41 protein-coding genes, 4 tRNA genes and 2 pseudogenes are annotated in these 44,685 nt (G+C 63.3%); 17 read left to right on the top strand and 30 right to left on the bottom strand.

Annotation, left to right across the window (positions count from 1 at the left end):
* From VJV41_RS24130 to VJV41_RS24085, 10 genes and pseudogenes are all read right to left on the bottom strand, one after another.
* Window positions 1-451, bottom strand: a 451-nt coding sequence (locus VJV41_RS24130) for a hypothetical protein (RefSeq protein ID WP_325337973.1), incomplete at its 3' end; no start/stop codon positions are given.
* Between the two features lie 130 nt (window positions 452-581).
* A pseudogene (locus VJV41_RS24125) lies at window positions 582-1,177 on the bottom strand (recombinase family protein).
* 641 nt (window positions 1,178-1,818) lie between these two features.
* A complete protein-coding gene (locus tag VJV41_RS24120; RefSeq protein WP_325337970.1) occupies window positions 1,819-3,717 on the bottom strand; it encodes a Z1 domain-containing protein in 1,899 nt (632 codons plus the stop codon).
* 28 nt (window positions 3,718-3,745) lie between these two features.
* Complete coding sequence (locus VJV41_RS24115) at window positions 3,746-4,885, bottom strand: hypothetical protein (RefSeq protein ID WP_325337968.1); 1,140 nt, start codon at window positions 4,883-4,885, stop codon at window positions 3,746-3,748.
* 353 nt (window positions 4,886-5,238) lie between these two features.
* Entirely contained in the window at window positions 5,239-5,595 is a 357-nt protein-coding gene (locus VJV41_RS24110) for a protein NO VEIN domain-containing protein (protein ID WP_325337985.1), read from the bottom strand.
* Window positions 5,596-5,805: 210 nt separating this feature from the next.
* Window positions 5,806-6,238 (bottom strand): annotated as a pseudogene (locus VJV41_RS24105) (MrcB family domain-containing protein); the annotation flags it as partial.
* Between the two features lie 326 nt (window positions 6,239-6,564).
* Window positions 6,565-6,639, bottom strand: a tRNA-Val gene (locus VJV41_RS24100).
* 11 nt (window positions 6,640-6,650) lie between these two features.
* A tRNA-Cys gene (locus VJV41_RS24095) sits at window positions 6,651-6,724 on the bottom strand.
* Between the two features lie 27 nt (window positions 6,725-6,751).
* Window positions 6,752-6,824, bottom strand: a tRNA-Gly gene (locus VJV41_RS24090).
* Window positions 6,825-7,026: 202 nt separating this feature from the next.
* The gene (locus VJV41_RS24085) at window positions 7,027-7,440 is read right to left on the bottom strand and encodes a hypothetical protein (protein WP_325337967.1); all 414 of its coding nucleotides are present in this window, start codon (window positions 7,438-7,440) and stop codon (window positions 7,027-7,029) included.
* Window positions 7,441-7,592: 152 nt separating this feature from the next.
* Here VJV41_RS24085 and VJV41_RS24080 point away from each other — a divergent pair.
* Window positions 7,593-7,664, top strand: a tRNA-Val gene (locus VJV41_RS24080).
* 87 nt (window positions 7,665-7,751) lie between these two features.
* Here VJV41_RS24080 and VJV41_RS24075 read toward each other — a convergent pair.
* A complete protein-coding gene (locus tag VJV41_RS24075) occupies window positions 7,752-7,901 on the bottom strand; it encodes a hypothetical protein (RefSeq protein ID WP_325337965.1) in 150 nt (49 codons plus the stop codon).
* Window positions 7,902-7,940: 39 nt separating this feature from the next.
* The gene (locus VJV41_RS24070) at window positions 7,941-8,831 is read right to left on the bottom strand and encodes a L,D-transpeptidase (protein WP_325337963.1); all 891 of its coding nucleotides are present in this window, start codon (window positions 8,829-8,831) and stop codon (window positions 7,941-7,943) included.
* A 117-nt stretch (window positions 8,832-8,948) separates the two neighbouring features.
* On the opposite strand from VJV41_RS24070, the gene VJV41_RS24065 reads away from it, so the two are divergent.
* The 3 genes from VJV41_RS24065 (at window position 8,949) to VJV41_RS24055 (ending at window position 11,005) form a co-directional block, all read left to right on the top strand.
* Window positions 8,949-9,524 (top strand): GrpB family protein, encoded by a 576-nt coding sequence (locus tag VJV41_RS24065; protein WP_325337961.1) that lies wholly within the window; start codon window positions 8,949-8,951, stop codon window positions 9,522-9,524.
* A gap of 81 nt (window positions 9,525-9,605) precedes the next feature.
* The gene (locus VJV41_RS24060) at window positions 9,606-9,914 is read left to right on the top strand and encodes a hypothetical protein (RefSeq protein WP_325337959.1); all 309 of its coding nucleotides are present in this window, start codon (window positions 9,606-9,608) and stop codon (window positions 9,912-9,914) included.
* Window positions 9,915-10,012: 98 nt separating this feature from the next.
* Window positions 10,013-11,005, top strand: coding sequence for an Acg family FMN-binding oxidoreductase (locus tag VJV41_RS24055; RefSeq protein ID WP_325337957.1), 993 nt, complete (start codon window positions 10,013-10,015; stop codon window positions 11,003-11,005).
* Here the strand turns inward: VJV41_RS24055 and VJV41_RS24050 are convergent.
* Window positions 10,998-11,519 (bottom strand): GNAT family N-acetyltransferase, encoded by a 522-nt coding sequence (locus VJV41_RS24050; RefSeq protein ID WP_325337955.1) that lies wholly within the window; start codon window positions 11,517-11,519, stop codon window positions 10,998-11,000. The genes VJV41_RS24055 and VJV41_RS24050 overlap by 8 nt on opposite strands.
* Before the next feature lie 141 nt (window positions 11,520-11,660).
* Here VJV41_RS24050 and VJV41_RS24045 point away from each other — a divergent pair, with 141 nt between their 5' ends.
* Both VJV41_RS24045 and VJV41_RS24040 read left to right on the top strand, forming a co-directional pair.
* Window positions 11,661-12,251, top strand: a complete 591-nt coding sequence (locus VJV41_RS24045) for a hypothetical protein (protein WP_325337953.1) — start codon at window positions 11,661-11,663, stop codon at window positions 12,249-12,251.
* A gap of 17 nt (window positions 12,252-12,268) precedes the next feature.
* A complete protein-coding gene (locus VJV41_RS24040) occupies window positions 12,269-13,153 on the top strand; it encodes a universal stress protein (protein WP_325337952.1) in 885 nt (294 codons plus the stop codon).
* Window positions 13,154-13,157: 4 nt separating this feature from the next.
* Here the strand turns inward: VJV41_RS24040 and dosR are convergent, their stop codons facing one another.
* Genes dosR through VJV41_RS24025 form a run of 3 tightly spaced genes read right to left on the bottom strand, consistent with a single transcriptional unit; the run spans window position 13,158 to window position 15,793 of the window.
* Window positions 13,158-13,808 carry a hypoxia response regulator transcription factor DosR/DevR gene (dosR, locus tag VJV41_RS24035; protein WP_325337983.1) on the bottom strand — a complete coding sequence of 217 codons (651 nt, stop codon included), beginning with the start codon at window positions 13,806-13,808 and terminating at the stop codon, window positions 13,158-13,160.
* 44 nt (window positions 13,809-13,852) lie between these two features.
* Window positions 13,853-14,719, bottom strand: a complete 867-nt coding sequence (locus tag VJV41_RS24030; RefSeq protein ID WP_325337950.1) for a universal stress protein — start codon at window positions 14,717-14,719, stop codon at window positions 13,853-13,855.
* A 48-nt stretch (window positions 14,720-14,767) separates the two neighbouring features.
* The gene (locus tag VJV41_RS24025; protein ID WP_325337948.1) at window positions 14,768-15,793 is read right to left on the bottom strand and encodes an Acg family FMN-binding oxidoreductase; all 1,026 of its coding nucleotides are present in this window, start codon (window positions 15,791-15,793) and stop codon (window positions 14,768-14,770) included.
* A 158-nt stretch (window positions 15,794-15,951) separates the two neighbouring features.
* Here VJV41_RS24025 and VJV41_RS24020 point away from each other — a divergent pair, with 158 nt between their 5' ends.
* Window positions 15,952-17,394, top strand: a complete 1,443-nt coding sequence (locus VJV41_RS24020; RefSeq protein ID WP_325337981.1) for an AAA family ATPase — start codon at window positions 15,952-15,954, stop codon at window positions 17,392-17,394.
* Here the strand turns inward: VJV41_RS24020 and VJV41_RS24015 are convergent.
* A complete protein-coding gene (locus tag VJV41_RS24015) occupies window positions 17,391-17,519 on the bottom strand; it encodes a hypothetical protein (protein ID WP_325337946.1) in 129 nt (42 codons plus the stop codon). The genes VJV41_RS24020 and VJV41_RS24015 overlap by 4 nt on opposite strands.
* 108 nt (window positions 17,520-17,627) lie before the next feature.
* On the opposite strand from VJV41_RS24015, the gene VJV41_RS24010 reads away from it, so the two are divergent.
* Together VJV41_RS24010 and VJV41_RS24005 are read left to right on the top strand one after the other, a co-directional pair.
* Entirely contained in the window at window positions 17,628-18,995 is a 1,368-nt protein-coding gene (locus tag VJV41_RS24010) for a wax ester/triacylglycerol synthase family O-acyltransferase (RefSeq protein WP_325337944.1), read from the top strand.
* A 3-nt stretch (window positions 18,996-18,998) separates the two neighbouring features.
* On the top strand, window positions 18,999-19,268 hold the full coding sequence (locus VJV41_RS24005; RefSeq protein ID WP_325337942.1) for a DUF1918 domain-containing protein: 270 nt from the start codon (window positions 18,999-19,001) through the stop codon (window positions 19,266-19,268).
* Between the two features lie 11 nt (window positions 19,269-19,279).
* Here the strand turns inward: VJV41_RS24005 and VJV41_RS24000 are convergent, their stop codons facing one another.
* Entirely contained in the window at window positions 19,280-20,140 is an 861-nt protein-coding gene (locus VJV41_RS24000) for a universal stress protein (protein WP_325337940.1), read from the bottom strand.
* 354 nt (window positions 20,141-20,494) lie between these two features.
* Between VJV41_RS24000 and VJV41_RS23995 the strand changes: the two genes are divergently transcribed.
* Complete coding sequence (locus VJV41_RS23995) at window positions 20,495-20,764, top strand: SHOCT domain-containing protein (protein ID WP_325337979.1); 270 nt, start codon at window positions 20,495-20,497, stop codon at window positions 20,762-20,764.
* Here VJV41_RS23995 and VJV41_RS23990 read toward each other — a convergent pair.
* Complete coding sequence (locus VJV41_RS23990) at window positions 20,709-20,888, bottom strand: hypothetical protein (RefSeq protein WP_325337938.1); 180 nt, start codon at window positions 20,886-20,888, stop codon at window positions 20,709-20,711. The genes VJV41_RS23995 and VJV41_RS23990 overlap by 56 nt on opposite strands.
* Window positions 20,873-22,252, bottom strand: coding sequence for an MBL fold metallo-hydrolase (locus VJV41_RS23985; RefSeq protein WP_325337937.1), 1,380 nt, complete (start codon window positions 22,250-22,252; stop codon window positions 20,873-20,875). The genes VJV41_RS23990 and VJV41_RS23985 overlap by 16 nt, the downstream gene beginning before the upstream one ends.
* 181 nt (window positions 22,253-22,433) lie before the next feature.
* Between VJV41_RS23985 and VJV41_RS23980 the strand changes: the two genes are divergently transcribed.
* From VJV41_RS23980 to VJV41_RS23965, 4 genes are read left to right on the top strand one after another with little or no spacing between them, the layout of a single operon-like run.
* Complete coding sequence (locus VJV41_RS23980) at window positions 22,434-23,042, top strand: rhodanese-like domain-containing protein (protein WP_414685046.1); 609 nt, start codon at window positions 22,434-22,436, stop codon at window positions 23,040-23,042.
* Window positions 23,039-23,914 (top strand): sulfite exporter TauE/SafE family protein, encoded by an 876-nt coding sequence (locus tag VJV41_RS23975; protein WP_325337933.1) that lies wholly within the window; start codon window positions 23,039-23,041, stop codon window positions 23,912-23,914. Before VJV41_RS23980 ends, VJV41_RS23975 begins: the two co-directional genes overlap by 4 nt.
* Before the next feature lie 59 nt (window positions 23,915-23,973).
* Window positions 23,974-24,243 (top strand): metal-sensitive transcriptional regulator, encoded by a 270-nt coding sequence (locus VJV41_RS23970; RefSeq protein WP_325337931.1) that lies wholly within the window; start codon window positions 23,974-23,976, stop codon window positions 24,241-24,243.
* Between the two features lie 23 nt (window positions 24,244-24,266).
* A complete protein-coding gene (locus tag VJV41_RS23965; RefSeq protein ID WP_325337929.1) occupies window positions 24,267-24,668 on the top strand; it encodes a DUF302 domain-containing protein in 402 nt (133 codons plus the stop codon).
* On the opposite strand, the gene VJV41_RS23960 is transcribed toward VJV41_RS23965, so the two are convergent.
* Window positions 24,665-24,919, bottom strand: a complete 255-nt coding sequence (locus tag VJV41_RS23960) for a hypothetical protein (protein ID WP_325337927.1) — start codon at window positions 24,917-24,919, stop codon at window positions 24,665-24,667. The two genes, VJV41_RS23965 and VJV41_RS23960, sit on opposite strands and share 4 nt — an antisense overlap.
* A 268-nt stretch (window positions 24,920-25,187) precedes the next feature.
* On the opposite strand from VJV41_RS23960, the gene VJV41_RS23955 reads away from it, so the two are divergent.
* Entirely contained in the window at window positions 25,188-25,520 is a 333-nt protein-coding gene (locus tag VJV41_RS23955; protein WP_325337977.1) for a nitroreductase/quinone reductase family protein, read from the top strand.
* 61 nt (window positions 25,521-25,581) lie between these two features.
* On the opposite strand, the gene VJV41_RS23950 is transcribed toward VJV41_RS23955, so the two are convergent.
* The 3 genes from VJV41_RS23950 to ppsA are packed head-to-tail and all read right to left on the bottom strand — an operon-like array spanning window position 25,582 to window position 32,838.
* Window positions 25,582-27,918, bottom strand: coding sequence for a heavy metal translocating P-type ATPase (locus VJV41_RS23950; protein WP_414685044.1), 2,337 nt, complete (start codon window positions 27,916-27,918; stop codon window positions 25,582-25,584).
* Window positions 27,919-27,920: 2 nt separating this feature from the next.
* On the bottom strand, window positions 27,921-30,554 hold the full coding sequence (mgtA, locus tag VJV41_RS23945) for a magnesium-translocating P-type ATPase (RefSeq protein WP_414685043.1): 2,634 nt from the start codon (window positions 30,552-30,554) through the stop codon (window positions 27,921-27,923).
* A 7-nt stretch (window positions 30,555-30,561) separates the two neighbouring features.
* On the bottom strand, window positions 30,562-32,838 hold the full coding sequence (gene ppsA / locus VJV41_RS23940; RefSeq protein WP_325337923.1) for a phosphoenolpyruvate synthase: 2,277 nt from the start codon (window positions 32,836-32,838) through the stop codon (window positions 30,562-30,564).
* A gap of 157 nt (window positions 32,839-32,995) precedes the next feature.
* Here ppsA and VJV41_RS23935 point away from each other — a divergent pair, with 157 nt between their 5' ends.
* Window positions 32,996-33,964: a 1-phosphofructokinase family hexose kinase gene (locus tag VJV41_RS23935; RefSeq protein WP_325337921.1), complete on the top strand. Its 969-nt coding sequence runs from the start codon at window positions 32,996-32,998 to the stop codon at window positions 33,962-33,964.
* A gap of 28 nt (window positions 33,965-33,992) precedes the next feature.
* Window positions 33,993-37,955 (top strand): trehalose-phosphatase, encoded by a 3,963-nt coding sequence (otsB, locus tag VJV41_RS23930; RefSeq protein WP_325337919.1) that lies wholly within the window; start codon window positions 33,993-33,995, stop codon window positions 37,953-37,955.
* Here otsB and VJV41_RS23925 read toward each other — a convergent pair.
* The 6 genes from VJV41_RS23925 to VJV41_RS23900 form a co-directional block, all read right to left on the bottom strand.
* Window positions 37,952-38,836: a universal stress protein gene (locus VJV41_RS23925; protein WP_325337917.1), complete on the bottom strand. Its 885-nt coding sequence runs from the start codon at window positions 38,834-38,836 to the stop codon at window positions 37,952-37,954. The genes otsB and VJV41_RS23925 overlap by 4 nt on opposite strands.
* Before the next feature lie 400 nt (window positions 38,837-39,236).
* Window positions 39,237-40,169, bottom strand: a complete 933-nt coding sequence (gene arcC / locus VJV41_RS23920) for a carbamate kinase (RefSeq protein WP_325337915.1) — start codon at window positions 40,167-40,169, stop codon at window positions 39,237-39,239.
* A 5-nt stretch (window positions 40,170-40,174) separates the two neighbouring features.
* A complete protein-coding gene (locus VJV41_RS23915) occupies window positions 40,175-41,179 on the bottom strand; it encodes an ornithine carbamoyltransferase (protein WP_325337913.1) in 1,005 nt (334 codons plus the stop codon).
* Window positions 41,180-41,192: 13 nt separating this feature from the next.
* A complete protein-coding gene (locus VJV41_RS23910) occupies window positions 41,193-42,452 on the bottom strand; it encodes an arginine deiminase (protein ID WP_325337912.1) in 1,260 nt (419 codons plus the stop codon).
* 20 nt (window positions 42,453-42,472) lie between these two features.
* On the bottom strand, window positions 42,473-43,951 hold the full coding sequence (arcD, locus tag VJV41_RS23905; protein ID WP_325337910.1) for an arginine-ornithine antiporter: 1,479 nt from the start codon (window positions 43,949-43,951) through the stop codon (window positions 42,473-42,475).
* Window positions 43,952-44,176: 225 nt separating this feature from the next.
* Window positions 44,177-44,685 (bottom strand): nitroreductase/quinone reductase family protein (locus tag VJV41_RS23900; protein WP_325337908.1); only part of this gene is annotated, 509 nt, incomplete at its 5' end.

The following is a 44,685-nucleotide window of genomic DNA, read 5'->3' as shown; positions in this document are numbered from 1 at the left end:
GCCGGGTCTCTACCGTCGTCCCGACAACCCACAGCCATTTCGTGAGAAACGGCGGGCCGACGCAATCCATGCGCTGCGCACACTCATACGCTTCTGCAATCTTGCCTTTTCGGAGCAGATCTCGCGCATCACGAAGTGCCGGGAGCGCCGGCTTTTGCTGGCTGCTGAGTGCCGCTTCGGTGTATCGCGGACCACGACCGTTTGTCGTTCCCGATCCCCACGCCATCGTCATCACGAATAGCTTCTGGACCTGCTGGTCGCTATCCCAATCTGTCTCTGCCGCGAGATCGGCGAGGTCTGATCGCAGGATTGATTTGGGAAGGGAAACATCAGCCATTGCTGGATAGCTTGACCACACGTCTGGGTTGACAGTCACCGCCGTTTGCGCCTGGGCAGATCGCAGCTTCTCCGCAGGAAACGCGATCCCGAGTGTCTGGTCGCTCGTGCTCACGCGGAAATCCAACCATATCGGTGGTCACCTCTGGCCTAAGATTTGATACTGGGCAAACATCCATTGGTCCGGGAAGAGCGTCGCGGCCGTACGACGGCGCCCTTCACGCCGTCTGCGCGTCGAGCGACGATTAGTCAGCTTGGTCGGCAAGGACCCGGTAGACGGTCGCCCTGCTCACTTTTAGAGCCTGTGCAATTGTGCTTGCCGGTTCTCCGTTCGCGTGCGCCCGTTGTGCGAGTGCAATGTTCGTAGCATCAAGGGCTTTGGGGCGACCGATCGATTGGCCCCGCGCCCGTCGTGCCTCACGCGCCGCCGAACGACGCTCACGGCCCAATTCCAACTTAAGCTCTGCCAGGTTCGCCAGTACGCCAGCCACCATCCTGCCGGTCGCGTTCGAGGTGTCGATGCCCTCTCGAATGGAACGCAGCACGATTCCACGCTCCCCGAGGTCTCGAATGGTGGCCATGACTTCTGCGGCAGTGCGGCCCAGACGGTCGATACCAACGACGACGATGCTTCACCCGCCCTTGCGTAGTCCAGAAGGGCTGCTAGGCCGGGACGCTGCTCCCGCGTCGAAGTTCCCGATAACTTGTCGCGGTAGACGCGAGAAACGTCGACATCAGCGGCGGTAAGCGCATCGACCTGCTGGTCGAGTGACTGATGGCCGCTGCTGACTCGGGCGTATCCAAGCTGGACACCTTTGGGAGCGAGTGCTGCTGCGGTCATGCCTCAAGCATGTCTCATACTCTCAGCAGCGCTAGTATTGAGGCGCTAGTTTTGAGGGCAACTTTTGAGAAGTTATGAACTGGCCGTTTCTGCCTCCCTATCCATCTCGATGGGCACACCGCAATTCTATGGGCACACCGCAATTCTTTAGTTCTGAGACGCCGGCCGACGGTGCTGCTTTTGCGCTACTGCACCCAGATCGCTTCAAATGAAGCGTCCGGAGCCACAATCTCTGTCGGCCACAGCCCGGAAATGCGGTACTGCTCTCTCCGACGCCGCTTCACTTGCAACGAAAATGAAGGGTGCCCGTCTGTGTGCGGCGGGAGCGCATCTTTTAACATGCGCCAGTCAAGAGCTACGACACCATCGGGTCCGCAAACGAGAGCGAGCAATGCGACCTCGTATTTCGTACTCAGGTAATGCAGTTCAGCGCTCTGGTCCGACGTGACCACAAACTGCCAAGGTGTAAGGCGATTCGTTGAGTACTTGATCATTACCGCGTTGCAAGTGCCGACGACATAACAGGAACGGGATGCCTCGCGCAACGGCCTTATATGAATACCCGCGTCTGACGCTGCGACTATTCGTGATAGGACAACGCCGTGGAAGCGCTCCTTTTCTCCAATCAATAGATCACTCTTCTAGACGCGGCCTACGAAAGTCAGGTTCTTGCTCCTAACGCGCGCATCGCCCGGATCGGGCGAGTACTTGTAGTACACGCGAGCCTCGCCGCTCGGGTTAGATATGACGTAGATATGATGAAGTGCTCGCTGATACCGAGTTCGGTTTAGCTGGTTCCGTCCGATAAAGCCCTTTTCGCGGACGATCAAGTCAATATCGGCGCTGACGTATCGACTTGTGAGATCCATGACGCCGTGAACAACTACAGATTTGTCGCCGTACGGAAGAAAGTTCTCGATAAAATCGACCAAGTAGTCGGGGAGCAGACCGGTGCCGAGTTCAGCGCGAAGTCTGCGAACTCGAGCCATGCCCTCGCCCGGATCGTTCAACAACCAGTCGCGAGTACCAGCCGCCAGATCGAATTTGTCCCAGAACATCTCGCCGGATTTCCACTGAACCGATGCGGTCTTTATGCTGCTGGTTGCTACGGCTGTAATTCGACTATCCTGCAACCACAGAGGGACACCTTCCCCGCTCCTTATAGCTGCGATCGAGAGCTTGTGGAATACGAAGCAACGTTGCCACTCCCAGTACAGCGATGTGGGAATGTGCAGCTGGAACCATTCCAAGTAGGAACCACGACTGCCAAACATGCGGGCCCGTTGGATATAGGTGTCTTGCTGCATTCGATGCGCTTCCCGCGTGAAAAACATCGTCAGCAAGTTGTCGAACGTTATCCCGCGTGAGACTAGATTGCCGCCGATCGCGACAGTAAAAAGTGTGCTCGGATTTGTCGCGTTAATGTAGCTGGCCTGCTGTTTTGAGGAGTTACTGTTCATCACTACGACGTTATTTCGATCTATATTCGTCAAAACGTACTTGACCACTGCATCGGCAAAATCAGGGAAGTGTTTGTGTGCGACGTCAAAAAGCTCTTTGACATATTTCGCGAAGTTCTTGTTCCCAATGTCAGCCAAGGTCACAAAGACGTCGGTTATTGTTCGCGCGTCGCCCGTATGGTCGCTTTTATTTCCACTTGTGTGAACAAGCATGCAGTAATTGCCCATGTTGCTACCTGTGTGATTCAGGTAGGCAACGCGAGCCAAAAAGCTAAGCAGTGCTAGGCGTAAATACTTTTTGTCATCCCGGTTATCGGGCATGAGCTCTAAAAGGTATTTCAAGCCGTGAAGCCGAGCCTCGCTGCTAGGGAAGAATACGTCTTGGCCGGTGTAAAAGTCGTGGGGTGGGAAATCGATCCATCGCCCACTGTCATTGTCGAATGTTTCGTTTAAATCGAGCCTAGCGGGTGTAGCGGTTACTCCAATGTACGCTCCACTGTCACCAATGAGTGTCTCTACCAGCTCGTTGATTCGAGTTTTTTCGGCACGATTGACTTTTGCATTAGGACTTGCGAAGTCGGCCTCATCATCAATAATGACAAGATCGTCTTTGTGCTTATCGAGCTTCTGGATCAATTTATCAAGATCGCGCGCGTTCTTTTTGCAGAATATGACCCAGTTACTCTCACCGAGCTTGATCGAATCATCAAGGATCTCCGAGAAGTTCTTCGGAGCAGGTGCCAGGTCTGAACGTCGAAAGCGGTTGAGGTTCTGATCAAGTACTTGAACGGCATCGTTCACAAGTACGATTATGATTTTGAAACCTTCGTCGAGCAGTGCTGCCGTCAGGCAGATCATCATTTCGGTCTTGCCGCTTTGCGGTTCGCCATAAATAATAAAAGATGTAACATTATTCTGCGTGAGATTTCTTATGGCACCTTCGACAGCTTTTTCAATCTGCGCCACCGACTTCCCGGCACCGCGAATACGATCATACTGTGCTGCCAGTCTCTCGACGCCCTTGGCTGATAAACCAACATAATTGTTGATGTCGAATCCAGTAGGGTCTGTATCCTGCATAAGTATGCTCCCGCGTGGTGTCAGCGTTCTACTGTGCCTTACTCAAGGTGAGTATTACTTCTGTCCTCATGCGCTTCGACAGGGGTGATTTGCCCTTGGCGGCGATTGGCAGATATCGCTTATTCTCGGGAAGTTCGCGTTCTTGCCTACCGACGCATTCGAGTCCGGAGGACTCGAATGCGTGTTGCACCATAAGATCGTTTCGAATGTATTTTCCTTTGAGTGTTGAATTACCGATTACCAGCACTGCCTTTCCGCCGATCTTCAACTTCTTCGAGACTTCAGAAGAGAACGCGGTCAGGTCGTGGCAATATCGTGCAATGACGCCCATAGGTAAATCGGAGCGGTCCAGGCCTGCGTCCGTTGATAACTCCAGGAGGTGCCCCACCTCGCCGGCCAGATCCTTTGACAGTCCGCGTTCGCTACCGATGGATTCAGACCGAATCTTCCGGAGTTCGGCAACTGTATAGCCCAGCCAGATAAGGGATAGCCTGTGCCCACGCATGTAGTCGATCGCGTTCAGATAGGGCGGGGATGTGATGACTAAATCAATCTCTGAGTTCGGAATGCCCGTGAGCTTGCGCGCGTCGCCCTGTCGAACGACAGCCTCGCTCGGGATCGACCTGTTCCCGAGGAGCTTCGCGACATCAACTACAGACTTTACAAAGCCTTCATAGACATTGTAATCGTTCCGTTCGATGACGCGGTGGGGCCGACTATGGGAGGTGTCCGCAGCGAGGGATGCGCGAGGCGACTTAGTTATGATCGTTCGACTTAATGCGACTTGTAGTGCCTGGCGAACGCGAGTATCGGAAACCACTGCGATTTGTGCGCCAATTCTCAGTAGTTGGAGCTGCTGAGGTTCATCGAACCAGTAATCGGCGAAGTCAATGGTTTCCTGGTCCGTCCACGGCAGTCGTTTCGCGGTAGATCGAGATGCGCGGTGAGCTAGCGCTTCGCCCAGGCTTGCTAGGTCATTAACCTTGACGTTGGCGGTCGCTACCGTCGCCATGAGGACGGCGAGTGGATCAAGGTCTCGGCCGTAGGCCTTGTGGCCTCGCTCAGCAGCGATGGCTAGGACGGTGCCGCTACCGCACATCGGGTCGAGCACCCTCAGCCGCCGCTTTGAGTCGGCGGGAATCGAATCCGTCGCAATCTCCGGAGCCATACGGGCTGGAAATGGATGCAGGCTGCGGGCGGACAGGACTACCCCCTATAGATTGCTCGGGGTTTCTTCCCCGTACTGCGCGCAGCGTACAGCCGCGCTCCGACAATTAAGGGAGTGACACGAAACTTCGACGGCGCTGTGCCCACCGCTAGCTGGCAAACGGCTGATCCCCGCTAGTTGGCGACGACAGTGTGAGGCAAGCGCGGCTTCACAGATGTGTGCGCTTCCAACCCAGCAAGGCCGGGGGCCTCGACTTCCGGAGGATCACTCAGCGGAGTGTGCGAGCAATTCACATGTGCGGGAAAGCGTTCCACGATGAGGATCCGCGCGAGCCGTCGAAGCTAGTATCCCGTCTAGTAGCGATAGGCGATGGCGGCCAGGCGTTTATCGTCCACTGTCCAGGGCATCTCAAGAATCAGTTCACCACCGCCGGCTGTGGGCGGGGCATCCGCGTGCCGGTGCAGTTTGATGTTGCGAACGATTGCTAGCGCATTGGCCGGGTGATCGTTCCTGTGGAGTTCGATTTCATTCCGCGTGAGGACGATTTCCGAACCGTTCGATGTCGTGCCCTTGACCTCGACTTTCACGATAGAGCCGGCCTTGGTGGCGTGGAGGTCGTATGACTCGCGGAGACCAACGTCTTCGACCTTGTAGCCCAGGGGTTCGGACACAAAATGTGTAGTTGCGACCTGCACCGCGTGCTCTTCCATGACCCGTCGTTCCGTGGCATTGAGCCGAGGGCTGCTCCGCTTAGCCGGCGTGCGCGGGTGCGCGATGTTTTCGAGTGTGCGCTCCACATCTGCGATCTCTGGGGAATCGCCGGGTATGTACAGACCCTCGTCGGCGGCCTTGTAGACCTCGCCGAGCCAGACCAGTACCTGGTGCAGATCTTGCGTGATTTTGTCGTCTGGCGGAATCGTGTCGAGGGGATACTCCGCAGCGACTACGTTGCCTAACTCGTAACCGCTGCCAAGCTTGCTGATCCGATTGTCGAGCTGCATCGTGGTCGTCCAACCGTCTGGGAACGGTTGATTAGTAGTTAGTAGCGCTTGCGCCCAGTCTGTGCGCGCCGTGAGTTCTGGTGCGGGTTGTGCCCGGAACTCGGCACCGTCCCAGCGGGTGGTTCCCTGATTCAGGCTTAGGTACACGCGGTCTCCGGCGGCGCTGAACAGGAAAACGGCATACCCGCCGCTAGTCGGTCTGGGAGCGCGATTCGGAGTAGATCCGGGTCCACGGAATCTCGGTCTTGAGGCCCGTTCCGTCCTTGCCCTGTACTCGGAGGTCGTGAAGTCCGGATACGACCGACAGTGCTGGGACCATTTCTTCGAGTTCGTCGCGTAGTTCGGTGCGCACGATTTGGCCGCACCGTCTCACCGACTCCGTGTTCTCCGCTGCATATTCGGTCTGCAGCAGCAGGACCTCTTCGAGCGCGTCATGCACGCTGCAACGCTAGCTGCGCTACGGGTCCGTCGAACGAATACGCGTCTGGCAGGTCGACAAAAAATGCCTCGCCTGGGGATGCGGCGTCGCGCAACTTGGCGGGCCTGAGGAAGGCGGTCGGCACAGCGGGGCGAGCCAAACACTCGCGTAGGGATCGACTTAGACTTGCCCTAGTTGCGCGTTTATTGCGCACCGCTTGTCTAGTTGCACTAAGCAGATACTCTGAACTGCGGTAATGCTGGTGCGCGATACTGGGATTGAACCAGTGACCTCTTCCGTGTCAGGGAAGCGCTCTCCCGCTGAGCTAATCGCGCCGGGGTCCAACTGGAGGTGGAGACGGGAATCGAACCCGTGTGCACGGCTTTGCAGGCCGTTGCCTCACCACTCGGCCACTCCACCACTTGGGTTGATGCCACTGCACCTTCGAGCGGATGACGGGATTCGAACCCGCGACCCTCACCTTGGCAAGGTGATGCGCTACCAACTGCGCTACATCCGCGCGCCACGAACGAGTTCGTCGCCCGTCGCGAAGGACGACGATAGTCCACCAAAGTGCAGCCGCACAAATCCCAACGACAGCCGCTCCCTGCGAGGTCAGAACAGCCGATACGCCCCTCGTGATATCTCGAACCCGTGGCCGGTCTTCGTATCCCGGCATGTGATGCCCGACTCGGCGCTTTCACAGCGCAGAGCCCCGGCAGTTATCGATTCGCCGTCGGCAACACCTCGTCTGCACCGAACGCCGTGTCGCCGGCGCACACAAATCGTGCCTGCTCGCCCGGGGCCAGCGAGATCCCTTGCCCGTAGTCGAACTCGCAATCCGCCGGCCTAGGCGGTGGCGACCAGTCGCGATCGATGATGTCGCAGCGCGCCCAGTCCGCGTCGATCATGCAGCTGACATTGCCTGACGGCGCGACGAAACCGGTTAGCTCTTGCACCACACGGTCCGTCGCCGGCGTTGCGGTCACCTTGTCCGGTTGCGCCTTGCCTGTCCTCGTCTGGCTGCTTACCGATGCGGGGCTCGACGACTGCGCGACCGTCGCACCATTCCCACAACCCGCAGCCAGGGCCATCACGGCAACTGCGGCAAGTACACGTCCGAAATGGTGAGCCACCGCGCGACCTTAGCCGTGCAACGCCTCGCCGGCCCAGCGATCACGCAAAGTTCCGACTGGTCACGGGCCCTCATTCAGCACAGCGAATTCGGGTCCAGAGGCTCGTGCGTGCTAGCCTTCTACGTCGTTCGACCTGTTCGGTCGGGCTCCCCGGTCTCGTAGCTCAGGGGGAGAGCGTCCGCCTCACACGCGGAAGGTCACTGGTTCGATCCCAGTCGGGACCACAACACAAAGTCGCAGTTAAGCGCCTATTTCTAGACTTTGAGCTGATTCTCTGGAGCCCTCCGAGCGGGCCTATACGGCCAAACCTCTCAGCGCTCGTCGACCTGCAGGTGGTCCAGCGCGTCCAAAGCCGAAGCCGCATCGTCGAGTTCGTCGCCGTAGAGATCTGCATAGATGTGCGCGGTCACGGTGGTCGACGCGTGGCCCATCGTCTTTTGCAGCAGCCGCAGATCGTGCACACCCAGCGTCGGGGCGCTGTCTTCTCGAAGGGCCGGGAGCTAGATTTGCCAGTCGTTGGAGCCGTCGTGCCTGGAGTAGGTGCCGCCGCTGGAGTTCTTCACGACGATGGGATCACCGGCGCCGAAGTTGTCGAAGAACCACCTTGCGTTGGTGGGGCTGATGTTGATACAGCCATGGCTGACGTCGCGCTTGCCCTGGTCATCCACTGACCATGGAGCGCTGTGTACGAAGTCGCCGCTGTCGTCGAACCGGACGGCTAGTTCGACCGTCGTCTTGTATCCATACGTAGAGTTGACCGGGACGCCGTAGGTCGAGGAATCCATCACTACCGAGGGCATCTTCTCTTGGACGTAGTAGGTGCCGTTTGGGGTTTGGTGGCCGCCGGCTGCCATCCCCATCGACATCGGAATGGTCTTCTCCACGGCCCCGTTGCGAGTGACGGTCAGTTGGTGCGTGGCGTCGTCGGCCGTGGCCACCAGGCTGTCTCCCGTCTGGAAGCTGGACACTGTGCCACCCGCATCGACGGTCACCGCGGTGTGCGCGGGCCAGAAGGTCAGCGGGCGCCAGCGCAGCTGCGTGGGCGTCATCCAGTAGAACTTGCCCGGAACCGGCGGGACCGAGGAGACGTGGACGGCGCTTTCGGCTGCAGCGGAGTCATCGACGAGCCCCGGGAAGTTGATGATGATCGGCTGGGCCACACCCACCGTCGAGCCGTTGGCAGGGACGAACCTCGGCGGCCCGAACGGCGCCGTGCCAGTGAACGGTGTCGGGTCCTGCCCCGCAGCGGGGCCCGCGACAACCCCTGGATCGCCGGGAGCCGGATCCGCCAGCGCGGGACCCGTACCCAGCACCAGCACCCAGCCCGATATCGAAGCCACTCCGGCTGCTTTCAGAGCGGTGAACAGGCTTCCCCTGGTCCAGCCCGACATATACAACCCTCCAGTCACTTTCGTGAAAACAGTCTCACATAGCGCCTAGGTCAGCTATCTCTTCCGTTCATTTATCCAGGTCACACCCTTTGATTCCAAAATAGCTAGTTTGGGGTTATGGCCGACATGGCGGTTCAGATCGTCGACCACGATGCCCAGTGGCGGGAGAAGTTCGCGCAGCAGCGTGATCTGTTGTCCCTGACGTTGGGGAGCTGGCTGGCTGCTCCGATAGAGCACGTGGGATCGACCGCAGTACCCGGACTGGCATCCAAACCAATCGTCGACATCCTCGCCCCCGTCTCGTCTCTGGCGAAGGCACATCTTGCGGTGCCGATTCTGCAAGCTGCGGGTTGGCTCTTCTGGCCGTCCGATCCGAATCGCTCCTGGCGCCTATGGTTTCTGCGTCCACGACCGGAAGCGCGAACACACCACCTCTATCTCATTGAGCAAGACGACCTTCACATACGAGAGTTGCGCGTGTTCCGTGACCTGCTGCGATCCCAACCCGAGCTGAGTCAGCGCTACGGACTACTCAAACACCGTCTCGCGCAGACGCACCGAGATGATCGTGAGGCGTACACCGTGGCGAAGCGGCAATTCGTGGAGTCAGCGCTGCGTGGGGCCGGGGTTGAGCCACAGCCAAGACCTCAGACCGACAATGCCGAAGATCGCTGCCAAAGCGGAGGTCTGTAATGCTCCCAGCCGCACTTCACACGTCAGTTCAGTACGCGGGCCAACAAATTCGGCCCGTTCCTGACACGAAGGAAGCTGAACATGACCGCTGAATCGCGGAACGCCGTCCTCTGGTTGTCCATTGCCGGTGCCGCCACATCCATAGCCGTCGCACCCATCGCCGCTGCCTCAACGGATCTGCCGACGCCCGGACCCGGGCCTGCCAGCGAGGCCATCGACCAGCTGCAAGCCCAAGGCTTCAACGTCTCGATCAACTGGCTCGAAGGCCACTCCAATGTGCCGCTGCGGGAATGCCGCGTCACCTCAGTCAACGATCCCAACAGCTCGCCCGCGAGCACCCCAGCGCAAACAACCGTCTACGTCGACGTGGCCTGCCCAAACGCGAAGTAACCAAGTCACCAACACGAGGGTCTTTGTGCCCTGCTCCGGGATAGGGCGTTGCCCTCACTGTAGAGAGGACCGCAAGTCTTTCATTAGAGGTGACACCGATGAGCGCACATTTTCCCGACGTCGAGACCGTTCGGTCAGCCCTGGCGCTGGCCGCACGAGCTCCGTCAGTGCACAACTCTCAGCCATGGCAGTGGAGGGTGGGGGAGCACAGCCTGCATTTGTACTCCGATCCCGACCTGCACCTGACCCACATCGACCCCGACGGTCGCGACCTGATGCTCAGCTGCGGTGCCGCGCTGCATCACTGCGTGGTGGCGTTCGCGGCATTGGGCTGGCAGTCCAAGGTCCACCGGTTCCCCAATCCCGCTGAGCCCGACCACATTGCCTCCATCGAGCTCTATCGGTACCCGGCAACCGACGTCGACGTCACCTTGGCCGCCGCGATCCCGCGACGCCGCACCGACCGGCGGCACTACAGCGCATGGCCGGTGCCTCAAGGCGATATCGCGTTGATGGGTGCCCGGGCCGCGCGCGCCGGCGTCATGCTGCGCCGTGTCGATGCGTTGGACAATCTCAAGGAGCTTGTCACCCAGGCCGCTTACCGGCACGCCGAGGACTACGACTACCTGGCCGAATTGGCCACGTGGAGTGGACGGTACGCGTCGACGGCCGGTGTTCCGGCGCGCAACACCCCGGCAAGCGAAGCCGACGCGCCGATACCTGCGCGGGCATTCGCGGGCCCGGTGCTCACTCAACCGGTGAATACCGGCCCCGCAGAGGACAACGCCGCAGTGGTGGCCCTGGGCACCGCCGACGACGATCTGATGGCGCAGCTGCGCGCCGGTGAGGCCACAAGCCTTGTCCTGCTTACGGCCACCGCGCTGGGCTTGGCCAGTTGCCCCATCACCGAGCCGTTGGAGATTCCTGAAACCCGCGCCGCGGTACAGGCCGACGTCTTCGGCGCTGACGCCTACCCGCAGATGCTGCTACGGATTGGCTGGGCACCGGTGAACGCTGATCCGCTGCCCTCAACACCACGTCGCGAACTGGCAGAAGTTGTTGCGCGCCTGGATGGTTCACCACTCAGCTAGCGCCGTCCAGGTTGATCTCGACATGCAGGATCGCACCGTCGAGATGCCGCTTGCAGGGCCAGCCGGAGTCGACAAGCACCTGAAGCATGAGGTGATTCTCCGCCAGAACCTCGGCAACAAATTGGTGCAGTCCGCGGTCCCTGGCGATCACTCCGAGTCGATGCAGCAACGCAGTGCCTACTCCGCGAAGATGTTCTGCGTGTGCGACCACCACCGCCACCTCGGCACATTCAGATTCCGGGCACACAACGTAATTGGCGATGCCCAGCAGCTTGCCCGAACCGAACGCGCCCAGCGAATACTGGCCGGTTCCCCCAGAGGTGATTGATCGCGCCCACTCCTGAAAGTGGGCCGGACGCATCGTGAAGAATCGAAAATAGCGTTCCTCGTCTGTGAGCGATGCGTAGAGCTGCAAGACCTTGTGCGCGTCGCGCGGTGTTAGCTGCCGAAGCGAAATCACCGACCCGTCAACGAGTTCAGTGGTAGAAGCTTGCACCGTACGTCGTCCACTCATGTTCACCGACGGTATGCCAGCGGGTGGCGCAGCGGCAGTGACATCTGACCGCCGAAGCAGGGTCCTTCGGCCCTGCAAGCCCGACGGCTGGGACGGCCAGGATCGAAGTAACGCGACAGCGCCATGACTCGAGGAGACGTCGTGCAAACCTTCACTATTGGCTTGGGACGCCTCTGGTGGGTTCGGGTGCTGGGTCGCAATCCATTGGTGCGCCCCAGCGATCGCATTGAAGTCCTGGTGCTGAGCTTGGCGGTCGTGTTTACCATCGCCGCGATGCCAGTCGTGGCGACGATCGGCATGTCCGTGCACGACGCCCGCACTCGGCTCTACGCCGAGGAGGCGCAGACCAGACATCAAGTGACCGCGACCGCCATCGAGGATGCCGTAATCGAGTTCGAGCCGAACACTATTTGGATTACCGCCCGGGCGTCGTGGAATGCGGACGGGCGCGATCACGTCGGGATCGTCAAATGGCCCAGTGACGTGAAACGAGGCGACCAGCAGGCCATTTGGGTGGACAGCGCGGGCGCGAGCGTCCCAGAACCGCCGCCGCCGAGTCGTGCAGACAGCGACGCGATCGGGGTCGCCCTCTCCATGTGGTTCGGGGTGGTCGCGGCTGCAGCGGGCTTGGTGTATCTGGTCCGCCGTCGGCTCGATCATTTGCGTTCCTGCCAATGGGACCGTGCCATCCACGCTTCCCGCCACAACGACGGCCAAGCGAATCGCCAATGAGCACAAGGAGTCAGCAGATGTCCACCTCTCACACACGTCTCGGTGTTCTCGTCGGCGTCGACGGTTCGCCGGCATCAAAGGTCGCTGTCGAATGGGCCGCGAAGGAAGCGTCGATGCGAGGTCTGCCGTTGAGCCTCGTACACGTCATTCCTTCGTCGTTGCCGCGAACGTGGCCAGACGTACCCAATCCACCTGAGCTGCAGCACTGGTACGAACTGAACGGCGAGGAGATCCTCGCGCTGGCCCGGCAGGTCGCCGAGCCGGCGACGGGATCCAACATCAAGGTGAGCAGCGAGACTATCAGCGGCAGTCCGACCGCAACGCTCATCGACCTTTCCAAGGAGGCCGAGCTGGTCGTTGTTGGGTGCCTCGGACTGGGCGCGATCGCCCGACGCTTGCTCGGATCGGTGAGTGCGGCGCTTGTCCATCACGCGCACTGCCCGGTGGCCGTCATCCACGACGATGAGCCGCTGATGCCTACCGCGGCAATGGCTCCCGTCGTGGTCGGCATTGACGGCTCACCCGCTTCGGAGGTGGCGACGGCGATCGCGTTCGACGAAGCCTCGCGCCGCGGCGTGGAGCTCGTCGCGGTCCACGCATGGAGCGACAACTCCGCCTACGAACTGCCCGGCCTCGAGTGGTCGACCCTCGAGGCGCAGGCAGAAGAGGCTCTGGCCGCGCGGTTGGCGGGCTGGCAAGAACGGTATCCCGATGTGACGGTTCGCCGTGTCGTCGTGCTGGACAGGCCGGCGCATCAACTGCTGAAGCAGTCGGATTCCGCGCAACTGACGGTCGTCGGCAGCCACGGGCGTGGCGGATTCGCGGGGATGCTGCTCGGTTCGGTCAGCTCGTCGGTCGCACAATCGGCCCGCACACCGGTAATCGTCGCTCGTCCTTCGTGACTCGTTATTCCTCAGGGCGGTGGTGGGATTGGTCCAGCTTGGAGATGAACACCGCCGCCTGTGTGCGCCGTTCCATGCCCAGCTTGGCCAGCAACCGTGACACGTAGTTCTTGACGGTCTTCTCGGCGAGGAACATCCTGGCCGCGATCTGCTTGTTCGTCAGGCCCTCGCCGAGTAGATCCAGCAGCACGCGTTCTTGGTCGCTGAGCCCGGACAGCGGATCGGACTGTTCAGCGGCCCCGCGCAGCTTGGCCATCAGCGCCGCCGCGGCCCTGTTGTCGAGCAAGGACCGGCCCGCGCCGACCTCCTTGATCGCTTGGGCGAGCTCCATACCTTTGATGTCCTTGACGACATAGCCGCTGGCGCCGGCCAGTATCGCGTCCAGCATCGCCTCGTCGGAGGTGAACGATGTCAGCATGAGGCAGCGCAAATCAGGCAGCCGAGACAGCAGGTCTCTGCACAGTTCGATGCCGTTGCCGTCGGGCAATCTGACGTCGAGGACCGCGACGTCGGGCTGAAGCGCGGGTATTCGCGCCAGCGCCTGCGCCACCGATCCCGCCTCGCCGACGACTTCGAGTTCGGGGTCTGCGCTGAGGAGGTCGATCAGTCCCCGCCGCACGACCTCGTGGTCGTCGACGAGAAAGACTTTCACCACTCGAAGGCCCTCCATAGATGTCGCGGGATCGGTCGATTCAGCGCTCACAATACGTTCTGCGGTTCGCAGACCAACACCGAACAATCGGAGTTGTGCAGCGCCGCGTAGCCCGGCGGGCCCAGTAGCGACGTGATTCCCTGCCGCCGCTCGTGTCCCACTACCAGCAGCTGGATCGAGCTCGCATTCTTGGTAAGGAAATTCAACGTGCTGCTATGGACGGCCACTGCGCGGACGTCGAGATCCGGATAGCGCTTCTTCCACTGCGCCAGGCGGCGGTCGAGCTGCGCCCTCGCCATCCGGTTGCCGTCGGCCACCGCATGGCCGTCGTGAATGTCGGTGAAGCGAGATTGCCAGGTAGTCAACACCCGTAGAGGGGCGTCGCGCAGCTGCGCCTCCTCCATCGCGCGACGCAATACACCGTCACTGGACTTGCACTCGTCGACCTCGGCGACCACCCACTTGTGTTGGTCGCGGTGCGGATCGTGTTTGCGGACGACGGCCACCGGGCAGTGCGCGGACGATGCCAGCGCCGCGGCCGTCGACCCGATGCGGCCCTGAGCGCTGTGCTTGAGGCCCATCGAGCCCACGCACAGCAGTGTTGCCCACCGTGAGGCCTCGATCAGCGCGCGTGTCGGCCGGTCCTGCACGATCTCGACTTCGATCTTGACGGGCTTGTTCGTCGCCTCGACCGCCGTGTACGCATACCGGACGGCGACTTCACCGGCGGCCAGGTCACGGGCCATGTCCTGCGGGTCTGTGCCGGAATGGGCGGGGTCGATCGCGTATACGAGGCGCAGCGGCATATCGCGACTGACTGCCTCGTCGACGGCCCATAGAGCGGCCTCGAGCCCGGATCGCGAACCGTCGATGCCGACTACGACGGACGGAGGTGATGACGAGTGGGCTTGCATATCTCGACGCTATCGAGGCTGCTGCCTGCTGCGGAGAGGCGAAAGGCCCTACTGCGCAGTCATTGGTCCTGTTGAGCGGACCTCGAAGACTTCATGGATGGGCCGCCGCGGCGTCGGCGGAGGTACGTCATCCAAAGCCGGGGCCAGGCCGATGCGAATCAGCGCCTGTGGTGTGGTGCTCTGCCCGATCAAGCCGGCGACAATTGCCCGACTTGACTCGACTTCCGTGATGTGGGTCAGGGTGCAGGTGGCCAGCCCGGCCATCGTGGCGTCGAGCAGCACGGCCGACAGAGTTTCGCCGCACCGCAGGATGGCGTCGGGAGAGTCGTCATAGGTCGACAACACAAGGACTTTCGACCGGTCCTCAGCGACCGACAGGCGCCGCTCGCCATGATGCGTGACCGGGAAATTGCGCCCGATGTCAACACGATCGCTTTCGGCGGCTGACACCAGGGACGAATGGGGAATACCCTCGCCCAGCTCGAAATCAGCTGTCCACCATTGAAGTTCAGCGTGATAGGACGAATCGTACAGGCGTAGCGACTCGGTGAGTTGGGAAGCTTCGGCCAGCTCTGGTCGCAGGTCGTCGGCGACGACGTCCAGGCGAACAGACTCTTCGTCGATCGTGGCGTGCAATTCCGAGGCGAACAAATCCCAATCCGGCGGTGGGGCGAACGGAAGGCGATCGGTGCGCCGCAGCAATATCGCGTTGGCGCGGCGGCGGTGCGCCTCGGTGACGTATTCCAGTGGGGTGAACTCGATGGAGGCGGCGTGGAGGAGGTTGTTGGGGTTGGGGAACCGGTCGACGTGGGCGGTCCATCCGGCGGCCGCCATCGCGACGCGGAAGTGGTCAAGCACTGCGCCACAGGCGATGAGCGCTTCGCGTCCCGAGTTGTCAGCCGAGCGGATCACACGGTTGGGGTTGACGAACAGCTGAACGGTCTTTCCCTCTACCACCCAGCGCCATGGCTGGCTGTTGTGCATCGACGGTGCTCGGCAGGCCAGGCGAACGGCGTCTCTGATGGTGTCGGTATCCAGCATGGTTTCCGACGCGTGGGACGTCTGCTTGCTCATAGTCACCACCTTCGGCCGCCGCCGGTGGCCAGGCCAGGGCCAATGGTCCCCAAGCAGGGGCCTTAGGGCCCTGGCTGGGCGGGTTTGCCCGGTGAAGCCTTGTAGGCGTGAACACGACGGGCGCGACGGCGGCCACCGTCCAACGGTCTTCGGCCGCGATGGGGAATCTTGATGCGCAGGTGCATGAGACACACACCGGTGTGGTCGTCTTGATCGGGGACAAGGCGTACAAGGCCAAGAAACCGATCGTCACGGACTTCCTGGACTTCAGCACGGCCGATCGTCGTGAGCGGGCCTGCAACCACGAAGTCGCTCTGAATCGCAGATTGGCGCCAGACAGCTATCTGGGCGTGGCTCATTTCAGCGATCCGGGCAGCGGTGCCTCCGAACCCGTGATCGTGATGCGTCGCTATCCGGACGCCACTCGGTTGGCGTCGATGGTCAGGGCCCGCGAGCCGGTACGACATCACCTCTGCGTGATCGCCGAACGCCTGGCGCGCTTCCATGCCGATGCGAAACGCAGCCATGTCATCGACACGCACGCCAGCGTCGGCGCCGTCGCGGCACGCTGGCAGGAGAACCTCGAAGAGTTGGCCCGTTACAAATCCGTGGCGCCGCGTGAGCCGCTTCGTGAGATCGCACGACTGACTTCGCAATTCGGTCGGGGCCGTGCTGCGCTGTTCGCCCAACGCATCGCCGACCGCCGGATCGTCGACGGACATGGCGATCTACTGGCCGACGACATCTTCTGCGTCCCGCACGGGCCGGCGCTGCTCGACTGCCTGGAGTTCGACGATCACCTGCGTTACGTCGACGGCATCGATGACGCCGCCTTCCTGGCCATGGATCTGGAATTCCTTGGCCGCAAAGATCTTGCCGACCACTTCCTCGACGAGTACTGCCGACGGGCCGACGACGCCGCGCCAAAGAGCTTGAAGGACTTCTATATTGCCTACCGAGCCGTGGTGCGGGCGAAGGTCGATTGCATACGCGTGGCACAAGGGCATGCGGACGCGGCCGCAGATGCGCGCAAGCACATCGACATTGCGCTCGATCATCTGAGGGCAGGCGCGGTGCGACTGATCATCATTGGCGGCGGACCCGGCAGCGGAAAGACCACGCTGGCGCGTTCGCTGGCAGAACAAGTTGGGGCACAGGTCATTTCGACCGACGATGTGCGCAAGGAGCTGCAGCACGCAGGTGCTATCGCCGGTGAGGCCGGTGAACTGAACGCCGGCCTGTACACACCGGAGAACATCTCCCAGGTCTATGACGAGGTCCTGCGGCGTGCACAGGTGATGTTGAGCGACGGTTCGTCGGTGATCTTGGACGGTACATGGCGCGATTCGCGTCAGCGCAAGCGCGCGCGCCATCTGGCCGACCAAACCGACGCGCCTCTAGTGGAATTCAGCTGCTCAGTCGCGCAGCAAGAGGCTTCCGCCCGGATTCGGGGCAGGGGACCGTCTGCATCGGACGCCACACCTGAGATCGCCGCCGCACTGGCCGACGCCGCTTCGTTCGACGGCCATCACATCGACACTGGCCGGCCACTAGCAGAGTCGGTTGCCGAGGCCCAGCAGATTTGTTGCCTGGCGATCTAGGCTACGGGCCGGCAGCCTGCCGAGGTGTTTCGCTTGACGAACCGCCGCGCGTCACCGATCATGTCAGCCAGGCCGGCGGTGCCGCCTCGCTTGGAGCCGAACGCAATCAGCGCGCGCATCGTCATGATTCGATCGTCGCCCCGGCCATCGCCACAGATATAGGGCAACTGGTCCCCCCGTCCAGGGGACCTCTGCCTCTCCCGGCGAAATCACGGGCGGCGCAAAGTCGGGTTATGGAGCACCTTTCGACGTTGGACGCGGGATTTCTCGAAGCGGAGGACTCCGACCGGCACGTCAGCCTTGCGGTCGGCGGAATCTCGGTCATTGAAGGACCGATGCCCGACTACGACTCGCTCAGGGAGGGGATCGCCGAGCGGATCCTGATGGTCCCGCGGTTCCGGCAGGTGCTCCGCACACACGTTCTGGACCTCGGCCCGCCGGAATGGGTCGAGGATCCGAACGTCGATGTGTCCCATCACATCCACCACGCTGCGCTACCAAATCCGGGCGACGATGAGGCGTTGTTCCGGTTCGCCGCCGACGTCATGGAACGGCGCCTGGATCGCGAGCGCCCCCTGTGGGAATGCTGGATCATCGAAGGGCTGGCCGACGGTCGGTGGGCGATGCTGACGAAGATCCATCACTGCATTGCCGACGGGATTGCGACAATGCACATGTTCTCCGGGTTAAGTGACAACGGTGAAGGTGACACGTTCGCCACCGAGATACGTGCCGCGAACGAACCGTCCGGCAAGCCATTCCGTCTTCCGTCGATCAGCCTCAACCCGCTGAATTGGGCGAGCGGGATGTGGCAGCTGGCCACCAGCGCGACGAACGCAGCGGCGCTCGCGGTCGAGGGCGCCATCGAAATCACCGGTGGGTTGTTACGTCCAGCGGCACCGTCATCGCTGTCCGGGCCGATCACGAGCATGCGGCGCTACAGTGCAGCGACGGTGAGCCTCGCCGACGTGGCACAGATTTGTGAGAACTCCGGGGTCACCGTCAATGATGTTGCCCTGGCAGCGATTACCGACAGTTTTCGAGCTGCGTTGGTTCGCAGAGGCGAACAACCGCGCAACACTTCGCTCCGGACCTTGGTCCCCGTGTCGATCCGCTCCAACGACGCGGCACGGGTCGCCGATAATCGGGTGTCGGTGATGCTTCCGTATCTGCCCGTCGACAAGGAAGACCCACAAGAGCAGCTGCAGGCGGTACATCAGCGACTGGCGAGGGCGAAGGGCAGCGGGCAGCGTCAAGCGGGAGGCATCTTCGTGGCTGCGACGAATGTCATTCCATTCCCGCTGACGGCCTGGGCCGTGCGTGCATTGACCCGCCTGCCACAGCGGGGCGTCGTGACGCTGGCAACCAATGTGCCGGGTCCACGGCATCGGCTCAGCATCATGGGTCGTGAGGTGGTCCGCATGCTGCCGATCCCACCCATCGCCCTTCAGTTACGAACTGGCATAGCGATTATCAGCTACGCCGATGACCTCGTTTTCGGCATCACCGCTGACTATGACGCCACACCCGACGTCGACGAGCTGGCTCGAGGCATCGAGCAGGGAGTCGCACGGCTGCTGGCGGCGACGGGAAAGGATTAGTCGATGAAGGCCAAGGTCGGCGATTGGTTGGTGATGAAGGGATTCACCCTCGATCAACCGGTACAGCGCGGGCTGATCACCGAGGTGCACACGGATGACGGCTCGCCGCCGTATGAGGTGCGCTGGCTGGACAGCGACCATATCGCGACGGTGTTTCCAGGCCCAGACGCGACGATCGTCACCGCCGACGAGCAACACGCAGCGGATGAGCGTGCGCTACAGCGAATCGCGTCAGTTCAGTCCGGGATCACGAGCCATGGCAGTGGCAAGTAAGCGATTGTCTACTAGTCGCGGACCACGATCACAGGCGCCTTCGCCGACTCGGCCACCGCGGTGCTGACCGAGCCGAGCAGCATGCCCGCAAAGCCACCTCGACCGCGTCTGCCGACGACTACCAGCTGAGCTTGTTGCGATTCGTCGATCAGCCAGCGCGCAGGCCGGTCGCACACAATCCGCCGACGGACATTGACATCCGGGTATTGCTCTTGCCAGCCCGCCAGGCGCTCACCAAGCACCTCGATGCCTTCGTCCTCGTATTGGCGCCAATTCATGCCAAGGACAGGGAAGACGCCGACGTCACTCCAAGCGTGTAGCGCCACCAGGTCGACCCCTCGGCGCGATGCTTCGTCGAACGCCAGAGCAGTGGCCGCTTCCGAGGCCGGTGTCCCGTCGATGCCGAGCAAGACGGGGGAGGCGTGGTCAGGTTCCTGCGCTTCTTCCACGTGGATGATCGCGACCGGGCAGTGCGCGTGGTGAACCACACCGCTGCTCACCGACCCAAGCACTGCGCGGCCGAACGCTCCCATGCCGCGGCTGCCGACGACGATCATCTGCGCGCTCTTCGAGGCGTCGACCAACGCTGGGACGGCGTATCCGTGCAGTACCTCGCTGCGAGTATCGGACAACTGAGAAATCTTCTGAGCATCCTCAAGGACCTGTCGTGCATTGTCCTCTTGCCACTCATTGAATTGGCCTTGCAGGGACCGAACCGGCCAGGTGACGACGACCGGCTCCACGACGTGTACCAAAGTGATGGGAACGTGGCGCATCTCGGCCTCGTACGCTGCCCAGCGAACGGCGGCCTGTGATTCGGCAGATCCGTCGACCGCGACCAGGACTCCGTATTTCTTGTCAGATGTCGTCATCTTCCGATCAGACCCCTCTGCATCAAATCCCGGTGTTCCCTGTGCCGCTTACTTTTCGAGACTGCCGGCGGTGAAATGCACCGCCAGAACTGCCATTACGGCAATGACGATCGCGATCAACGCGGCCGCTCTGGTCCAGTCCGTGGCTATTCCTCTCAGCTCACAGTTGGGCAGTGGTGGCCCCGCGTTTGGTAATGACGCTATGCAGCTGATGGGAGTTTGAGCAGGGCCGTTGGTCCTTCGGTCGGATGTCGGTAGTCCCCGGGGACGTGACGTAGAGCATTTCGACTCTGTGCGGACGACGCGGTGACGACGACGATGGCAGTCAGAGCCGTTCCGAAGGAGGTGATCGCGATGATGTTCTGGTACGACCACGACATGGGCTGGTGGGGCTACGCCGGCATGGGCATCGGCATGATCTTGTTCTGGGGTCTGCTGATCGCGGGAATCATTGCGTTGGTGATGTTCATATCCGGTGATCGGCAGACGCGGAAGTCGCCGTCCGCCCCAGAGCAGATACCGTCCACCCCAGAGCAGATATTGGCCGCGCGCTTTGCGCGGGGCGAGATCAGCGAAACCGAGTACCGTGACCGGCTCGGTGTGCTGCGCGATCCCATCCGCTGACGCGATCGGGCAGGCAGCTACATCGTTGGGCCGCCGGTACGGTGCTCATCACCTCGTCGACGTGCTGACCGCAGCCCGCCCACCCGGTCTTGCCACACGTGCGGCATTTCACGGAGTAACACATGATTCCTGCCAGGCGTTGTAGCCGCCTTCGAGATCCGAGACATTTTCGAAGCCCTGCGCCCGCAACAAAGATGCGGCGACGCTGGACCGCCAGCCACCGGCGCAGTGGACCACGATCGGCCTGTCGGACGGCAACATGTCGAGGCGGTTCCTCAACTGTGCCAACGGTATATTGACCGAGCCGGGGATACGGCCCTGCTCGACCTCGCCAGGATTGCGGATGTCGACGAGGATCACGGCATCCTCGGCGAGTAACCGGTCGAGTTCGGCTGGGGTGACGCGCGGCGCGGTCTGCACGAGGTCTGACAATTCGCCTGGGAACCCGCTGTCGCGGTCCACGTTGAGATATCCGATGGCATTGTCGGAGCCGACGCGGGCCAGCCGCAGCGCGGCGTCTTGTTCCTCACCGGGGTAAGCGATCAGCGCGATCTTGTCCCCGATGTCGGCGACCATGCCGGCGGTTTCGGCGAACCGGCCGTCGAACCCGACATTCACCGAACCGCGCAGGTGGCCGGCGGTGAAGTCGTCGACACTGCGGGCGTCCACGACGCGAACTCCATCGCTAAGCGCTTGACGGATCTGTGCGGGGCTCAACGCGGTTATCGTGCGGGTCTGGTCAAGCAGTGGGTGCATGCGCTTGTTCATCGCTGCGTCGACGGAGAAGTACGCGGGGGCGGCGGGCTGACCATGGGTGATCACGCGGACGAAGTCGTCTTCACTCATCGGCTGCACGGATGGATTTGTCCGGCGCTGTTCACCGATGGTCGAGGTCAGCTCCGTCGATAGGTTCTTGCCGCATGAGGATCCGGCACCGTGGGCGGGCATGACGGTCACACCGTCTGGCAGCTTCAGGAGCTTGTCGTGGAGGGAGTGATACATCGCCCGGGCCAGATCGCTGGTCGAGCTCTCGCCGATGTTGACCAGGTCGGGCCGGCCGACGTCGCCGATGAACAGCGAGTCACCCGTCAGCACTGCGGTCGGCTCGGCACCCGGGTGCTCACGCACCACCACGCTGATCGACTCCCAGGTGTGTCCAGGGGTGGACAGGATCTCCAGGTCGACCTCGCCCAGTGAGATGTGCTCCCCGTCGGCTAGCCGGCGGATGGGGTAATCGGTCTCGGCGGCCTCGCCGAATCCGATCCACGCACCGGTGGCGTCAACGAGCTCCAGGTGTCCGGAGACGAAGTCGGCGTGGAAGTGCGTATTGATGACGCCTTCGATGGTCAGACCGTACTTCGCGGCGTCGTCGAGGTACTCGGTGATGTCGCGTCGTGGATCCACAACGATTGCGCGGCCTGTGGTTTCGTCGCCAATCAGGTACGACGCGTGCGAGAGGCACTCGATGTAGTACTGGTCGAGGATCATCGTCTCTTCCTTGCTTCTCGGTTCGGGTTACGCCTACTTTACGTATACCCCTATGGGTATTACAAGTACCCTATGGGGTATGCATATTCCGACGACCCCTTGATACCCGGTGGGGTATGTGTATCATGGTCGCAAATATACCCCATAGGGTATCCGGCCGCCAATAGATCGGAAGAACGAAATGAACACACGGATGCCAGCCACGATCGATTCGGCAGACCTGCGAAGTCTCCTGGATTCGCCGACGCCGCCACGAGTGATCGACGTCCGCACGCCCGGAGAGTTCCAGACCGTTCATCTGCCCGGCGCCTACAACGTTCCGCTCGATCTGCTGCGCGAGCACCGCGACGAGATCGTTTCGCACGTGGACCAGGACGTGGTGCTGGTGTGCCGCTCCGGGCAGCGTGCGACACAGGCGGAGGAGACGCTGCGCAAGGCGGGCCTGACCAACGTCCACATTCTCGACGGCGGAATCACCGACTGGGAGGCAAAGGGTTTCACGGTCAAGCGGGGTGCTCAGCGCTGGGACCTCGAGCGGCAGGTACGGCTCGTTGCGGGCCTGATCGTCGCCGTGAGCGTCCTCGCCGGCGTCGTCGTTCCCGGTGTCGAGTGGCTGGCCTTCGCGATCGGCGCCGGGCTCAGCATTGCAGCGCTGACCAACACGTGCGCGATGGGAATGTTGCTTGCCCGGTTGCCGTACAACAGAGGCGCGACGTGTGATGTGCGGACGATCGTCGAAAAGCTCGTCGCGGCGTCCGCCGAGCAGACGACGGCGAGTGAACGGTCATGATCGCGTTGACGATCGCCCTGGCGGTTCTTGTCGGTATTTCGCTCGGCCTACTGGGCGGCGGCGGTTCCATCCTGACTGTGCCGCTGCTGGCATATGTCGCCGGAATGGAGATCAAGCAGGCCATCGCCACATCGCTGTTGGTGGTCGGCGTCACCAGCGCAGTCGGCGCGATATCGCATGCGCGCGCGGGCCGTGTCCGCTGGCGGACCGGGCTGGCCTTCGGCGCGGCAGGCACGGCCGGCGCCTATGCCGGAGGCCTGCTCGGCCGGTTCATCCCAGGAACCGTCTTGATGATCGGCTTTGCGTTGATCATGATCGCCACCGCGGTGGCGATGTTGCGCGGACGGCGGGAGGTCATCAACACCGAAACCTGTCGATCGCTACCAGTGATCAAGATCGTGTTGTTGGGTCTTGCGGTCGGCTCGGTCACCGGTCTGGTGGGTGCGGGCGGGGGCTTCCTGGTGGTTCCTGCGCTGGTGATACTCGGTGGCCTGCCCATGCCCACGGCAGTCGGCACCGCTTTGACAGTCATTGCGATGAATTCGTTCGCGGGGTTCGCCGGCCACCTGGGAAGCGTGCACATCGACTGGCCAGTGGCGGCGGCGGTGACCGCTGCGGCACTCGCGGGCGGATTGATCGGAGTTCGCCTGACCGCGCTGGTGAGCCCGCAGATGCTGCGCAAGGCCTTCGGCTGGTTCGTCCTGGCGATGTCGTCGGTCATCTTCGCCGAAGAGGTGCACCCGGCGATCGGCATTGCCGTCGCCGCGTCGACCGCACTCGCTGCCGGAATCAGTTTCGCCTGCACCCGATATGCCCGTTGCCCGCTACGGCGGCTCAGCGGACGGCAAACCGTCGGGGCTGTTGCGGCCTGACCGGCGGCTTATACCCCCACGGGTACCATGGGGCAGGAACCTCAGAAGGGAGTCAGACGATGGTTGGTGACGAAGACGCCATCGCGGCAGTGCTGAACCGGCTGCGTCGCGCTCAAGGGCAGCTCGCGGGAGTGATCTCGATGATCGAGCAGGGCCGCGAGTGCAAAGACGTCGTCACCCAACTCGCTGCGGTCTCGCGCGCGCTGGACCGGGCCGGCTTCAAGATTGTCGCGACAGGCTTGCGGGAATGCGTGACGGGTGAAAGCGCCGACGGCGCAAAGCCGATGACCGAAGCTGAATTGGAGAAGCTGTTTCTCGCGCTTGCATGACAAGCGAGGGGGGAGGAGTCGACATGGGTATCGCACTGTCCACCGCACTGCGCACGTCGTTCGACGAGGCGGTCCGCCGCACCCGTGAAGCGCTCGCCGAACAAGGGTTTGGTGTGCTTACCGAAATCGATGTGCAGGCAACACTGAAGGCCAAGCTCGGCGAGAACATGGAGGACTATCTCATCCTCGGAGCGTGCAACCCGCCGCTGGCACACCGCGCGATCACCATCGATCGCCAGATTGGTTTGCTGCTGCCGTGCAACGTCGTGGTTCGCACCGATCCGGAGGACGAAGGCACCGTTCTGGTCGAGGCGATGGATCCCGAAGTGCTGGTCGATGTAACTGGCGAGACCGAATTGCGCCCGGTGGCCGACGAGGTGGCGGCGAAGTTGAAGGCGGCCATCGAGGCGCTCGCGGTTTGCTAGAGGCTGGGCGGTTCCAAGATGCCCTTGCGTAACGCCGCGCCAATATTGGTCATGACGCGGTCGAGCAGCGCGTCATACGCAGACCCGTCGTAGGCGAAGTCCGTGAGCCCGTGATGTTCGAGGTAGGCGTCGATGCGCCGGTCGATCGGCCAGTCGGCGTAGATCTGGTCGGTGAACTCGGAGCGCAGAAAACCCCACGCGATCGTGTCTAGTTCTTGCTTGGTGAGTTCACGTGCCTTGGTCGGCGCCATAACGTCCCCTCCGGGTTGCATTCAACGCTCTCATCGTTTGCGAGGCAAGAGGTGTCGCAATAGGGAAGAAAGTCACCACCTCACCGCGAAACGGTTCAGGTTTGCTGCGCTCACGCACCCCGGGTGTCATTAGTCCCTTGGTGCAGTGGTCGGTCGGCTCTGCCGGACCCGGCCCTTGGCCGGTCAGGATCGAGTAGTGACTACCAACACGACGAGTCCAGCCCGAGACGCCGTTCGCTCCTTCAACAAACACGTGCTCAATCCGGCCATGATGCGTCTGGCGGGGCACAAACACTGGTATGCCGCGGTCATCAGGCACACGGGGCGGCGCTCTGGAAAGAGTTATGCCACACCGGTCGTGGCAGACCGCGTGATAGACGGCTTCATTGTTCCGCTGCCATACGGCGCAGGCGTCGACTGGCTGCGCAATGTGGTCGCGGCCGGCTCGGCGACGGTCACCGTCGGCGGTCAGACATACGACGTCGTTGAGCCGGAAATCATTGACGCGGCGGCGGCCTTGCCACAGATGTCAGACCGGCGGCGTCGTGCCTTTTCGCGCTTCGGCATCAACAACTTTGTGAAGGTCAAGCTGCCGAAATGACCTAGGCAAGAAAGCAAATGCACGCCGAATGATCACGATCGCTGCGTGCGGCGTGACGGCTTCATTTGCGGGGGGTGGTCGTTGTGCTTTCCGGTTCATCGTCGGTGAGGGTGAAGTAATTCTCCTCCTCCTGCAGAAAGTGCAGCCGCAGCAGTGCGTAAAGGCCGTACAGACACGCCAGCAGATCTTCCACCTGGTCGGGCTGTATTGCGTTGCCACCCTTCGCCAGTGCGACATGCGTGCCGATCCGATCGGCGAGTCGATGGATTTCAGCGTGGGTTCTGCTCATGGTGGCGGTGGCCTCACCGCTACCGAGCGGACGGGCCAGCGCAGGGTAGAGCCGGGTCTCCTCTGCTTCTTCGTGCGGCAGGATCCGATCCGTGAGGACGGCGTGCGCACGCGTCAACGACTGCAGTGCGGCCGCGTCGGCGCCCGCGACCAATTGATCGGCGGCGTCACGTAGCGACTCGACCGTGTCGCGCAATTCGTCGTGTTCGGCTGCGAACCGCCGCAACATCATCTCGGTTTCAGCCGGCAGTTCGACGTCCACGGCCGGATCACCACGCAGCGCACGCAGCGCGTTGAGGATCACGGCGACGTCGATTCCCTCCTGCAGAAGGGCGCCAGCGGCAGGGGGCAACCAACCCAGCGCTGCAATCCCCATGGCTAACAGCGACAGCGTCATGCCGACCAGGGCGCTCTGCACCGCGATACGCCGTGACCATCGGGCGATGTCCATCGCATCGGCTAGACGATCCAGGCGATCGGTGGTCAGCACGATGTCCGCGGCTTCGGAGGAGGCTGTCGCGCCGCGCGCACCCATCGCGACACCGACAGTCGCGGCAGCCAACGCCGGTGCGTCGTTGACTCCGTCGCCGACCATCACGGTTACCGCGCGCCGACGTTCAGTGCGCACAGCGGCGACCTTATCGGCCGGGCTCTGCTGGGCATAGACCTCGTTCAGGCCGAGTACTGTCGCGACTTCGCGGGCCGGCTCCGGGCGGTCACCGGTCAGCATGACCAGCCGGTTAAACCCGGCAGCTCGCAACCGTCGCACTGTTCGGGGCGCGTGGCGGCGCAACGGGTCTCGCAGCAACACGGCACCGTCCAGCTCTCCTTCGACGGATACCCACGCGATCGCTGCCGAGTCCAGTGTTGCCCGGTTCACAGCGGCCCTGGCCCACTCCGCGTCGATGGCACCGGGAGGTAACTTGCCGACCTGAATGCGGCGACCGTCGATCGTCGCGGTGACGCCCCGCCCTGGTTCTTCGACCACGTCTCGCGGTAACGACAGCTTCAGGCCCCGCGTGAGGGCTTCTGTGACGATGGCCTCGGCCAGCACGTGCGGCGACATCTGGTCTACCGACGCCGCCAGCCACAGCACCTCGCTGGTGTCGAGTCCCGGTGCGGCCAACACGTCGACAACGCCCGGTCGCCCCATGGTGAGGGTGCCAGTCTTGTCCATCACCAAAGTCGTTGCGTTACCGAGGCTTTCCAATGCGCCGCCGCTGCGGACCACCACACCCTGGCGTGAAGCCCGCGACAGTCCCGAAACGATAGCCACCGGCGCAGCAAGCAACAGCGGACACGGTGTTGCCACCACCAGGACTGCCACGGCGCGTACAGCGGAGCCGCTGGCCAGCCACGCGCCTCCCGCGACGATCAACGCCAGCGGCAGAAACCACGCGGCGTAGCGGTCGGCCAGCCGCACGATCGGCGCGCTGTCCGCTCCGGCTTGTTCGGCCAGTCGCACGATGCCCGCATATGTGCTGTCCTGTGCGGTCGCCGTGGCACGCATTTCGAAAGCGGTGCCGGCGTTTACGACACCGCTACGGACGGGCTCGCCGGCGCCACGTTCCACCTGCAGCGGTTCACCGGTCAGCACCGATTCGTCCAAGACGGCGAGCGCGTCGGTGATCCGTCCGTCCACTGGCACCACCTCGCCGGGCCCGACGACAAGCAAATCGTCCACGGCAACGTCGGCGACGGGGATCACCTTCACCTCGGAAGCGATCCGGCGGCGAGCGAATCGCGGTGCGTGCTCGAGCAGCGCGCGCAGATCATGAGAAGCGCGACGCTCGGCGGCTGCTTCGAGTGCGCGTCCGCCCGCCAGCATCACGGCAATCAGCGCGCCCGCGACGTACTCACCGACGAGCAGTGTGCCCACGAGCGCCAGCACAGCTATCAGATCCACCCCTGCCCGCCCGCGCCGTAATGCCGCAATGACCCACACCACGGCCGGCACAATCGCGATCACCGTCCCGGCGATCCAGCACCCGTCTGCCACCCGGTACCACCCAGTGGCCCAGGCGATTCCGCCGGCAGCCAGCGCACCGACCGTGAGCACCGCCAGTACCTGCTCGACGTGGGGCCGCAGTCGGGAAATCCCTCGGCGCACATTCATCTCGCTCGCGCCAACGACGTCGTGGCCGGGGCCGGCAGACGGCCAGGATGGCTGAATCGAGCCGCGTGGCGATGGATGCGGTGTTCGTGCCCGCGTGTGCGATGCGGCTGACCCGCCAACCGCATCGGGTCGGCATAGAACGCCTTCTTGGTCAGCTCGACCAGCACGAGATAAGCGAGGGCAAAACCGAACAGCGCGGCGAAGAACTGCCAGGGCAGTGGCGTGAAACCCAGGCTGTGGGATAACGGCGAGATCGTCAGGGCGATGCCGATGGCAATCACCGTGAAGGTCGCTACCGTCAGCACGCCGCCTGGCCTGCTGCGAACGAACGGCACCCGTCGAGTCCGGATTGCGAAGATGATCAGCGTCTGTGTGGCAAGCGATTCCACGAACCAGCCTGTTCGGAACTCGACCGGTCCGGCGTGCAACACGCCGAGCATCAGCCCGAAGGTGAGAAAGTCGAACAGCGAGCTGATCGGACCGAAGGTCAGCATGAACCGGCGGATGAACGCGATGTTCCAATGCGACGGCGCATGTAGCTGTTCCTCGTCGACGCGATCCGTCGGGATCGCCAGTTGCGAGCTGTCGTAGAGCAGGTTGTTCAACAGGATCTGGCTAGGCAGCATCGGCAGAAAGGTGAGCACCGCCGAAGCGGCCGCGGCACTGAACATATTGCCGAAATTGCTTGAGGTGCCCATCAATACGTACTTGATCGTGTTCGCGAAGATGCGCCGTCCCTCAGCGACTCCCGTCGCAAGCACGCCGAGGTCCTTTTCCAACAGCACGACGTCGGCCGCATCCTTGGCCACGTCGGTCGCGGTGTCCACGGAGATTCCGACGTCGGCGGCGTGCAGCGCCAGTGCGTCATTCACGCCGTCGCCGAGGAAACCTACGGATCGGCCGGCGCTGCGCAGCGAGGTGATCAGGCGCGCCTTCTGTTCGGGACAGATGCGGGCGAAGATGGTTTTGTCACGTGCCGCGGCGACCAATTCGGCGTCGTCCATGCGGTCGAGTTGCGCACCGGTGATGGTGCCCTTCGACGTCAAACCCAATTCCGCGCAAACCTTTTCCGCGACCGCTGGATTGTCTCCCGTTGCGACCTTGACTTCGATGCCAAGCGCCGCCAGCTGCTGAAGGGAGTCGCGTGCGGCGGTCTTCGGATTGTCGGCGAACACCAGAAAGCCGTTGAGCGTGAGGTCACCTTCGTCGTCGGCGGTGATGCTCGTCAGGCGAGAGGCGGACTTGCTGGCCACCGCCACGACCCGCCGGCCGTCGGCGAACAGCGTCTCCAGCGTGCGCTGAGCGGCGTCGGGAACGTCGACGCAACGGGCCAGCACCTGTTCGGGCGCGCCCTTGACGACGAGTACGCGGCTACCGGCGTCGTCGACAAGCGCGGAGGTGGCCCTGCGCGTGTGATCGAACGGCAGAGTGGCGATGCGCGAAACGCCTGCTATGCCCGGCCGGTCGTACCACAGCGCGGCGTCGAGCTCGTTGACGCTGGCGCCGCCGGTCGACGGATCGACGTCGGTGGCGAGCATGCCGTACCGCAACACCGATTCCGCATGACCGCCAGTGGGATCGACGGCATCGAGCAACCTGATCTGCCCCTCGGTCAGCGTGCCCGTCTTGTCGGTGATCAAGATATCGATGTCGCCCAGATCTTCAATGCACACAAGCCGTTTCACCAGCACCTTGAGCCGTGCAAGCCGTCGTGAGCCGGATGCCAGGCTGGTACTGACCACCGCCGGCAGCAGCTGCGGAGTGATGCCGACGGCGATGGCCAGACCGAACAGCGCCGAGTCGATCAGCGGCCGGCGCAAGAGCAGATTGATGGCGATGATGACCACGGTGAGCGTCAGAGCCACGCGGAGCAGAAGATACGAGAAGCGGCGCAGCCCGATCTGGAATTCGGTTTCCGGTTGGCGTTCGCCCAAACCGGCTGCGATGCGGCCGAACTCGGCGTTGGCGCCGGTCGCGTAGACGACGCCGGTGGCCTCGCCGGCGCTGACCACGGTGCCCATGAAGGCCAGATTGTTCGCGTCGGCAAGGGCGACGTCGCCCGGCGCCGGCTCGGTCGACTTCTCGGTAGCGGTGGATTCACCGGTCAAGATGCTCTCGTTGCACTCCAGGCCATTGGCCTCTATCAGCCGAACGTCGGCGGGTATCAACTGACCGAGCTCGAGCTGAACCACGTCTCCTGGCACAACCGTGTTGACATCGATCTTGGTGAAGCGCCCGTCGCGTCGCACGACCGCGTTGTGCCGGACCCGGGAGTGCAGCGCCGCAGTGGCGCGTTCGGCACGGTATTCGTTGATGAATCCCAAGCCGATGCTGACCGCCAAGATGATGCAGATGATGACGGCCTGCGTGCTGTCGCCAAGGAAGAACGACAGTGCTGCCGTCGCGGCCAGAAGCCCGAGAATGGCATTGTTGAGCTGGCGGCCCAGTACAGCGAGCGCGCTGACCCTATGGGTGCGAACAGAATTCGGACCGACCTGTTCCAGCCGGCGTGTCGCCTCGGTCGTCGTCAGGCCATCGGCCGACGTGTCAAGCCACCCGAAGACCTCCGCGGTTGGTGCGGTGGCGGCGTGTCCTTGGTTCAGGGCGTGCTCACCGAGAACCGTTGTCACGATTGGTTCACCGCGCGGATTCCAGCAGCAGCCGCCGTTCGGCAGCGGCGATGGTCCGACGCGCCGCGCCCACGGCATCGGGATTGACGGACACCGACGTGATTCCCATCCGCACGAGGTGCTCGGCGAACGCCGGCTTGGTCGACGGCGCCTGACCGCACAGCGACGACGTGATCCCGAACTTGCGTGCAGTGCCGATGATTTGACCGATGGCGTCCAGCACCGCGGGATCGGATTCGTCGAACAGCTCCGCGCAGATGTCGGAATCGCGGTCGACGCCAAGCACCAGCTGCGTCAGATCGTTGCTGCCGATGGATACCCCGTCGATTCCCATGCCGATGTACTCGGGCAGCCAGTGGATGACCGACGGCACCTCCGCCATGACCCACCGGTGAAGTCCGCGCTGGCGGCCCAACGGGCTCGCGTCCACCAGTGACAGGCATTCCTCGAGCTCCCATTTGGTGCGCACGAACGGGATCATCAGATGGACATTCGGCGACTGCTCGCGCACCTGCGCCAGTGCCTGCAACTCGAGGGCGAACAGGTCGGGTTCCTTGACGTATCGATAGCAGCCGCGATAGCCGATCATCGGGTTGTGTTCGACGGGCTCGTAGGCGTCGCCGCCCTTCAGTCCGCGGAATTCGTTGCTGCGGAAGTCCGTTGCGCGGTAGACGACGGGCCGCGGTGCGAATGCGGCGGCGATCCGGCCGACCGATGCGACCATCCCGCCGACCAAGGTGCTCTGCTCGCCGTGTGCGATCAGATCGCGTGGATGGCGACCACCGAGCGCCTCGGTCAGCATGAACTCCGCGCGTAGCAGGCCCACACCGTCGGGGCCTTGCGCCGCAACGGCTTCCGCCGTGTCTGGCATCGCGAGGTTGACGTAGACCTTGGTGCCGGTGACCTCGACCTGAGGTTCGGCCGGTGCACGCCGTTCGACCGCCGTCGTCTGCTCAGAAACAGCGTTCTCGACGCGCCCGGCCAACACGCGCCCGTGCGCCCCGTCGACGGTGACCGTCGTGCCGTCGTGCAGATCCCGTGTCGCCGTACGGGTGCCGACCACGCACGGAACACCCAACTCGCGGGCCACGATCGCGGCGTGACATGTCATCCCGCCGGTGTTGGTGACTAGGGCGGCGGCCCGTCGGATGGTCGGCAGCCAATCGGGATTGGTCATCTGCGCGACGAGGATCTCGCCCTCCTGCAGGCGGTTACCTTCATCCGGTGTGTCGAGCACGCGCACCTTGCCCGACGCCAATCCGGGGGCCGCGGCCAGGCCGCGGGCCAGCACTGCGTGTTTCTCGGACGACGGCGCATCCCTGTGCCTCAGTGTGGTGATCGGTCGCGCCTGCACCAGATACGTCTTACCGCCCGAAACCGCCCATTCGGTGTCCTGCGGGCATCCATTGTGTTTCTCGGTGGCGATGGCCAGTTCGGCGATTCGTCGAAGTTCGGCTTCGTCGAGCAACCGTGCGTCGGCCTGCTCGTCGCCGAGGTCGACGACCTTGTCGTGTCCGTCGGGGCCGCGCACGATCTTGAACGCCTTGTGGCCGAGCCGGATGTCGAGCACCTCGAGGGTTTCCTTCGACACGATGTAGGTGTCGGGCTCCACCTCGCCGGACACCACGACCTCACCGAGCCCGAAGGCGCCCTCGATGACCACTCGGTCCTCGGCTCCGTTGCTCGGATCGGCTGTGAACGCGACACCGGCTTTCTCGGAGTCGATCATCTGCTGGACAACCACCGCCATGGCCGGGTCGGCAGTGAATTCACGGCTGGCGCGGTAGGTGATGACGCGCGGGCTGAACAGCGACATCCAGCACCGCAGCACCGCATCGACGAGCCCGTCGTCGCCGCTGACGTTGGTGATTGTCGCGTTCATGCCGGCGAACGAGGCGTCCTTGCCGTCCTCGCCGGTCGCCGACGATCGCACCGCGACGACCACGCCGGATCCCAGCGCGTGATACGCACTGAGGATCAACGTGCGCACCGGGTCACTCACGCCCGCCTTGTCGACGAGGCCCTGCATCCGCTCGCACAGTTCGGCCAGCCGCGTGGTGTCCGCCGCGTGCTCCAAAGCCTCACGGTGAAGCGTGCTCAGCTCGGCATCGACTCCGCCGGCTCGCATCGAGTCCCGGTAGCAGTCCCGCAGCAGAACGAATCCGGGTGGAACGGGCAACTTGGCCGCCACCAGCTCGCCCATGTTGGCGCCTTTGCCGCCGGCTTCCTCGGCATCGGAGATTCGCAACGAAGAGATATCCCGGACGTACGTGTTCTCATGCATGCGACCAGCCTGTTCTCCGGCGGTGCACCGACATACCGTCCGAGGACCATAGTGCCCGCGGTGAAAGTCACGACCGGTTAGGGCACAAGGTCCCTAACCTCCGACTTGGGACTTCGGTCCCTACCGCCGAACCACGCCACGTAGTCGGATCAACGGCATGGACTCGACGAGCGGAGCATCGATCGTCACGTTGACGATGAACCCGGCGCTCGACATCAATACCGACGCCGAGGTGGTCGGGCCGACTGACAAGATCCGCTGCGGTCGTGCCCATTACGATCCCGGTGGCGGCGGAGTCAACGTCGCTCAGGTCGCCCACAATCTAGGCGCGTCGGTGACGGCGGTCTTTCCTGCCGGCGGTGCGACTGGCGCCGCGTACACCGATCTGCTTGCTGAGCGTGGCGTCCCGTTTCGCTGTGTCGAGATCGGCGGCTCTACTCGAGAAAGCTTCACTGTCAACGAGATCAGCACCGGCATGCAATACCGGTTCGTGCTCCCGGGGCCGTGCCTGACGTATGCCGAGCAGCAGCGTTGCCTCACCGAGCTTCGCGACGCGGCGACGGCCGCCCGGTTTGTTGTGGCCAGCGGCAGTCTCCCACCGGGCGCGCCCGTGAACTTCTACCAGCAGGTGGCTCTCGTGTGCCGGGATCTAGGCGCGCAGCTGATTCTGGACACCTCCGGCGGCGGTCTGCGACACATCACCTCCGGAGTCTTTCTGCTCAAGGCGAGTGTGCGAGAACTGCGTGAATGCGCCGGGCGTGACCTACTGACCGAGTCCGCGCAGCTGGATGCCGCACACGAAATCATCGACTGCGGACAAGCCCGAGCAGTTGTGGTGTCACTCGGCTCCGAAGGCGCATTGCTTGCCACGCCAGGAGAAAGCTTGCGATTCAGCGCGATTCCGATGCGGGCGGTCAGCGGGGTCGGTGCAGGGGATGCAATGGTGGCCGCGATCGCGGTCGGGCTGAGTCGCGACTGGACGCTCAGCGATTCGGTGAGTTTCGGCATTGCCGCCGGCGCGGCGATGATGATGACTCCGGGCACGGTGCCGTGCGGCAGGGCCGATGTGGAAAGGCTTTTCGAAGTTGCCGAAAAGCCGGTGGACGTCGGTGCAGTATGCGTGTAATCGGTCCTCGACAAAGGGAAAGCGCCCGATGAATACCACTGTGACGATCGACCCCAGATTGCACGACGCGGTGATTTTCGACCTCGACGGTGTGGTCACCGATACCGCATCGGTCCACGCGGCGGCGTGGACCGCGATGTTCAACGATTTCCTCGCCCGGAGGCCGGCAAGCGACAGCGAAAACCACCAACCCTTCACCACAGGGGACTACCTGCGTTTCGTCGACGGCAAACCACGTTATGACGGCGTGGCCGACTTCTTGGCGTCGCGCGGAATCTCGTTGCCCCCGGGCCGGTCCTCGGACACCACCCAGGACACGGTGTGCGGGCTCGGCAACCGCAAGCAGCAGCTGTTCCTCGAGCGCATCCAGGATGGAGTACCCGTTTTCGAGTCGACGGTCGCGCTCGTGCGCAAGCTTGCCGAAACCGGCGTTGCGACAGGCATTTACTCGTCGAGCCGCAACTGTGAGCAGATACTCAAGGACGCCGGTCTGGAGGCTCTGTTCGCAGTCCGGGTCGACGGGGTGGTGGCCGAGTCCCTCGGGCTGCCGGGCAAGCCCAACCCCGCCGTCCTGTTGGAGGCCACTCGCAGATTGGGCGCGGTGCCGGAACGGTCGGTGGTGATCGAGGACGCCGAGGCCGGCGTGGAAGCCGGTCGCAGCGGAGGTTTCTCGTTCGTCATCGGCGTCGACCGCACATCACACGCCGAGGAATTGATCCGTAGCGGCGCCGACGTCGTCGTCGCTGATCTCGCCGCAGTCGCCGTGCGCACCGGTGACAAACGCATGTCGTCGCTGCCCAACGCACTGGACTCCTACGGTCAACTGATCGGCGTCGTCGCCGGCCGGAAGCCGTTGGTATGCCTTGATTTCGACGGCACCTTGTCTGAAATCGTTTCCGATCCCGATGCCGCGACCCTCGTCGACGGCGCGGCCAAGGCACTGGAGCACTTGGCGGCGCAGTGCCCCGTCGCGATCCTGTCCGGCCGCGATCTGGCCGACATTCGCGACCGCGTCGGCCTGCCCGGCATCTGGTACGCCGGTAGCCACGGCTTCGAACTGATCGGCCCAGACGGCAGCCACCATCACAACGACGCGGCCTCAGCCGCGGTACCCGTGCTGGAACGCGTTGCGACCGAACTACGCAAGGAGCTCGGCGAGATACCGGGAGCACGGGTAGAGCACAAGCGCTATGCCGTTGCGGTGCATTACCGCAACGCCCCGCCGGCGAGCGTCGGCGAGATCATCGCGGCAACGCACCGGCACGGGCAACGACACGGCCTGCGGGTGACGGGCGGCCGCAAGGTAGTCGAACTGCGGCCCGACATCGACTGGGACAAGGGGACCGCGCTGGAATGGATCCGCGAACAGATCGATCTCACCGGCCGCGTGCTACCCATCTACGTCGGCGACGACCTCACCGACGAAGACGCATTCGATGCGATTCGCTTCGACGGCGTCGGGGTGGTCGTGCGCCACGATGAGGACGGCGGCCGCCCGACGTCCGCGCAGTTCAACCTCAACAGTCCCGGCGAGGTGTGCGAATTCCTGCGCCGCGGCGCCAACTGGATGGCCTACGAACAAGAGACCTCTGACGACGCATGGACGCTGACGTTCGAGGGCTATGACCCGCACAGTGAGAAACTCCGTGAAGCGCTGTGCACCGTCGGTAACGGTTATTTCGCCACCCGTGGTGCCGCGCCGGAATCGAAGGCCGGTCAGATCCATTACCCCGGCACCTATGCCGCCGGTGTGTTCAACCGTCTCGTCGACGAGGTAGACGGCAAGACGACCGGGCACGAAAGCCTGGTGAACCTGCCCAACTGGCTGCCCCTGACATTCCGCATCGACGGCGGCGATTGGTTCGACATCGATGCGGTCGAATTGTTGTCCTACCGACAGGTTTTCGACCTGCGCCGCGCGGTTCTGACTCGTGAGCTGCGTTTCCGCGACGATGCCGGTCGCACGACCTCTCTGACGCAGCACCGATTCGCCGCCATGCACATGGCCCATGTTGCGGCACTCGAGACGATCGTCATGGCCGAGGACTGGTCGGGCACACTCGAGGTCCGCTCGACGCTCGACGGCGGCGTGGGTAACCGACTGGTGGAGCGTTATCGGGACCTCGCCAGCACCCACTTGAACAAGCCGGTCACGCGTGAGCTGTCGCCGAACTCGGTGCTGCTGATGGTCGAGACGACGCAGTCGCAGATCCCGGTCGCGTTGGCTGCGCGCACCACCATATGGCGCGACGGATCGCCCGCGACTGCAACCTATCGACTCGTCGACGACGAGTGCGAGGTCGGCCACGAGATCCGAACTGAGCTGGCGCCACGCCAGTCGGTCTCGGTGGAAAAGGTCGTCACGGTGGTCACCGGTCGCGACGTCGCGACTTCGGCTCCGTGTGACGGAGCCGAACGACGCCTCGACCGCCTGGAGCGATTCGCCGAGATATGCGACACCCATGCCGTGACGTGGGCTCATCTCTGGGAGCGGCTGTCGATCGAATTCGACGATCACACAGACGAATTGCGAATCCTGCGCCTGCACCTGCTTCATCTGTTGCAGACGGTTTCCTACAACAGCGAGGACCTCGATATCGGTGTGCCCGCCCGAGGACTGCACGGCGAGGCCTACCGCGGCCACATCTTCTGGGACGAACTGTTCATCTTCCCGGTCCTCAACTTGAGACTTCCGACTATCACTCGTGCTCTGCTGCGCTACCGCTACCGGCGGCTGCCCGAAGCGCGCCGTGCGGCCGAGCTCGCCGGGTATGCCGGCGCGATGTTCCCGTGGCAATCCGGCAGCGACGGACGCGAGGAAAGCCCCGAACTGCATCTGAATCCGCGCTCTGGCCGTTGGAATACCGATCCCAGTCACCGCGCACACCACATCGGGATCGCCGTGGCCTACAACGTTTGGCAGTACTACCAGGCCACCGGGGACCTGGCATATCTGATCGACTACGGCACCGAGATGCTGGCGGAGATCGCCCGATTCTGGGTCAGCCGGGCGACATACGACAACGAGCGGGATCGCTACAGCATCAACGGTGTCATCGGGCCCGACGAATTTCACGCGGGATACCCGGCCACGCCGTACGACGGCGTCGACAACAACGCCTACACCAACGTGATGGCGGTCTGGGTGATCCTGCGTGCGCTGGAGGCGCTCGAGTCGTTGCCGCTGCCGAATCGCCTCGACCTGCGTGAGCGGCTGGGGCTGACAGATGCCGAGCTTAAGCAGTGGGATCACGTCAGCCGGCGCATGGTCGTACCGATCCATGACGGCGTGATCAGTCAATTCGAGGGTTATGACAAGCTCGAGGAACTGGATTGGGAGTCGTATCGAGCGCGCTACGGCAACATCCAACGCCTGGACCGCATTCTCGAAGCCGAGCAGGACGACGTGAACCGGTATAAGGCTTCCAAACAGGCTGACGCGCTGATGTTGCTGTATCTGCTGTCATCGGACGAGTTGCGGGAGATCCTCGACCGTCTCGGCTATTCCTTTGGCCCCGACCAGATACCGAAGATGGTCGACTACTACCTCGCGCGGACGTCGCATGGATCGACACTCAGCGGTGTGGTCCATACGTGGGTGCTCGCGCGGGCCAATCGCGATCGCGCGATGGAGTTCTTCGAGCAGGTGCTCAAGTCCGACGTCGCCGACATCCAGGGCGGGACCACCTCCGAGGGTATTCATCTGGCCGCCATGGCCGGCAGCGTCGACCTCGTGCAAAGGTGCTTCACGGGCTTGGAGATCCGTGGCGACCGCATGGTGCTGTCCCCGCATTGGCCGGAAACGCTTGGTGCTCTGGGCTTTCCGGTCCACTACCGTGGCCACCATCTGCATGTGCGGGTCAGCGGCAAGGGCGCCGAGATCAGCGTGGATCCGCGAGACGTTCCGCCTGTCGCGATCGAATGCCGTGGCCGGGTCGAACAGCTCGCGCCGGGCTGCACCGTTCGGTTCCCGAGCGTCCCGTCAAACTAGGCCGGCCGCGCCACGATCACCGGCATACGGGCGGATTGAACGACCGCCGCGCTAACCGATCCGAGCAGCATGCCGGCAAAGCCGCCGCGGCCGTGGCTGCCCACGACGACCAGTTGGGCCGCCTCAGAGTGTTCGACGAGTTGACGAGCCGGCCGGTCGCACGCCACGTGGCGATGAACCGTGACGTCGGGGTAGCGCTCCTGCCAGCCCGCCAGCCGCTCGGCCAGCACCGCGTCCTCCGACGTCTTCATCCTCGACCAGTCCATGTCGGGAAAGCCCATCACCCCACCGTCGCTCCACGCATGCAGGGCAATCAAATTCACGTGTCGACGTGACGCCTCGTCGAACGCGATCGCCGTGGCCAGCTCCGAGGTCGGAGAGCCGTCGATACCGACGAGGACGGGAGCCTGCGCGGGGTACGGCATCAGGGGGTCTTCGTCGTGAATGACCGCCACCGGGCAATGCGCATGCTGGACCATGCCGGCGCTCACCGAACCCAGAATGCCGCCGAGCGCGCCCTGTCCGCGGCTACCCACCACGGCCATCTCGGCGTCCTTGGACACGTCGACGAGTGTGGGAACCGTGGCCGAGTAGTACATTTCGGTTCTCATTTGGATTCGGCCGGAGTCGCCCACGGCGGCCTCGGCGACCCGGATCGCGTCGTCGATGAACTGGTGCCCTCGCTGCTGTTGCCATTTGCCGAAACCGCTCGGCAACGGTGTCCGGGCCCAGGGCGCAACCATCCCGTTCGCGACATGGACGAGTGTGAGCGCGACATTGCGCAGTGCGGCATCCCGTGCCGCCCAGTCGACTGCGACCTTGGAGGCGGGCGATCCGTCGACACCGACGACGATTCCAGGACGTTCGATCGATACGGACATACCCCGACGGTAGGGCCGGGGCGAGGCTAGATCGTAGGGGCCAAAGCCCTCACTGGGTCGTGCTTTTGGACCCCTCCGCAGTTAGCTGGGCATCTGAGGTCACTAGGCAGCCTGGTACGACGTCCAGACCTCGCCGCGACGGTGTACCAGCTCACCGATCGCCTACACGCGGGACGCACGGTCCGGGTGTCCCGCCGACGCGATCAGCGCCACGGTGTCGGTCTGGTTGGCCGAGCTCGGTGTATACAGCCCGATGGTTGAGGTCCTGGCGTCGCCGACCGGTTGTCCATCGACGTGTCCGCTGCGGCCTAGCGTCGGGAGTCACCAGTGCGGACCGATGGGACAACTCCGCGTCGAAACTGTTGTTATCGAGGACTTTTGCGAGTAAGCAGCACGGAAACTACAGTCTCGGCGCAGCAGCACGCTGGCGCGTGCGGACCCTTGTCCCCGCGGCGCCCTCGACAATCTTCGTGATGTCGACAAGGGATCCGATGACGGCTTCGTTGCCGGTGGTTCGCGCAAAGTCGCATGCAGCCTGGACTTTGGGGCCCATCGAACCGGCCGGCAACGTCAGATCACAGAGCTCGTCGGGTGTGACCTCGCCCAGTCGGGCCTGATCGGGCGTGCCCCAGTCGGTGTAGACGCCGTCGACGTCGGTGGCGATGACGAGCAGATCGGCGTCGAGTTGTTGCGCCAGCAGAGCTGAGGCGAGGTCCTTGTCGATCACCGCCTCGACGCCGTGTAGTCGGCCGTGTTCGTCGTACATCGTCGGTATGCCGCCGCCGCCAGCGCAGATCACGATCGTGCCGCCCTCGACGAGGTTGCGGATCGGCCGGATCTCGAAGATTCGCTTGGGCTTTGGGCTGGCGACGACGCGGCGGAACTTGTCACCGTCGGGTGCGATGGCCCATCCACTGGCTGCCTTGAGGCGCTCCGCGGTCTCCCGGTCGTATACCGGTCCGATCGGTTTGGTCGGGTGGGCGAACGCGGGATCGTCGCGGTCCACTTCGATCATCGTCAGTAGCGTGGCCAACGGCTGCTCGGCGGGCAGCAGGTTGCCGAGTTCCTGTTCGATGACGTAGCCGATCATCGCCTCGGTCTGCGCACCGAGCACGTCGAGTGGATACGGAGCGACGTCGTGGTAGGCCGCCGCCTGCAGCGCGAGCAGTCCGACCTGTGGTCCGTTGCCGTGCGCCACGACGATCTCGTTGCCCGGCGCCACCGCAGCGATGCACTCCGCGGCCACGCGGATGTTGGCGCGCTGGTTCTCCGCTGTCATCGGCTGCCCGCGCTGCAGCAATGCGTTGCCGCCGAGGGCGATTACGATTCGCATGGGGTTCAGCTGAGCGCGGCCACGAGGACCGCCTTGATGGTGTGCATTCGATTCTCGGCCTGGTCGAAGGCGATGTTCGCGGGGCTTTCGAATACATCCTCGGTGACTTCGATGCCGTTGGCCAGATGCGGGTACTGGGCGGAGATCTGCTCGCCGACATGCGTCTCGGAGTTGTGGAACGCCGGCAGGCAATGCATGAACTTCACCCGCGGATTACCCGCCGCAGCCATGAGTTCGGCGTTGACCTGGAAGGGCAGCAGAAGATCGATCCGCTCACCCCAGGTCTCGATCGGCTCGCCCATGGAAACCCAGACGTCGGTGTAGATGAAGTCGACACCGCTGACGGCCTTGAGCGGATCGTCGGTGATGGTAATCCGGGCGCCGGATGCCTCGGCGAAGCTGCGGCACATCTTGACGTGTTCCTGGCTGGGCCACAGCGTTTCGGGTGCGCCGATTCGGACGTCCATACCCAACTTCGCACCCACCAGCAGTAGTGAGTTGGCCACGTTGTTTCGGCCGTCCCCGACGAACGCAAAGGCGATGTCGGTCACCGGTTTAGGGCAGTGCTCGGTCATGGTGAGGATGTCCGCCAGCATTTGCGTTGGGTGGAATTCGTCTGTGAGCCCGTTGAACACCGGCACGCCGGCGTATTCCGCCAACTCCTCGACGACCTCCTGGCCGGCGCCGCGGTATTCGATGGCGTCGTACATACGGCCCAGCACGCGGGCGGTGTCTTTCATCGACTCCTTGTGCCCGATCTGCGAGGACGTGGGATCGATGTAGGTCACGTGGGCGCCCTCGTCGTATGCCGCCACCTCGAAGGCGCAGCGGGTACGCGTGGAGGTTTTCTCGAAGATGAGGGCGATGTTCTTTCCTGCCAGGCTGGTTCGGCTGAGGCCGGAGTATTTCGCGCGCTTCAGATCCCGGGCGAGATCCAATAGATAGAGCAAGTCGCGGTCGGTGTGGTGCACCAGGCTGAGCATGCTGCGGTCGCGGATGTTTAGAGCCATCGTGTGTCTTCCTTTAGGTGTAGAGCGGATCGCGCAGGATCGGGCACGTCATGCACCGGCCGCCTCCGCGGCCGCGGCCCAGCTCGCTAGCGGTGATGGTGACGACCTCCACACCGGCCTTGCGCAGGGCCGTGTTCGTCAGGATGTTGCGGTCGTAGCCGATGACAACGCCGGGCTCGAGCGCCACGACGTTGTTACCGTCGTCCCACTGCTCGCGTTGGATGCCGTAAAGGTCGCCGGCCGTCGTGACGACCCGGAAGTCCACGCCGACGGCTTCACCGATGGTGGGAATCAACCCTTTTGACTCACGGCGGATGTCCAAACGGGACGGCGAACTGTCGTCGGGCCGCAGGCTGAACGGCACGATCCCGTCGACGATCGGTGCGTATGCCGTGACGAGGTCGTGATCGCAGAAGGTGAAAACAGTGTCCAGGTGCATTGCCGCGCGGGATTTCGGAAGCCTTGCGATGATCACCCGTTCGGCTGCGCCCGCCGCGAACAAGTTGCGTGCCACTTGGGTGATCGCCTGGTGTGACGACCGCTCACCCATCCCGATCACGACCGTGCCCTTGCCGATCGGCATCACGTCGCCGCCCTCGAGACTGGCCGAACCGTGTTCGCGGGCAACACCTTCCGCATCACCGAGCCAGATGTCGAACTTCTCGTCGGCGAACGCAGGGTGGAACTTGTAGACCGCCGTGGTGAGCAGGGTTTCCTGGCGTCGAGCCGGCCAGTACATCGGATTCAAGGTGACGCCGCGAAAGATCCACGCGCTGTTGTCGCGCATGAACTGCGTGTTGGGCAGCGGCCGAAGCACGAACCCCGCAGGGTCCAGCTCGCGGAAGGCCGACAGGAAGCTGCCGGCCACCTCGTCGGGTACGTCCTGGTAGGAGACCCCGCCGATGAGGAACTCCGCCAGCCGATCCGCCGGGAGCTCCGTCAGCCACGCCCGGATCTCGTGTGTCAGTCCGGAGCCGACCAGGTCGTCGGTGACCTTGCGGTCCAGCACCCAGTCACGGGCCTCCGGGATGGCCACCACGTCGGCGAGCAGGTCCTGTAGTTCGAGAACCTCCACGCCGCGGTCGACCATCTTGGCGGTGAAGTCGAAGTGGTCGCGGCGGGCCTGCTGCAACCAGATGACGTCGTCGAACAGCAGCTCGTTGCAGTTCTCCGGCGTCAGGCGCTGGTGTGCAAGCCCCGGTGCGCATACCAGGACCCGTCGCAACCGGCCCGCCTCCGACCACACCCCGAGCTGAGATTGGTGTGTATTCATCTCTGCGCCTTGTTGATTCGTCACAGCACTGACAGGTTTCCGGTGACCATCATCACGACCGCCACCAACGACGTCAGCGCCACGACGCCGACGACCGCGAGTTCGGGTTTCGTGAACGCGGGCAACCGGCTTTCCTTGCGGGCCCACAGGTACATCGCGGTGCCGGCCAGGTAGAACAACGCCGCGATCAGCAGGTACTGCCAACCGCCGGCGTAAACCAGCCACACCGCGTAGCCGAGAGCGACCACACCGACGATGAGGTCACGAGCCCTGCCGTGGCCCGATTCGTAGGTCTCACCGCGCACGGCCAGCAGCACCTGATACGCCGCAGACCACAGATAAGGCAGCAGGATCAACGACGTCGCCAGGTAGACCAGGTTCGTGTAGGTGCTTTCGTTGGCCAGAGTCCACAGCAGCAATGCCTGGACGCACAAGTTCGTCAGCCACAACGCAGTCGCGGGCGCCCCGTGTGCGTTCTCCTTCGCGAGGGCCTTGGGCATGACGTGTTCGAGCGCGGGCAGGCGCAGGATCTCCACGCACAGCATCACCCACGCGATCAGCGCGCCGAGCAGCGAGATGACCAGGCCGACGGAAATGAAGGCCGCGCCCCAGCTGCCGACCTGACTTTCGAGCACGCCCGCCATCGACGGGTCGGGCACACCGGCCAGCTGGGCCTGGGCCATCAGGCCGTACGACAACAAGTTGACCAGTAGTAGCAACGCCAGCACACCGGCGAAGCCGAGCACAGTGGCGCGGCCGACATCGCTGCGCTTCTTGGCGCGCTGCGAGTAGACGGCGGCGCCTTCGATGCCGATGAACACCCAGACCGTCACCAGCATCATGTTCTTGACCTGCGTCATGGTGCCGCCGAGCGAGGCACCGTCGATTTGTGTTGTCTTGCCCCAGAAGTCGGCGGTGAACAGCCCGGCTTTGAAGCCGACCGCGGCGATCGCGATGAACACGACAATGGGCACGATCTTGGCGACTGTCACGATGACGTTGACGACGGCGGCCGTTTGGATACCGCGCAAGGTCATTGCGTGCACGATCCAGAGCAGGATGGACGCTCCGATGATGGCGGGCACGGTAGCGCCGCCCTCGAAGGCCGGGAAGAAGTAACCCAACGTCGAGAACAGCAACACCAGGTAGGCCACGTTGCCCACCCACGCCGACATCCAGTACCCGAATGCCGATGTGAAGCCGATGTAGTTGCCGAACCCGGCGCGGGCGTAGCCGTAGACGCCACCGTCGACGTCCGGCTTGCGTGTGGCGAGTGTCTGGAAGACGAAGGCCAGCATCAGCATGCCGACGCCCGTGACGACCCACCCGATCAGAAGCGGGCCAGGCGCCGCGCTGCCAGCCATCTGGGAGGGCAGGGCGAAGATGCCGCTGCCGATCATCGACCCGACCACGATCGCGGTCAGCGCGGCCAGGCTCAGGCCCGTCCTCACGCCGGCGGGGCGGTTCTTCGGCGGAGGAGGTACCAGCGTCTGTGACATCGTCGTGCTCCCAGCTCGGTGGATACGAGGTCGCGGATGTCGCCTCGTGCTCTTGACGCTAGGGGCGGGTCTGTTGGTGCTGAGGAGGCTTTAGTCCTTCATCAATGGCCGTAAGTCCCGGTCTCGCTGCGAACAGTTGCCGTATGAAACCTCGAAACTGAAGTTACGCAGAGGGTTTCTCGCACTTTGACTGCATCGCTTCAGTCTCGGCGCGAATACGGCGGGCTACAGGTAACGGACGAGGAAGACCGGGTACTGCGCGCTGATTGCCTCGAATGCCGGTAGCGGGGCATCCGGCGACACCGGGATGTGCGGCCGTCCACCGGGAACCTTCTGCAGATATCGGCGCAAGATCGGCGCACGTTCGCCGACCGGGAGCTCGATGAGCTCACACCGGCGTGCTCGGCGGCGTCGCAGGACGGCTTGGTTATTGGCCGCTCGCAGGTTCTTGACCCAATTGCATTGCTCGCCGAGCATCGAAGCGAGATACCACTCTTCGCCGACATCCGCCATGCCGAGAGGGAATTGAGTCCTTCGGCCCGTTCGTCGTCCGGGCACCTCTAAGACGACCCAGCGCCGAGGCAACAGGCCGAGTCGAATTATCCGAGCCCAGAACCGGGCGTAGCGACGGGCTTCCTTGTTGCCCCGTCCTCCGGCGTACATCTCGCGCAGCTTCTCGGCGGGCAGCCAGCCGAATCTCATTGTGGCCCCGAAAGTTCGGCACTCACGGCCTC

The sequence above is a fragment of the Mycobacterium sp. genome, assembly GCF_035274705.1.
Taxonomy (GTDB): Bacteria; Actinomycetota; Actinomycetes; order Mycobacteriales; family Mycobacteriaceae; genus Mycobacterium.
This window is presented reverse-complemented; position numbering and strand designations above follow the sequence as displayed.

What these genes read in the sequence shown, in the direction of transcription:
- VJV41_RS24030 (WP_325337950.1), bottom strand. Translation starts at nt 14,719, where the DNA reads ATGCAAGCCCACTCGTCATCACCTCCGTCCGTCGTAGTCGGCATCGAC.
- VJV41_RS23925 (WP_325337917.1), bottom strand. Translation starts at nt 38,836, where the DNA reads ATGTCCGTATCGATCGAACGTCCTGGAATCGTCGTCGGTGTCGACGGA.
- VJV41_RS23960 (WP_325337927.1), bottom strand. Translation starts at nt 24,919, where the DNA reads ATGGCGCCGACCAAGGCACGTGAACTCACCAAGCAAGAACTAGACACG.
- ppsA (WP_325337923.1), bottom strand. Translation starts at nt 32,838, where the DNA reads ATGCATGAGAACACGTACGTCCGGGATATCTCTTCGTTGCGAATCTCC.
- VJV41_RS23995 (WP_325337979.1), top strand. Translation starts at nt 20,495, where the DNA reads ATGATGTTCTGGTACGACCACGACATGGGCTGGTGGGGCTACGCCGGC.
- VJV41_RS24005 (WP_325337942.1), top strand. Translation starts at nt 18,999, where the DNA reads ATGAAGGCCAAGGTCGGCGATTGGTTGGTGATGAAGGGATTCACCCTC.
- VJV41_RS24010 (WP_325337944.1), top strand. Translation starts at nt 17,628, where the DNA reads ATGGAGCACCTTTCGACGTTGGACGCGGGATTTCTCGAAGCGGAGGAC.
- VJV41_RS24065 (WP_325337961.1), top strand. Translation starts at nt 8,949, where the DNA reads ATGGCCGACATGGCGGTTCAGATCGTCGACCACGATGCCCAGTGGCGG.
- VJV41_RS24025 (WP_325337948.1), bottom strand. Translation starts at nt 15,793, where the DNA reads ATGAGCAAGCAGACGTCCCACGCGTCGGAAACCATGCTGGATACCGAC.
- VJV41_RS23955 (WP_325337977.1), top strand. Translation starts at nt 25,188, where the DNA reads ATGATGCGTCTGGCGGGGCACAAACACTGGTATGCCGCGGTCATCAGG.
- VJV41_RS24070 (WP_325337963.1), bottom strand. Translation starts at nt 8,831, where the DNA reads ATGTCGGGCTGGACCAGGGGAAGCCTGTTCACCGCTCTGAAAGCAGCC.
- otsB (WP_325337919.1), top strand. Translation starts at nt 33,993, where the DNA reads ATGAATACCACTGTGACGATCGACCCCAGATTGCACGACGCGGTGATT.
- VJV41_RS24020 (WP_325337981.1), top strand. Translation starts at nt 15,952, where the DNA reads ATGGGGAATCTTGATGCGCAGGTGCATGAGACACACACCGGTGTGGTC.
- VJV41_RS24110 (WP_325337985.1), bottom strand. Translation starts at nt 5,595, where the DNA reads ATGGAAGAGCACGCGGTGCAGGTCGCAACTACACATTTTGTGTCCGAA.
- VJV41_RS24055 (WP_325337957.1), top strand. Translation starts at nt 10,013, where the DNA reads ATGAGCGCACATTTTCCCGACGTCGAGACCGTTCGGTCAGCCCTGGCG.
- VJV41_RS23915 (WP_325337913.1), bottom strand. Translation starts at nt 41,179, where the DNA reads ATGGCTCTAAACATCCGCGACCGCAGCATGCTCAGCCTGGTGCACCAC.
- VJV41_RS23975 (WP_325337933.1), top strand. Translation starts at nt 23,039, where the DNA reads ATGATCGCGTTGACGATCGCCCTGGCGGTTCTTGTCGGTATTTCGCTC.
- VJV41_RS23990 (WP_325337938.1), bottom strand. Translation starts at nt 20,888, where the DNA reads ATGTGTTACTCCGTGAAATGCCGCACGTGTGGCAAGACCGGGTGGGCG.
- arcC (WP_325337915.1), bottom strand. Translation starts at nt 40,169, where the DNA reads ATGCGAATCGTAATCGCCCTCGGCGGCAACGCATTGCTGCAGCGCGGG.
- VJV41_RS24120 (WP_325337970.1), bottom strand. Translation starts at nt 3,717, where the DNA reads ATGCAGGATACAGACCCTACTGGATTCGACATCAACAATTATGTTGGT.
- VJV41_RS23910 (WP_325337912.1), bottom strand. Translation starts at nt 42,452, where the DNA reads ATGAATACACACCAATCTCAGCTCGGGGTGTGGTCGGAGGCGGGCCGG.
- VJV41_RS23980 (WP_414685046.1), top strand. Translation starts at nt 22,434, where the DNA reads ATGAACACACGGATGCCAGCCACGATCGATTCGGCAGACCTGCGAAGT.
- VJV41_RS24115 (WP_325337968.1), bottom strand. Translation starts at nt 4,885, where the DNA reads ATGGCTCCGGAGATTGCGACGGATTCGATTCCCGCCGACTCAAAGCGG.
- VJV41_RS23935 (WP_325337921.1), top strand. Translation starts at nt 32,996, where the DNA reads ATGGACTCGACGAGCGGAGCATCGATCGTCACGTTGACGATGAACCCG.
- VJV41_RS24015 (WP_325337946.1), bottom strand. Translation starts at nt 17,519, where the DNA reads ATGACGATGCGCGCGCTGATTGCGTTCGGCTCCAAGCGAGGCGGCACC.
- VJV41_RS24000 (WP_325337940.1), bottom strand. Translation starts at nt 20,140, where the DNA reads ATGACGACATCTGACAAGAAATACGGAGTCCTGGTCGCGGTCGACGGA.
- VJV41_RS23970 (WP_325337931.1), top strand. Translation starts at nt 23,974, where the DNA reads ATGGTTGGTGACGAAGACGCCATCGCGGCAGTGCTGAACCGGCTGCGT.
- VJV41_RS23965 (WP_325337929.1), top strand. Translation starts at nt 24,267, where the DNA reads ATGGGTATCGCACTGTCCACCGCACTGCGCACGTCGTTCGACGAGGCG.
- VJV41_RS23985 (WP_325337937.1), bottom strand. Translation starts at nt 22,252, where the DNA reads ATGATCCTCGACCAGTACTACATCGAGTGCCTCTCGCACGCGTCGTAC.
- VJV41_RS24050 (WP_325337955.1), bottom strand. Translation starts at nt 11,519, where the DNA reads ATGAGTGGACGACGTACGGTGCAAGCTTCTACCACTGAACTCGTTGAC.
- arcD (WP_325337910.1), bottom strand. Translation starts at nt 43,951, where the DNA reads ATGTCACAGACGCTGGTACCTCCTCCGCCGAAGAACCGCCCCGCCGGC.
- VJV41_RS24060 (WP_325337959.1), top strand. Translation starts at nt 9,606, where the DNA reads ATGACCGCTGAATCGCGGAACGCCGTCCTCTGGTTGTCCATTGCCGGT.
- VJV41_RS24040 (WP_325337952.1), top strand. Translation starts at nt 12,269, where the DNA reads ATGTCCACCTCTCACACACGTCTCGGTGTTCTCGTCGGCGTCGACGGT.